Genomic DNA, 54,868 nt, shown 5'->3' with positions numbered 1-54,868 from the left:
CCTTGCCCTGCGAAACTTGAGTGCGGCACGGTGCCGTAACCTGCGACCGAACCCGATGAGGCGGATTCTTGACCCCATACCTGCACGCCACCGATCTTGCCTGCGACCGCGATGGGCGCCTGCTGTTCGAGCATCTGCAGTTCCAGGTGGCCGCGGGTGACATGCTCCAGGTGTGCGGACCCAACGGCTGTGGCAAGACCAGTCTGCTGCGCGTGCTGGCCGGGCTGATGCAGCCCGCCGATGGGCAGGTCGTCTTTGCCAGCCCGGCGCTGCACGCGCAGCGCAGCGAGCGTGGCGGTCAGCTGCTGTGGATCGGCCATGCGACGGGTATCAAGGATGCCCTTAGCCCAGAGGAAAACCTCGCCTGGCTTTGTGCGCTGCATACGCCCGCCCGTCGAGAGCAGATCTGGACGGCCTTGGCGGCGATCGGTCTGCGCGGCTTCGAAGACGTGCCGTGCCGTATCCTTTCGGCGGGTCAGCAGCGCCGCGTGGCGTTGGCCCGTCTGTATCTGCCCGGCCCGCCGTTATGGATTCTCGACGAACCCTTCACCGCGCTCGATGCGCAGGCGGTCGAGCAGCTGGAGCAGCACCTGGTCGATCACTGCGAGCGAGGCGGTATGGTGGTGCTGACCACACACCATGTACTGGGGCAGACGCCGAATCGCTACCGGCGACTGGAACTGGATGCGAACGCGGCATGAGTGTCTTCGTCCTGTTGCTCAAGCGCGAGGCGCGACTGCTGTGTCGGCGACCCGCAGAGCTGGCCAATCCTCTGGTGTTTTTCGCCATCGTGGTTGCGCTGTTCCCGCTGGCCGTCGGACCGCAGATGCAGCTGCTGCAAAGTCTGTCCCCAGGCCTGGTGTGGGTGGCCGCGTTGCTGGCGGTGCTGCTATCGCTCGACGGGTTGTTTCGCAGCGATCTGGAAGACGGCTCGCTCGAGCAATGGGTGCTGTCCGAACACCCATTGCCAGTGCTGGTGCTGGCCAAGGTGCTGGTGCACTGGGCGTTCTCCGGGCTGGCGCTGGTGCTGGTTTCACCGCTGCTGGCCCTGATGCTCGGCTTGCCTGAACGATGCCTGCCGGTGCTGCTGGCCTCGTTGCTGCTCGGCACGCCGGTGCTCAGCTTGCTGGGCGCGGTGGGGGCTGCGCTGACCGTCGGGCTCAAGCGCGGTGGTCTGTTGTTGGCCTTGCTGACGTTGCCGCTGTACATCCCGGTGCTGATTCTGGGCACTGGCGCGCTGCAGGCGTCGTTGCAGCAGCTGCCGACCGCTGGCTACCTGTTGTGGCTGGGCAGCCTGACGGCACTGGCCGTGACCCTGGCGCCCTTCGCGATCGCGGCCGGGCTCAAGATCAGTGTCGGCGAATGAACGGACGAGGCCGGGTGTGCGACCGGCACACGCTTTTGAATACGGGGTCATGAAGAACAAGGTGATGAACTGGACGTGGTTTCACAAGCTCGGCTCGCCCAAGGCGTTCCATGCCCTGAGCGGGCGCTTGCTGCCCTGGCTGGGCCTGGCGGCGGCGTTGCTCATCAGTGCAGGTGTGGTGTGGGGCCTGGCCTTCGCTCCGCCGGATTACCAGCAGGGCAACAGCTTTCGCATCATCTACATCCACGTTCCTGCGGCCATGCTTGCCCAGTCCTGCTACGTGATGATGGCGCTGGCCGGTGTGGTCGGGTTGGTCTGGAAGATGAAGATCGCCGACGTCGCACTGCAATGCGCCGCCCCCGTGGGCGCCTGGATGACTGTGCTGGCGCTGGCCACCGGCGCCATCTGGGGCAAGCCGACCTGGGGCAGTTGGTGGGTGTGGGATGCGCGCCTGACGTCCATGCTGATCCTGCTGTTTCTGTACTTGGGGCTCATTGCCCTGGGCCAGGCCATCGGCAATCGCGAGAACGCGGCCAAGGCCTGCGCAGTGCTGGCCATCGTCGGCGTAATCAACATTCCGATCATCAAGTACTCGGTGCAGTGGTGGAACACCCTGCACCAGGGCGCCACCTTCAGCCTGACCGAAAAACCGGCGATGCCCGCGCAGATGTGGCTGCCGCTGTTGCTCACGGTCCTGGGTTTCTATTGTTTCTTCGGTGCGGTACTGCTGCTGCGCATGCGCCTGGAAGTGCTCCGGCGCGAGGCTCGCAGCCGCTGGGTTCAGGAATACCTGGCCGGTGAGCTGAAACCGAGGGTCGGCCCATGAGCTTCACTTCGTTCGCCGAGTTTCTGAGCATGGGCCGCCATGGCGTCTATGTCTGGTCGGCCTATGGCCTGTGCCTGCTGGTACTGATCGTCAACGTGGTCGGGCCGCTGCTGGCCCGGCGACGCTATCTGCAACAAGAGGCGCGACGCCTGCGCCGGGAGGGCCGACCGTGAAACCGCAACGGCGCAAACGCCTGACGCTGATCCTCGCCCTGGTGGCCGGCGTCGCCCTGGCCGTCGGACTGGCCCTTGGCGCATTGCAGCAGAACATCAACCTGTTCTACACGCCAACGCAGATCGCCAATGGCGAGGCGCCGACGGGCACGCGCATTCGCGCCGGTGGCATGGTCGAAAAGGGCTCGCTGCAACGCTCCGGCGACTCGCTGGATGTGCGCTTCGTGGTCACCGATTTTCAGCACAGCGTCACGATCACCTACCGTGGGATCCTTCCCGATCTGTTTCGCGAAGGGCAGGGCATCGTCGCTCTGGGCACCTTGAACGCCGACGGCGTCGTAGAGGCGGATGAGGTACTGGCCAAGCACGATGAAAAATACATGCCGCCGGAGGTCACCAAGGCCTTGAAGGATTCCGGCCGAATGGGAGCTTCACAATGATCGGTGCTCTGCTGGTGCCCGAGTTGGGCCACTTGGCGATGATCCTGGCGCTGTGTCTGGCCCTGGTTCAGGCCAGCGTGCCCTTGGTGGGCGCATGGCGCGGTGATCGACTGTGGATGAGCCTGGCACGGCCGGCTGCCTGGGGCCAGTTCACCTTCCTGGTATTGGCATTCGCCTGCCTGGCCGCGAGCTTTCTAAGCGACGATTTTTCCGTGCGCTACGTGGCCGAGAACTCCAACAGCGCATTGCCCTGGTATTACAAGTTCAGCGCCGTATGGGGTGCCCACGAAGGCTCCTTGCTGCTGTGGGCGCTGATCCTGGGCGGCTGGACCTTTGCCGTGTCGATCCGCTCGCGGCAGTTGCCCCAGGTCATGCTGGCGCGGGTGCTGGCAGTGATGGGCATGATCAGCGTTGGCTTCCTGTTGTTCCTGATCCTCACGTCCAACCCCTTCACCCGCGTGCTACCGCAGATTCCGGCCAACGGTCGCGACCTCAACCCGTTGCTGCAGGACATCGGTCTGATCGTCCATCCGCCGATGCTGTACATGGGCTACGTGGGTTTTTCGGTCGCCTTCGCCTTCGCCATCGCCGCGCTGCTGGGCGGCAAGCTGGACGCTGCCTGGGCCCGTTGGTCGCGCCCCTGGACCATGGTGGCCTGGAGCTTTCTGGGCATTGGCATCACCTTGGGTTCGTGGTGGGCGTACTACGAACTGGGCTGGGGCGGCTGGTGGTTCTGGGACCCGGTGGAAAATGCCTCGTTCATGCCTTGGCTGATCGGCACTGCGCTGATCCACTCCCTGGCGGTCACCGAGAAGCGCGGCGTGTTCAAGAGCTGGACGGTGCTGTTGGCCATTGCTGCGTTTTCCCTGAGCCTGCTGGGCACATTCCTGGTGCGCTCCGGCGTGCTGACCTCGGTGCACGCGTTCGCCTCGGATCCGACCCGTGGCGTGTTCATTCTGATCTTCCTGCTGTTCGTGGTGGGCGGTTCATTGACGCTGTTCGCGCTGCGCGCGCCGGTGGTCAAGAGCCACGTGGGCTTCGGCCTGTGGTCGCGGGAGACCCTGCTGCTGGGCAACAACCTGATCCTGGTGGTGGCCGCTTCGATGATTCTGCTGGGCACCCTGTACCCGCTGGCGCTGGATGCCCTGACCGGCGCCAAGCTGTCGGTCGGTCCACCCTATTTCAATGCGCTGTTCGTGCCCCTGATGGCGTTGCTGATGCTGGCCATGGCCGTTGGCGTGCTGGTGCGCTGGAAACACACGCCGACCGCCTGGCTGCGTGGCATGCTGGTGCCGGTGCTGCTCGGCAGCGCCGTGCTGGCGCCGCTGGCCGCCTGGTGCCTGGGGGATTTCGCCTGGCCGGTGCTGAGCACGTTCGCCCTGGCGGCCTGGGTGGTGCTGGCCGGGGTGCGCGACTTGCACGACAAGACCCGTCACAAGGGCCTGCCCCGCGGCATTGCCGGCTTGCCGCGCAGCTACTGGGGCATGCAGCTGGCTCACCTGGGCATTGCCGTTTGTGCCCTGGGCGTGGTGTTGTCGAGCCACAACAGTGCCCAACGCGATCTGCGCATGGCGCCGGGCGATGCGGTCGATCTGGGTGGCTATCAGTTCATCTTCCAGGGCGCCGAGCCTCACCGGGGGCCGAACTTCAGCGCCCAGCGGGGCAGTGTTCAAGTCCTGCGCAATGGCGTGCAAGTGAGCCTGCTGCATCCGGAAAAACGCTTGTACAGCGTGCAGCAATCGGTGATGACCGAGGCTGGCATCGATGCCGGCTTCACCCGCGATCTCTATGTCGCGCTGGGTGAACCCCTGGAAAACGGCGCGTGGGCGGTGCGGATCCGCGTCAAGCCGTTCGTGCGCTGGATCTGGCTGGGTGGGCTGATGACCGGTCTGGGTGGCTTCCTTGCTGCACTGGACCGGCGCTATCGCATCAAGGTCAAGGCGCGTGTGCGTGACGTATTGGGCAAAGGGGCCGTGGCATGAAACGTTGGCTGTTGGCGGTGCCGCTGGGCGCATTCCTGGTGCTGGCCGTGCTGCTTTACCGCGGGCTCTATCTTGACCCCGCGCAGTTGCCGTCGGCCCTGATCGGCAAGCCGTTTCCCGAGTTCAGCCTGCCTGACACCCAGGGTCAACGAACGCTGACTCGAGTCGATCTGCTGGGCAAGCCGGCCCTGGTCAATGTCTGGGGAACCTGGTGCGTGGCCTGCCGCGTCGAACACCCCGTGCTGAACACGCTGGCCGAGCAGGGCGTGCTGATCTACGGCATCAACTACAAGGATGACAACGTGGCAGCACGGCGCTGGCTGGCCGATTATCACAACCCCTACACGCTGGACATCAACGACAAGGACGGCAGTCTGGGCTTGAACCTGGGCGTGTACGGCGCACCGGAGACGTTCCTTATCGACGCCAGGGGCGTGATTCGCCACAAGTGGGTCGGGGTCATCGACCAGACCGTTTGGCGCGAGCAACTGGCGCCGTTGTACCAGGCGCTGCTCGACGAGGCCCGGCCATGAAGCGCTGGCTGCTGCTGTCGATACTGCTGTTGAGCCTGTCCGGCGTGGCACGGGCTGCCATCGATACCTATCAGTTCGCCAATGACCAGATGCGCGAGCGCTTTCACCAATTGACCCAGCAACTGCGTTGCCCCAAGTGCCAGAACCAGGACATCGCCGATTCCAATGCACCTATCGCCGGTGACCTGCGCCGTGAGATCCATCGGCTGTTGACCGAGGGCAAGGATGACGGGCAAATCATCGAGTTCATGGTTGATCGCTACGGTGAGTTCGTCCGTTACAAGCCAGCGCTGACCGCGCGTACCGGGCTGCTCTGGTTCGGCCCGGCGGTTTTGCTGGTGGTCGGCGTGGGCGTGATCGCGGTGACCTTGCGAAGTCGGCGCAGGCAACCCGCTACCAGCCCGCGTGATCTCGACCCCGCTGAACGCGCCCGTTTGGCCGCGTTGCTCGCCCAAAAACCGTTGGATGATGACCGCCCATGATCGATTTCTGGCTCGCTGCCGGCCTGTTGCTGCTGCTCGCCCTGGGTTTTTTGCTGGTGCCGTTGCTGCGTGCCCGTCGCACCCAGCCCGAGCAGGACCGCACCGCCCTCAACGTGGCGCTGTATCAAGAGCGCCTGGCCGAACTGAATACGCAACAGGCTGCAGGCGTCTTGACGGCCGCGCAATTGGAAAGCGGCCAGGCCGAGGCCGCCCGCGAGTTGCTGGCCGATACCGAGGGCGGGGAGGTGCTCGCTGACACCCGTCTGGGCCGCTCGATACCGCTGGCGGCTGCGGTTCTGGTGCCGGTGCTGGGGCTCGTGTTGTACCTGCACTATGGCGCCAGCGACCAGGTCGAGTTGAGCCGCGAGTTCGCCGTACCGCCCACGTCCATGGCGCAGATGACGGCGCGCCTGGAACAGGCGGTGCAGATGCAGCCGGAGGCTGTGGAGGGGGTGTACATCCTGGGTCGGACCTACATGGCGCAGAACCGGCCGGCGCAGGCGGCGGAATTGTTCGAGCGCGCAGCAAAACTCAGCGGTCGTCAGCCAGAGGTGCTGGGGCAGTGGGCGCAGGCGCTGTATTTCGCTGCAGGCAAGAAATGGTCCGAGCAGATCCAGGCACTCACTGACGAAGCCCTGCTGGGTGATCCGAAGGAAGCCACCAGTTTGGGCTTGCTCGGCATCGTCGCGTTCGAAGGGCGCGATTTCGACAAGGCCATCGCTTACTGGGAGCGCCTGCAGGCCACCCTCCCGGACAAAGACCCCGCGCGCACGGCATTGCAGGGCGGAATCGAACGTGCCCGTGGCCAACTGGCCGCCGCTGGCAAGTTGCCTGTCGCCGAGCCTGCTCCGGCACGCGCCGTATTGAAAGTGCAGGTAGCCTTGGCACCCGGTGTGGCGGCCAAGGTGCAGCCCGGCGACAGCGTGTTCGTGTTTGCCCGTGCGGTGTCCGGGCCGCCCATGCCACTGGCGGTCAAGCGCCTGACGGTCGCCGACCTGCCGGCCCAGGTCGAACTGGCGGACAGCGATGCGATGATGCCGCAGCTGAAACTGTCGAACTTTCCCGAAGTCCAACTCATCGCCCGGATATCCAGGGCCGGCCAGCCCACGCAGGGCGAATGGCTGGCGCGAGGTGCGCCGATCGCCAGCGACAGCGCCGCCGTGCAGCAATTGATGATCGACAGCCCTGACCTGTAGAGAGATGCCATGAACCGTTTAGCTCGAATGGCCGTGATCGGCCTGGCCCTGGGCATGAGCGCCTGCGCCGTGCAGCGCCCGTCCGAACCTGCGCCGCAGCCACCGGTGCAGACCCTGCCACCGACAGGACCGAGCACCGCGCCCACTCCAGCCCCACCTGCGACGCCCACGCCACCCGCGCCCAAGCCGATGCCGCGGACCTCGGCCAGCTTCGCCCCGCCTCCGGGCGGTGCCAGCCACTGGGACCCGAGTCTGGGCGTGTATGTGCTTGAAGATCAGCCCGACACCTACTATCGCCAGCGCACCTACTACCGCTGGAACGACGGCTGGAGCTGGGCCACCAGTCCCAAAGGCCCATGGGAAGCCACTGACACCACCGGCGTGCCGGCTGGCTTGGGACGCAAACATCCCTGAAGCACGGCAGGCGCGAGTCAGTTCTGCATGATCTGACCCACCAGGCTCGCCACCCGCTCGACCCCGCGGGCACTCAAGTGGTCGTGGTCCTTGTACCACGACCCACTGTCACCGATCAGGCACGTTTGTGGGCTGCACAGCGCTTCATCGAGGTTGACCAGGCGAATGCGTTCGCGCGCGCTGTCGGCGGCGAACAATGCGCGTGTGTAGTGCTGGAAATGCAGGTGTTTCGCGTAGGGCACGGACAGCCGGTCGAGCAGCCGTTGCGTGTGTTCGGCATCGTCCCCCTTGTCGCGCGCCAGACGATAGTAGAGCTGCTTCGGACTGGTCTGCTGTTGCGGCGCCTGAGTCACCACGTAGACCTGTGCGCCCAACGCTCGGTAGGCATCGATGGTCCGTTCCAGGGCTTTTTCGAATACCGCGCGCGAGGCCTCGCGGGTGCGCGCCTGGCTGGCTTGATCCACCAGGAAATAGCCGCTCATGCGGTTCTGGTCGTAATCGCCATCGGTGTACAGCGTCCAGCGTGAAACCAGCACCACCGTCTTGATGCCATGGGCCTTCACATAGTCGTACTCGCGCTGGGCCAATGCCGGGCACGCCCCTGGCGCATAGTTGCCCACCGCCACGTCGACGCCCAGCAACGGCGGGCAGCCACCCATGCCAATGTGAGCGATGCGCCGGTCGTACCGCTTGCCTGCGGCATCGAACGCCGGCAACAGGGCTTCGGCATGGCTGTCGCCGAACACCGCCACATCCGCAGCCTGCCGCTGGCGATCGGCACCGAACAGGCAGAAGTCCATGCCCCAGCCCTTGCCGTCATAGTTCGTGTCGCAGGCATCGCGGATATGTGGGTCTTCGAAGGCGGTCATGATGCCGGGATCGACGTCGAAACGCTGGCTGAAGCCATTGTTCACGAAGCCGGTGATGCCTAACGCCACGAACAGTAACGAAGCGCTGGCACTGTAACGCCACAGGCGCGCAGCAGGCACGTGGCGTCGGTCGCGAAAGGCGCGTTCGACGAAGCGCCAGCTCAGCCATGCCAGTACCAGCGACAGCCCGCTCAAGCCCAACATGGTCGTTGGAGTGGGCGCCACCAGGCTGTTGTTGCGGGCAAAAGCGAACAGCGGTTGATGCCATAGATAGGCGCTGTAGCTGATCAGTCCGATGCCTACCAACGGGCGGCTCGCCAATACCCTTCCGACAGGGTTACCCGGATGGGCGAAGAGGATCACCAATCCTGCCCCAACGGTGGGCAGTAAAGCATTGAAACCGGGAAACGCCGTGGCGTGATCAAAGGCAAGCACGCCATAACCGATCATGGCCACGCCTAGCAGACTGCCAGCCTGCGCGTGCCAGGACGAAGCGGTCGAGCGTGGTCGCCTGGCGAGGTAGAAGGCGATGAAAGAGCCCACCAGCAGCTCCCACGCGCGTGCGTGCAGCAGGTAGAACGCGGCCACGGATTCCTGGCGGGCGCCATGCTCGGCCAAAGCCAGACTGGCCAAGGCGAGCACGGCCAGTATCGCCACCACGGTGCGCCGACCCAGGCGCCACCCAGCCATCAGCAGCAATGGGAAGAGTAGGTAGTACTGCTCCTCAACCGCCAATGTCCAGGTATGCAGCAGAGGTTTCATCTCGGCGGCAGCGTCGAAATAGCCGCTTTCGCGCCAGAACAGCAGGTTCGACGAGAACAGCGGCACCGCCGCCAGGCTCTTGCTGAACGCCTTGAGGTCCGGCGGGTCCAGCCACATCCACGCCATGGGCAGACAGACAAGCAACATCACGAACAGCGCCGGCAGAATCCGTCGGGCCCGACGCTCGTAGAAGCGCAGCAGGGAGAAGTCGCCTTTGGTCATTTCCGCCAGGATGATCGAGGTGATCAGATATCCGGAGATCACGAAGAACACGTCGACCCCCACGAATCCGCCGGAAAACAGGCTGAAGCCGGCATGGAACAGGATCACCGGCAGCACGGCTAGCGAGCGCAGGCCGTCGATTTCCGGGCGGTATTTCAGTGCGGCATCCGATGATGTGGTCATGATGATCGAACTCGCGCCAACGCTGGAGCGCGCGCGATGAAAAACCATCGGGCAGGCTACCGCCGAACGTTGGACGTAGGAAAGAGAAGGGGGGAGAAGCGAAAGGCAGGGCGTTACAGGCGAGGTTTTACCCCAAGCCTGCAACGCTGTCCAGCGGTTGAGCGATCGTTTACTGGCCGGTGTAGATCTGGTCGAACACGCCACCGTCATTGAAGTGGGTCTTCTGCACGCTGCGCCAGTCGCCGAAGGTTTTCTCCACCGAGAGGAATTCGACTTTCGGGAAGCGATCAGTGTACTTGGCCAGCACTGCAGGATCACGTGGGCGCAGGTAGTTGTTGGCCGCGATTTCCTGGCCTTCCGGCGACCACAGGTACTTCAGGTATTCGTCGGCCGCGGCACGCGTGCCCTTTTTGTCGACGACCCTGTCGACCACACTGACGGGGGGCTCGGCCTCGGCTGAAACGCTGGGGTAGACGACCTCGAACTGATCGCGGCCGAACTCGCGGGCGATCATTTCGGCTTCGTTTTCGAAGGTGATCAGCACATCGCCGATCTGGTTGGTCATGAACGTGGTGGTCGCGCCGCGTCCACCGGTGTCCAGGACCGGTGCCTGCTTGAACAGCTTGCCGACGAAGTCGCGGGCCTTGTTTTCATCGCCACCATTCTTGAGCACATAGCCCCAGGCCGACAGGTAGGTGTAGCGGCCGTTGCCGGAGGTCTTGGGGTTGGGGACAATAACCTGCACGCCATCCTTGAGCAGGTCAGGCCAGTCCTTCAGCGCTTTTGGGTTGCCCTTGCGCACGATGAACACGGTCGCCGAGGTGAACGGTGCGCTGTTGTTCGGCAGGCGCGTGACCCAGTCGTCGGGCACCAGCTTGCCATTGTCAGCCAGGGCATTGATGTCGGTGGCCATGTTCATGGTGATGACGTCTGCCGGCAGGCCGTCGATCACCGAACGCGCCTGCTTGCTCGAACCACCGAAGGACATCTGCACGGTGATGGCTTCGTTGTGTTCGGCTTGCCAGTGCTTCTGGAACGCACTGTTGTAGTCCTTGTAGAAGTCGCGCATCACGTCATACGAGACGTTGAGCAGGCTGGGCGCGGCCTGGGCCAGGCCGGTCAGGCTCAAACCTGCCGCCAACAGCGAGGCACCGATCAATTTTTTCACTGCAGTTCCCTCTTCGAGCGTTCTTGGAAATAGGCGGCATTATGCCTGCGCCCCGTGGCCAGGCGTTATGGGGGCGATTAGATCAAAAAGGGCGGTGCTTATACCGCTTTCTTGAACAGCGCATTGCCACACTGGGAGCAGAACGAGGCTGTCTGTTCGTGGCTGCTTTTGTGGCACACCCCGCACTCGTGCTGCAGGCCTTCGCTGCGCATGGCGTTGGCCAGTTCGGCGGTGAAGATGCCGGTGGGCACGGCGATGATCGAATAACCGGTGATCATGACCATCGCCGAGAGCACTTGACCGATCGGCGTGGTCGGCACGATATCGCCGTAACCTACCGTGGTCAGCGTGACGATGGCCCAGTAGATGCCCGTGGGGATGTTGGCGAAACCGTTCTGCGGGCCCTCGACCACGTACATCAAGGTGCCGAACACCGTGACCAGAGTGGTGACGCTCACCAGAAACACGATGATCTTCTGCTTGCTGCCACGCAGAGCCGCCAGCAGGTAGTTGGCCTGCTTCAGGTAAGGGCTGAGCTTGAGCACGCGGAAGATCCGCAGCATGCGCACCACGCGCACGATCATCAGGTACTGGGCGTCGCTGTAGTAGATGGCCAGGATGCCGGGAACGATCGCCAGCAGGTCGATCAGGCCGTAGAAGCTGAACGCATAGCGCAGGGGCTTGGGCGAGCAGTACAGGCGCAGCAGGTACTCCACGGCGAAGATGAACGTGAAGCCCCATTCGATCCAGGCAAACAGGTCGGCGTATTGGCTGTGCACCGTCTCGACGCTGTCGATGATCACTACCAGCAGGCTGGCGAGGATGATCAGCAACAAGGTCTTGTCGAAGCGGCGTCCGGCAGGGGTGTCGCTCTGGAAGACGACGACGTACAGGCGATCACGCAGAGTGGTCATGGCAAAGGGGTTCCCAAGAAGGCGCACAGCGTAGGAGCTTTGCCGCGTCGGTGCAAGGCTGTGCGCCGACCTCGTCAGCGGGTCTGGCGAGGTGGCGCTATTCCGGGGCGCAGCCCTTGAGCACCAGCCGCGTGATGGTGTCGATGGCTGCTTCGTAATCGCTGTCGTCCAGCTTGGCCTTGCCGGTGATCGAGGCGATCTGCCAGTCGAAGTCGGCGTAGGTCTGCGTCGCGGCCCAGATGCTGAACATCAGATGATGAGGGTCCACCGGAGCAATCTGCCCACGATCGATCCAGGTCTGCAGACACTGGATGTTGTGCAATGCCTGGGCGTTGAGCTGTTCGACCTGATCGGCGCTCAGGTGCGGCGCGCCGTGCATGATTTCGCTGGCGAATACTTTCGAGGCGAAGGGCAGGGCGCGGGAGATGTGGATCTTGGAGCGGATATAGGCGCGCAGCACCGCTTGCGGCTCGCCGGCCGTGTCGAACGGCGTGGAGGCCTGCAGGATTGGCGTGATGATGCTTTCCAGCACCTCGCGGTAGAGGTTTTCCTTGGACTTGAAGTAGTAGTAGACGTTGGGCTTGGGCACGCCGGCCTTGCTGGCGATGTCTTGGGTCTTGGCGGCGGCGAAACCCTTGTCGGCGAATTCTTCGCTCGCCGCACGCAGGATGAGGGCCTTGTTGCGCTCGCGAATACTGCTCATGGTGGGCAAAGATCCTTGTTTCTGCGCAGTGGCATCCGGCCGCGCCGGAGGGTCTGCGATGGTAGCACCGGCCTTGCCGAGCGCTCAACAACGGCCCGCCGGGGAACTAAGCCGGTGTCCCATGCGTCAGCCACCTAACTCACCCATAAGGATGCTCCCCGTGGCCGCAGGCAATTTGCTGACGCTTCTCGACGATATCGCGACCCTGCTCGACGACGTTTCCCTGGCCGCGAAGAAAACCGCTGGGGTGCTTGGCGACGACTTGGCGCTCAACGCCCAACAGGTCACCGGGGTCAAGGCGGATCGCGAACTGCCGGTGGTCTGGGCAGTGGCGAAGGGTTCCTTGCTGAACAAGGCGATCCTGGTGCCGGCGGCGCTGTTGATCAGCGCGTTCGCGCCGTGGCTGATCACGCCGCTGTTGATGATAGGCGGTGCCTATCTGTGTTTCGAAGGTTTCGAAAAGGTGGTGCACAAGTTCCTGCACAAGGACTCGGCTGCTGACCTTGAGCAGCGCAAAGCTGCCATGGCCGATGCCAAGGTCGATATGGTCGCGTTCGAGAAGGACAAGATCAAAGGCGCGGTGCGTACCGATTTCATCCTCTCGGCGGAAATCATCGTGCTGGCCTTGGGGGTGGTGTCAACGCGACCCTTTCTGGACCAGGTCGGCGTGCTGGTGATCACGGCGGTGCTGATTACCGTCGGTGTCTATGGGCTGGTGGCCGGCATCGTCAAGCTGGACGATGTGGGGCTGTACCTCAAGCAGAAAACCGGATCGGCCAGCCAGGCGTTGGGCAATGGTCTGCTGTGGCTGGCGCCGGTGTTGATGAAGGTGTTATCGATTCTGGGCACCATCGCCATGTTTCTGGTGGGTGGCGGCATCATTGCCCACGGCCTGCCGTTCGTGCATCACATCAGCGAGGCAGCGGTGGCGTTGGCCGGTGGCGGCGTGATGGGTACGGTGGCCAGCACCTTGGTGGACGCGTTGACCGGTATCCTTACCGGCGCCGTGGTCCTGGCTGTTGTCACCCTTGGCAAAAAGCTCTTCGGCAAATCCTAGCCCTGTAGCAGCGGCGCAAGCCGCGTCCGGCCACGACGCGGTCCGACAGTCACACCGCATATACCGCCGACGCGGCTCGCGCCGCTGCTACAGGCACTGCAGGCCGCGTCCGGCCACGACGGGGTCCTACAGTCAGACCGTATCCACCGCCGACGCGGCTCGCGCCGCTGCTACAGGCAGCGCGGCCGGGTTTGCCTGGTGTTGTGCCGGGTTCAGGGCTTCATGCCCAGCCCTGAGGACAGGTCCGTACCCTCGCTCGCCATGGCGGGCGTGACCGGGGACGGTGCGGCGGACGGTTCGGGTGCCTTGTCGGTCGCCTGCTTCACCGTGTCCTTGGCCACCGCATAGGCTTCCTGGCCCTTGGACTTGAGCGTATCGGCCAAATCATCTCGCGTCTGTCCCATCAACTCATCTTCCTTGCGCGTCGATGGCAATGCCGCGCCCAACGCCGCTCCCAGAGCAATCCCGATGGCCGCAAGCACCAACGGTTGCTCTTTGAGCAGTTGCTCGAACTGACCTTTCACCTCGCTGGCCTGCTCCTGCACGCGTTGACCGACGTCATGAGCCTTGTCGGTGAGTTGGCTTGCCGTAGCGTCCAGAGAATCAGTGGCCCGGTCGGACAGATCACCCGCCTTGGAGCGCAGGCTCTGTCCGTGGTCACGCGCCGTATCGGCCGCGCCATGCTGGCGATCACCAGCACCCGAGAACGCCTGACTGACCTGATCCGCCACCTGACTGACCATGCCGCCCAACCCCGATCCACTCGACGCCGAACCGGGCTGGAACGGCTTGTTCTGGTTCATCGCCAGCCAAGCCAGACCGACCCCGGTGAGCACCGTAGGCACCGGATTGTTCTTCAAGGTCGTGCCCAGGTTCTGGAAGAACTCACCGCCGTTGCCCTTGGTGTACGACAGGGCCTGGTCGAACAACTGGCCCGGCGTGAACCGGCTTTCCAGGGAATCGACCAGATTGCTGATGCTGGCACGCTTGGCGTCGATCTCGCGTTCCAGATCTTCCGGGCTTTTGTCCAGATCGCTATTCAATGAGCTGCTCATGAGACTTTCCTCTTCAATGCTTCCTTGTCCTGTTGCATGGCGTGCAGGGTCCGGTCCGGCGTGAAGTGCGACGGTTCGAATTGCTTCTTGCCCGACTGCAACATGATGAAACCGGCGATCACGGTGATACCGCCTACGATCAGCGCGGCGAGCCACAGCTGCATCACGGTACCCAGGCCATACACGGCCGCCATCAGCAGGATGATGAAACCGGCCAATAGCACGATCGCACCGCCTGCCACGGCGGCAATGCCCGCCTTGAGCGTGGTCAGGCTCTGCTGCATTTCGGCCTTGGCCAGTGCCAGCTCCTTGGTGAACAGCTCCGGCACCTCGCGCGTCAACTGGCGCAGCAGGCCGCCGATGGAGGCATCGTCCTGACGGACCGAGTCCATACGTTCCTGGGGTGTATCGAACGGATCGTTGTTCATCACAGAGCCTCCCGTGGCGGCGTAGGCGTCGAGTACAGGGTGGTCCCGCCCAGCGGCGGACTGACGGCGGCCTGGGTGGCCGGTTCCGGGACGCTGGCCGCGGCAGGATCGGCCGACAATGGCGACACGGAGGTCTGGTATTGCGGTAGGTCGGAAGGCGCAGGCGAGCTCGAACCTGGCGTGGACGGCGCGCTGGCGCTGGCGCGCAGGAACCGCGACAGCGCGAAGCCTATCGCCACGCTGCCGGCCAGGAACACGGCCGGATTGTCCCGTGCCAACTGCGCGCCCTTGTGCAGAAGTTCTTCGGCGCTCTTGTCGCGAACCTGGTCGGCGAAGGTGCCAAGCCCTGATGCCAGTTGACCTAGGTATTGCGACAAACCCAGGGTGTCCTTGCCCTCCAGCGCAGAAGCAGCCGATTGCGCGCTGTCCACCAAGGAATCGATTTGATCGGTGGCCAGGTCGCGCAGGTGTTCGTACTGTTCGGCGCCCTGCTGCTTGGCGTCGCTCAATGCAGCGCCAGCTTCGTCGGCCAGAACCTGCAGGTGCTCTCTGCCTGGGGACGTGTTGGCGTCAGCCTCGTCGCTGGCAGGTCGTTGCGTCGTATCCATTGCTTTTCTCCCATCATTGGAATGAGCACAGGGCACAAAGCACAGCTTGCCGAGCACAGGTTTACCGCGACACTCAAGCGGATGACGTTTGATACTTCTCGATAGTTCACGCCGGTGGATGAATGCCTGATTTAAAGAGTTCGTTAAATACGTTTGTGCCTGGCTGAATAACTATCATTGCGCAATTATTGAAACGATAAACCCATGCTAATGTGCCAGCAGTCATTCTTTTATAAATAACCTTTCGTCCGGCTGCCTAATATAAATGGCATTAACTCGACGAACTATCTTCCTACTTAGGACGGCGTTGTTTCAGTGGCTCTCGTTTGTCGAGAGTTTCCGTGTGCCGCTCCATGACTTGCTCGCATAATTAGATAGCCTGAGGATTTGACAATGTTCTTGCACAACAAGCGTTTGCAATACACCGTGCGCGTTGCCGCACCCAATCCCGGACTGGCTAACCTGTTGCTGGAACAATTCGGTGGCGCACAGGGCGAACTGGCTGCCGCGGCACGCTATTTCACCCAGGCCCTGGCCGAGGATGATCCGGGCCGCAAGGATCTGCTGATGTCCATCGCCACCGAAGAGTTGAGCCACCTGGAAATCGTCGGTTCGATCATCGTCATGCTCAACAAGGGCGCCAAAGGTCAATTGGCCGAAGGCGTGCAGGAAGAGGGCGAGTTGTACCGTGCCATCAATGGTGCCGGCAACGACTCCCATATCACCAGTCTGCTTTATGGTGCCGGTGCGCCCTTGGTCAACTCGGCCGGTGTGCCGTGGACGGCAGCGTATATCGATACCATTGGTGAACCCACTGCCGATATGCGCTCCAATATCGCCGCCGAGTCGCGGGCGAAGATTGTCTACGAGCGGTTGATGAATGTGACCGATGATCCAGGCGTGAAAGAAGCGCTGGGCTTTTTGATGACGCGTGAAATAGCGCATCAATTGTCGTTCGAGAAAGCCTTGCACTCCATTCAGCCCAACTTCCCCCAGGGCAAGTTGCCGGGCATGCCGGAATTCACCAACAAGTATTTCAATATGTCGGGTGAGCCGAATGTACGGGGGCCGTGGAATCAGGGTGAAGAGTGGGAGTTCGTCGAATCACCCGAGCCTGCGGTCGACGGCGGTGATGGCAGCGCGTCGGTAACCTTGTCTGCAGACGATGCGGATGTACTGGAAGCCATGAAACTGCGCACCGAGTCGGATCCGGATGCGGACCCAGTCACCGGGGCCGATCTGGGCTCGGGCAAGGCGTAAGGCACCGCGCTCTGATCGCTGTATGGATCAGAGGCAAAAAAAGCCCCCCGCAGCCAGGCTGCGGGGGGCTTTTTCATGCTGCACTATCTGCGCATGCCCTGCTGTCGCCGACGCGGCTCGCGCCGCTGCTACACGACGCGGCTCGCGCCGATGCTACAGGGTTCAAGGAATCAGGCGTTCGCTGCGCAGCTTCTCGAACACGTCGAAGAATGCCTGATCGCTGGCCTGAAACTCCGTGAAGCCCAGTCGACGGCTCTTGGACACATCAGTGACCACCTCGATCGGACGGCCCAGATCGGCATCGGTGTGCCAAGGTGAAACCAGCCGATCGATATCCGCTTCGCGCAGGCCATGTTTCTGGGCCAACTGTTGCCATACGTCGGCGTCGTCGGTCATTTGCTCTGCCAGAGGCGTGACCTGCTGCGGATAGGGCGCTGCCTCGACACCGAACCAGTCGGCGATCTGCTGCCACATCCAACTCCAGCGGAACACGTCACCGTTGGTCACGTTGAAAGCCTGATTGGCCGCCGCGGGAGTCGTACTGGCCCAGAGCAACTGCTTGGCCAGCAGACGGGCGTCGGTCATGTCGGTCAGGCTATCCCACTGCACGCGCGAGCCGGGGAACACGAACGGGCGGCCGGTGGCTTTGCAGATGGAGGCATACACCGCCAAGGTGGTTGCCATGTTCATGGCGTTGCCAACAGCCACACCGGTAATGGTGTGGGGGCGATGCACACTCCAGGTGAAACCATCGCGCTCGGCGGCGGCGAACACTTCATCTTCTTGGGCGTAATAGAAGTTCTCGACGTCCAGGCGACCCTGCTCCTCACGAAACGGGGTCTGCGGCAGGCTGCCCTTGCCGTAGTTTTCGAACGGGCCCAGGTAGTGCTTGAGACCGGTAACCAGGGCCACGTGCTTGACGCTTCCAGCCGCGCGTAAGGCGTCGAGCACATTGCGCACCATGGCGGCGTTGACGCGGATGTTCTCCGCTTCGGTGTCCTGGCGGGCCCAGGTGGTCAAAAAGACGTGGGTGGGCTTGAGCTCGGCCAGCGCCGTGGCCAGCGACGCCGGGTCCATAAGGTCAGCCTGGACCGGGGTGACACCCTCGGCCACGGCTGGCTTGCGCGCCAAGCCGGCGACCTGCCAACCCTGATCGAGCAGCAGCCGCGAAGTCGCGCTGCCAACGATGCCGCTGGTGCCTACCACCAATGCAGAATGAGTCATGTTGTCTCCCGTTTTGAGTGGATGCAGTGGCGTTGGACCGCAACATCCCGCAGGGGACTGCATCGAATTACGTGTGGTGGGACGTCGCAGCGTGGCTGCGCAGAGCGCCTAGCGCTCGTCGAGGGCGAAGCGGGTCAGGCAGAAGGTGCCGACCCCAGCATCCTGAAGACGCTGCGAGCCTTGCAGTTCGGGCAGGTCGATGATGGCCGCTGCCTCGAACACCTCCGCGCCCATCCGCCGAACCAGATTGGCCGCCGCGATCAGTGTGCCGCCGGTGGCGATCAGGTCATCGAACAGCACCAGCGAGTCTCCTTCGCACAGGCTGTCGGCGTGCACTTCCAGAAACGCTTCGCCGTATTCGGTCTGATAACCCTCGCACAGCACGTCCGCCGGCAGCTTGCCTTGCTTGCGGAACAGGATCAGCGGCTTGTTCAGCTCATGGGCGACGATGGAGCCGATCAGAAAACCGCGCGCATCCATCGCGCCGATGTGGCTGAACTGAGCGTCGATGTAGCGGTGCACGAAACTGTCGATCACCAGGCGCAGGGCCTTGGGTGATTGAAACAACGGGGTGATGTCGCGAAACACCACGCCGGGCTTGGGGAAATCCGGTACGGGGCGGATCAGGGACTTGAAGCTGTGTTCGTCGAAAACCATCGGTCTTAGCTCTGGAAGGGCAGGGATGGCGCAGTATAACCTTCACCGCTGGCCAGTACTGCCCCGCCGGCTGCGGTCATTTGACTAGGCTCTGTGTGAAAAGCCTTGATACTCGGTGATGCTGCGTTGAAAACAGCCTCGGAATGCTCATTTACAACCCGTAAACGCCGCTTCCTCGGCTGTTTTCGCCTTGCCTGACTTTCATCTCAAGACTTTTCACACAGACCCTAGGGTGCCACCGGCCACCGCGCACAGCTGCTGCGCATCGAGGATACGCACTTCCTTGCCTTGCGCTTCGAGCAGGCCGTTCTGCTGGAAACGGGTGAACACCCGCGACACGGTTTCCACCGCCAGGCCAAGAAAGTTGCCGATCTCGTTGCGCGACATGCTCAGGCGAAACTGCACGGACGAGTAGCCGCGGGCGGTATGCCGAGCCGACAGGTTGACCAGAAAGGTGGCGATGCGCTCGTCGGCGGTCTTCTTCGACAGCAGCAGCATCATCTGTTGGTCGTCGCGGATCTCGCGGCTCATCACCCGCATCAGTTGGCGACGCAACTGCGGCAGCTGCACCGATAGCTCGTCCAGACGCTCGAAGGGAATCTCGCACACCGAAGTGGTTTCCTGAGCCTGCGCGGTGACCGGGTACGTCTGGCTGTCCACCCCGGACAGTCCCAGCAGTTCGCTGGGCAAGTGAAAACCGGTGATCTGCTCTTCACCGTTGTCACTCAGGCTGAACGTCTTCAACGCACCTGAACGCACCGCGTACACGGCACCGAAGGCTTCGCCCTGGCGAAACAGGAACTCGCCTTTCTTCAGCGGGCGGCCGCGCTTGACGATATCGTCCAGCGCATCCATGTCGGCCAGTTCCAGCGACAGGGGCAGGCACAGGGGCGCCAGGCTGCAGTCCTTGCAATGGGTCTGATGAGTGGCGCGGTTTTTCGCCGGCTCGGACATTGGTCGATCCTTCTTGAAACATCTTGATAAGCACTCGTGACCGGACAAGGGTAACCCAGTCAACCGCCTCCAGGCCAACAACCGCCATCAGGCGCGGGGAACTACGCGCCAACCACAGGCTCAGCTACATCAGGAAAGCCACCGCGTCACAGCCAAAGGTAGATACCCATGAACACGCTTTTTCGTGCACTGAGATACAGCGGGGTGATCGGCATGCTTTTATCGGCCTCATGCGGCGTCGGTGCCGCGACCGGGCTCAGCGCCTCGAGTCCTGCTGTGGGCGGCGGGGGCGGGTCGACCGTGAATACGGCCCCGGCAGCCAGCACTGCGCAGCCCCAGGCCAATACCACACGCAACCCGTCCAGCAGCATGAATCGCGCCCCGGCCACCCGAAGTTCGAGTACGATCCAAGAGCCCGCGTCCTCCTCACCGTCGGACACGACCGACACCTTGCAACAGCAACGCCAGCAGAGCGGTGCGCAGATGATCGAAGAACGCAAGGGGCGAGCGGCGGACAGTAACTGACCCGAAACCAGAGGAACAAGCATGTCGAAGAGAATAGCGTTGGTGACAGGCGCCGGCAGCGGCATTGGCCGGGCGACCGCCCTGGGGCTGGCGGCCGATGGTTTCTGTGTGGTGCTGGCGGGCAGACGCCTGGACGCCGTGCAGGCGGTGGCGCAGCAGATAGCGGAGCAGGGTGGTGAAGCCCTGGCAGTGGCGGCCGATGTCCGCGACAGCGTCAGCGTCGACGCCTTGTTCGCACAGGTTGAGCAGATCTACGGACGTCTCGATGTGATTTTCAACAATGCGGGCATTGGCGCCCCTGCGGTGCCGATCGACGAGCTGGACGTGACCAAATGGACCGACGTTCTGCAGACCAACGTCACCGGCGTATTTCTGTGCTGCCGCGCTGCGTTCGGATTGATGCGTCGCCAACAACCGCAAGGCGGACGGATCATCAACAACGGTTCGATTTCGGCGCACACGCCGCGCAGTTTCAGCATGCCCTATACGGCCAGCAAGCACGCCGTGCTCGGCATCACCAAAAGCCTGGCGCTCGATGGCCGCGAGTTCAACATCGCCTGCAGCCAGATCGATATCGGCAATGCCCTGACCGAACTGTCGGCACGTATGACCAAGGGTGTACGCCAGGCCAATGGCGACATCGCCGTCGAACCTATGGTGGACATGGAGCATGTGGTTGATGCAGTTCGTTACATCGCCAAGCTGCCGTTGTCGGCGAACGTGTTGAACATGACCGTGATGGCCACCAATATGCCGTTCGTTGGACGAGGCTGAAACGCCTCCCTGCGACTTGCGCGGTCTCGCTACGCTGTCGATCGGCGTGGATCAGGGTTTATCATGGCGCTCTTTCCCTTGCGAGCACCCTGCCGGAGCCCTGCCACCGATGTCACTGATTCACCATTCCAGTTCCGCGCCGTCCGAGGACATCAAGAGTCAGCTGCTGCAGATGGTCGTCGACTATCTCACCGACATCAGCAGTCTGGGCATCACCCCGAGCAATCCGCTCTATCAGCTCTACCAGTATGGTGTCGGCTACGAAGTGCATCGGTATCTGGAAGCGATGTCGGGCGGTCGTGAGGTGCGACCGGAACTGGTCCTGGCATTCGACGAGGCGCAGCCGGAAACGCTGGACGGGTTCGCCTTGTTCCTGCGCGCCGAGCACGACCGTTCGGTGTGCACTGTGGCCTATATGGCAGTACGCGCATCGAAACGTCGCAGGGGCGTGGCGCGGGCTTTGCTCGATGTGATCAAGCAGCGTCATGCCCATGTGGAACTGGCCTGCGTGGTGAACAAGGTGTCATGGTTCGAAAACATGGGGTTTCAGGTGATCGGCGCGCAAGGCCCGCAGGTCAAACTCAGCTGTGACGGTGAAGCGACCGATCAGCCCATTGCGGTACTGGATGTGGCGCCCATCTATGCATCATTGGAAGTACGGCAGATTCACGCTTATCTGCTCAATCAGCACGGCCGCAAGGCCATGCTCGACGCCGAAAAAAAGCGTGACCGGCAACTCGACCACATGACCCGCCAAGCCGCCACATTCGCCCGGGACTCAAAAACCTGAAAGGTTGCGCCATCCCCCTGTAGCAGCGGCGCAAGCCGCGTCATCAACCCCCGCGGTGCCACTGATCGGTCACCGTTTCGAATCCAAGACGCTCGCGCACCGCTCACATCAATGAATATGCAGCGACTTGTTGACCTTGTTCAGCAACCGCTCGCTCGTCCAGGGCTTGGGCAAGAACTCGACGTTCGGCCCCAACACCAGGTCGCGACCGGAGAAACCGGAAGTGAGCAGGATCGGCAGGGCAGGCCAGCGCTCGGCGGCCAACATGCTCAGATCGTAGCCGTCCATTTTTCCGGGCATGCGAATGTCGCTGACCACCATGTTGACCTCGCCTGGATGGGTTTCCAGAAAGTCGCAACCTTGGTCAGCCGTCTGAAATGCCGTGACCTTGAAGCCTGCATCTTCAAGTACCGTCGTCAGCAGATCACGGATAAGATCTTCGTCTTCGAGGACCAGAATGGAGGCGGTGGGCATGGGGCGTACCTTCAAAGATGCATAAGCGGCTACACAGTCGACTGATACAACTTGAAAGGGTTCTGTGCCAAGAAAAAAAGACTGACGAAAGGGCATAAACTGTTGCGTACAAGTAACGGATATGCAAAGAGATTCTGCCCAGATTGCCACTGTCGAATAAAATCCCCAGCGGTATCCTTTTACTTGGCAGCGCTCACGTCTCTGGCTGGCTGATCACCAAGCGCAGGTGCTAACCTCATGCCGAGCGCGCCACCGTCTTGCGCCAGGGCCCCGTTGGCCCGGCATCCTTTCGAACGAGTCCGATCATGAACAAAGCAACAGGCATCCTCGCTGGCATCGTCGTCGTGGCCGCAGCCGCCACCGTGGGTGGGGCCTGGTACACAGGCACTCAGCTGGAGCCGGTCCTGAGCACTGCCATCAGGCAAGCCAACCGGGAAATGGCGGCGTCCTTCAACGTCGACGGCCAACCCGGCATGCAGATCGAACTGCTGTCGCTGGACCGACGTTTCTTCACCAGCACGGCGCACTACCGCATCACGCTCAACAACCTGCAGGGTGACAGCGGACCTGAACGCCGCGAGCTGTTGCTGGTCGATCACATCGAGCACGGGCCACTGCCATGGTCGCACCTCAAGGCCTTCAGGCTCATGCCGGTGATGGCGGCGAGCAACTTCGAGCTCGAGCGTAACGCCGATACCCAGGCCTGGTTCGCCATGAGCCAGAACCAGCCGCCGTTGCGCGGTCAGGTCAGCCTTGGCTACGACGGCGCCAGCGATACCCGCCTGCAACTGTTGCCGCTCGACGCCCGTGAAGGCAATGACACCGTCCGGTTTTCCGGCTTGAATGCACGCCTGACGCTGAACGCCGACGCCAGCCGCTACAGCCTGACCGGTCAGAGCGATGAACTGCTCGCCGATATCGAAGGCCAGGCCGGACGCCTCCAGGCGCAGTTCAAAGGCCTGAGTTTCGACACCGGTGGCACCCTGGGCGCCTCCGGCCTGTACCTGGGGCACTCCGATCTCAAGCTGGCCCAGGCCAGCCTGCAAGGCGCCGATGTTGCGCCCGTAAGGGTGGAAAATCTTTCTGCTTCCGGCCTTATGCAGGAAGTCGAAGGCAACCTGGATGTCCAGGCCAGCTACAGCGTCGGCGCCTTGAACTATGCCAGCCGCCCGGTCGGCGCGCTGCAGATGAGCGTCAAGCTGGCCAACCTCGACATCGCCGCCAGCCGCGAATTCGGCAATTTGTATCAAACCATCATCGCACCACAATGGCAGACACCGTTGCCTGATGGCTCGCTACCGCCGCTGCGCCTGACTCCGGCGGAGCAACGTCAGCTGGAGGCTGTCGTTGGCACGTTGCTGAACGCCAAACCCCAGCTGCAACTGGAACGATTGAGCCTGGCCACTGAACACGGTGAAAGTCATTTGAGCATGACCGCACAGCTGGCCAACCCAGGGTCGGCCCAACCGGGCTTGGCCGCCTATTGGCCTGCGCTGATCAGCAGCCTGCAAGCTGATCTGCAGCTGTCCAAGCCGATGCTCGCAGACGTGGGCAGTCTGCAGGCAAGCCTGCAAGGGCAGACCGACCCGGCGCGTGTGGCCCAGGCCGGACGTGATCTGACTGCAACCATTGCTGGCTTGGGGCAGATGCTGGGCTTGGTCAAGGATGAAGGCGAACACCTGCGCGCTACCCTGCGCTACAGCGATGCCGTGGTGGATTTCAACGGTCAGAAGATGCCGCTGCAGCAATTCGCCCAGATGCTCGGCCAGGTCGGCGTCGTGGGGCAACGCTGAGGGCAGAGGTGTCGCAAGCGTCAGTCGCGCTGCGGCGGCAGCATGCGTTCGAGCATGCCGTCGCGCCGCACCGCCACGTGCCATACCGTGGCGGCCACGTGCATGACGATCAGGCCGTACACCGCAAACTGGCCCCACACATGGACGGTGTTGGCCAGTTTGCCCAGGTCCTCGTTCTTGGCGAATCCAGGCAGCGATACCAGGCCGAAGAACGGCACGTCCTGGCCATTACCCGCCATCAGGTAGCCAGTCACCGGCATGGCCAGCAGTACGGCGTACAACAGGCCATGGTTCAAGTGGGCGAGCATCCGGGTGCACGCGCCAATGTCCGAACGATAGGCCGGAGTTGGGTGCCGCCAGCGCCAGGTCAGCCGGATCAGCACCAGCAGGCCGACGCTGATGCCCATGGATTCATGGGCCAGGTACCAAAGCACTCGCACCGGGCCGGGTGGGAAGTTCTCCGCGACCCAGACACAGGGCAGTACCAGGCACAGCGCGGCGACCGTCAGCCAGTGCAATGCCTGGGCGAAGCCGTTGTAGCGTTCGATCACCATCCTCTCACTTCCTCAAGCGCCGCACCTGGCGGACGTATCTCGATGTCGGCGTGCCGGCCGGCTGCACCCACTGGGTCATAGTATGTCCGTTACTGCCGTGGCGCGAACGGCGTACCGGTCAGGCGGGTATTGTCCGATGACCCTATAACCGCCAGTCGGAAAAGATGAATCGATTCACGTTTCTGTTTCATTTCATTCAATAGCGGCAAGTCGGTGCCGATAGCCCCTGCAACTACATAGCGGACCTATCGGCCATGCAAAAAACTCTGAAATTCAGCCACAAGATTCTCCTGGCCGCCTCGCTCATCGTGACTGCAGCCTTCGCGCTGTTCACCTTGTACAACGATTACCTGCAGCGCAACGCTATTCGCGACGACCTGGAAAGTTACCTGCATGAAATGGGCAGCGCTACGTCCACCAACATTCAGCACTGGCTCTCGGGTCGTATTCTGCTGGCCGAAACCCTGGCCGAGAGCGTTGCCCTGAACCCTAGTGCCGAGGCCGTGGGCGCTTTGCTCAAGCAGAAAACCCTGCTGGCCAACTTTGACTTCGCCTACCTGGGCGATGTCTCCGGCAACTATTTCCTCGAACCACCGGACACCATGCCTGAAGGCTACGATGCACGCACGCGGCCCTGGTACACCGATGCCATGAGTGCGCGTCGGACCGTTCTCACCGAGCCCTACATCGATGCCGCCAACGGCAAGACCATCCTCACCATCGCCACCCCCGCCATGAGCAGCAATGGCCAGCCGGTAGGCGTGGTGGGTGGCGACCTGAGCCTGGACACGTTGGTCAAGACCATCAACTCACTGGATTTCGACGGCGGTGGCTACGCCTTTCTGGTCAGCGGTGATGGCAAGATCCTGGTTCATCCCGACAGCCAGTTGGTCATGAAATCACTCAAGGACGTATACCCGCAGCACACCCCGCGCATCGGCGATGACGTGACCGAGGTCGAACGCGATGGCCGCGTCTCCATCGTCACCTTCGCCAAGGTCGAGGGCCTGCCTTCGGTGGACTGGTACATCGGTCTGAGCATGGACAAGGCCAAGGCCTACGCCATGCTCAGCCAATTCCGCAGCTCGGCGGTGATCGCCACGATCGTCGCCGTGGTCCTGATCATCGCCTTGCTGGGCATGCTGATTCGCCTGCTGATGCAGCCGCTTCATACCATGGGTCGGGCCATGCACGACATCGCCGAGGGCGAGGGTGATCTGACCCGTCGCCTGAGCATCCACAGCGCCGATGAATTCGGCACCCTGGCCCTGTCCTTCAACCGTTTCGTGGAGCGTATCCACGACTCGATCCGCGAAGTGTCCTCGGCCACCGGCCAGGTCAACGAAGTGGCCCAGCGGGTGGTCAGCGCCTCGAACTCTTCGATGCTCAACTCCGATCAGCAGGCCAATCGCACCAGCAGCGTGGCGGCGGCCATCAACGAACTGGGCGCCGCCGCGCAGGAAATCGCCCAGAACGCCGCCCTGGCTTCGCAGCACTCCAGTGCCGCGCGCAATCTGGCCGCCGATGGCCAGGCCGTGGTCGGCCAGACCATCAGCGCCATGAACCTGCTGTCGCAGAAAATCAGCGGCTCGTGCGGCAACATCGAAAGCCTCAATGCCAGCACGGTGAACATTGGTCAGATCCTGGAAGTGATCACCAGCATTTCCCAGCAGACCAACCTGCTCGCGCTCAATGCCGCCATCGAAGCGGCGCGAGCTGGCGAAGCAGGGCGCGGCTTCGCCGTGGTCGCCGACGAAGTGCGCAATCTGGCGCACCGTACCCAGGAATCGGCCCAGCAGGTGCAGGGCATGATCGAGCAGTTGCAGGTGGGTGCGCGCCAGGCCGTCATCCTGATGAACGAAAGCCAGGGCCAGAGCGAATCCAGTGTCACCATCGCCAACCAGGCCGGCGAACGTCTGGTCAGCGTGACCCAGCGCATCGGCGAGATCGACGGCATGAACCAGTCGGTGGCCGCGGCCACCGAAGAGCAGACCTCGGTGGTGGAATCGATCAACGTCGATATCACCGAGATCAACACCCTCAATCAGGAGGGTGTCGAGAACCTGCAATCCACTCTGCGCGCGTGCGCCGACCTCGAGCAGCAGGCGTTGCGCCTCAAGCAGCTGGTCGGCAGTTTCCGCATCTGACCACCCGGCCAGCGCCGGCACGACGGCTTCCAGGGAAGGAGCCGCGTCAGGCTACAGATCCATCGCCACGCTGAAGGTCAGATTGCGCGGTTCGCCCGGCATCGCCCAGTAGTTGCTGTAGGAACGCTCGAAGTACTTCTCGTCGAACAGGTTGTTCAGGTTGACGCCCAGGGTGACCTTGTCGCTGGCCTTGTAGTGCGCCAGCAGATCGACCGTGTGGTAGGCGGGCAGCTCGAAATTGCCCCCCGACTCCCCGGACCGGTCGCCCACGTAGGTGAACGCTGCACCGATATCGGAACCGCGCAGCCGGCCATCCTGAAACTCATAGACGCCCAGCAGGCTGGCGCTGTTGCGTGCCACACCGAGCAGGCGGCTGCCCTTGGGCACGCTGGCGTCGCCCTCGGTCACCTCGGCATCGATCCAGGCGTAGGCGCCGATCACACGCAGCGCGTCGCTCAGCTGGCCGCTGAACTGCAGGTCGACGCCCTGGCTGCGGGCTTTGCCGATGGCCCGGTTGAGGTTGCTCGTCGGGTCCAGCGCCAGCACGTTTTCCTTGTCGATGTGAAAGGCTGCCAAGGTGGCGCTCAGGCGTTCGTCGAACAGTTCGGCCTTGAAACCGGCTTCGTAGCCGATGCCTTCTTCCGGGTCGAATGACTTGCCACTGGCATCCAGGCCGTTGTTGGGCTTGAACGAGGTGGACGCGTTGGCGAACACACCCCATTGCGGCGTGAGCTGGTAGAGCAGGCCGGCGCGCTGGGTGACGGCATCCTGGCGCTGAGTACTGCGGTTGCCAGTGGTGTAGTCGGCGATGCGCTGGTCGAAATGCTCGTAGCGAGCCCCCAGCATGCCGCGCAGCCTTTCGCTGAAGACCAGTTGATCCTGCAGGTTCAGCGCGTGGCTGCGCACATGCTCGCGGAAGTCGGTGCCCGAACGCGCGCCGGTGGGTTTGGCCTGGCCATACACCGGATTGAAGATGTCGATGGGATAGGCACCGGCTGTGTTGGTCACCCGTTCGTTCTTGCGGTAATCCTCGTACTCGGTGCCGATCAACAGTTCATGCTGCACGCTGGCGGTGTCGAGAAAGCCGCGCAGCTCTACCTGGCTGATGCTGTCGTGCCAATCCATGTCGCGCTCGCGATAGCGGCGGTTGACGGTGCGTCCGTCGGCGTTGAGCGCGCGGGCCTCGCTGGCATCGCCGCTCAGCTCGCCCTGTTTGTAGTGGCTGGCCACGCGCAGTTGCCAGTCGTCGCTGAGGCGGTGTTCCAGCGCGGCCTGGATACGGTTGTTGTCGTTGTCGATGAAACCGTCGTTGGGCTCGCCGAGAAAGGTCCGCCGCGAGCCGCCCCCCCAGCCATTGCCCGGGGCCACCACGCCGCGGTCGAACACCGACTGGTGCCGCACCAGCTCGGTCTCCACCAGCAATGAAGTGTCCGGATCCAGTTGCCAGCTCAGCGACGGCGCCACGTACAACCGCTTGCTCTGCACATGGTCACGAAAGCTGTGGTTGTCTTCCACCGCCAGGTTGACGCGGCTGAGCACCTGACCTTCGTCATCGAGCGGGGTGTTCAGGTCCAGGCTGGTGCGGTAGCGATCCCAGGACCCGGCACTGCCGTACAGGCGGGCGAAGGATTCGGCCTGCGGTTTCTTGCTGACGATGTTGACCGTCCCACCGGGGTCGCCCCGCCCGTACAAGCTGGCGGCCGGCCCCTTGAGCACCTCGATGCGCTCGATGCTGGACACGTCCGGTGTAGCGGGGTAGCCACGGTTGGCGCTGAAACCGTCGCGGTAGAACTCCGAGGTGGTGAAGCCGCGCACGCTGTATTCGTAGAGGGTCAGCCCGCCGAAGTTGTTCTGCTGGGACACCCCACCTGCGTATTGCAGGGCCCGCTCCACGTTAGTGCTGCCCAGGTCCTCCAGGACCTGTACCGGAACCACGCTCACGGCCTGGGGGATGTCCTTGATCGCAGCGTCGGTCTTGGTCGCGCTGCCCGAACGCGTGGCGCGGTAGCCTGTGACCGGGCCATTGGCCGTCTCCATTTCGCCGCCAGCGGTGACGCTGATGGCTTCCAGTTCAAGGGTCTCGGGCGAGGTTTCGGCATAGGCGGGCAACCCCAGCACGCTGAAGGCGAAGCTGGCCAGGGGGGCGAAGCGAGGTGAGCGCATGTGCAGCAGTCCATTGATGATTATAGTTATATTATAACGTCATGAATTGCGCCGCTGCCTAGCTCTTTTCCACATCCTCTGGAAGCGGTGTTGCTCCTTGAGCCAACCGATGTGGCGCTTGGTCGCAGGTTGGCGCTCGAGAATCATTGATCTGGATCAATGGCCGTCTGGCGGTGCGGGCAGAAAATCCGCCCACCTACCGACCCGCCCGACACCGAGTGCCACCCATGTCCGGACACTTCGACTTCCTCAAGAAACCGCTCGCCCGGGAAATCGCCGTGATTGTGCTGATCAAGCTGGTCCTGCTGCTGGGCATTCGCAGCCTGTGGTTCGACGCGGGCGTAGACGTCAAGGATGACGGCACCACCGTCGGCCAGCATGTGCTCGGCTCCGCTTCCCCACCTCTCGAGAAGAACTTGAAATGATCTCCGAATCAGTCGTCGACCTCTCTCGGCTGCAGTTCGCCATGACCGCGCTCTATCACTTTCTGTTCGTGCCCCTGACCATCGGCATGGCGTTCCTGCTCGCCATCATGGAATCGGTCTACGTCATGACCGGCAAGCCGGTGTACAAGGACATGACCCAGTTCTGGGGCAAGCTGTTCGGCATCAACTTCGCCCTGGGCGTGACCACCGGGCTGACCATGGAATTCCAGTTCGGCACCAACTGGGCCTATTACAGCCACTACGTGGGCGATATCTTCGGTGCGCCGCTGGCCATCGAAGGGCTGATGGCGTTCTTCCTCGAGTCGACCTTCATCGGCTTGTTCTTCTTCGGCTGGGACCGCCTCTCACGCAAGCAGCACTTGGCGGTGACCTGGCTGGTGGCGCTGGGCTCGAACCTTTCCGCGTTGTGGATCCTGATCGCCAACGGCTGGATGCAGAACCCGGTGGGCGCCGAGTTCAACTTCGTCACCATGCGCATGGAGCTCACCAGCTTCACCGACCTGCTGTTCAACCCGGTGGCCCAGGTCAAGTTCGTCCACACCGTGGCCGCCGGCTACGTCACCGGCGCGGTTTTCATCCTGGCGATCTCCAGCTGGTACCTGCTCAAGGGCCGCGACATCGCTTTCGCCCGGCGCTCGTTCGCCATCGCCGCCGCGTTCGGCATGGCGTCGATCCTCTCGGTGATCGTGCTGGGCGATGAGTCCGGCTACGAGATCGGCGACGTGCAGAAAACCAAATTGGCCGCCATCGAAGCCGAATGGGAAACCGAACCGGCACCGGCCGCCTTCACCTTGTTCGGCCTGCCCAACCAGGCTGAACAACGCACCGACTACGCGGTGAAGATCCCCTACGTCATGGGCATCATCGCCACCCGCTCGGTGGACAAGCAGGTCACCGGCATCAAGGACCTGGTGATCGAGCACCAGGCACGCATCCGCAATGGCATGCAGGCCTACGCACTGCTGGGACAACTGCGTGGCGGCGACCTCAGCGAACAGACCCTGAGCGCCTTCAATCAGGTCAAGAAAGACCTGGGTTATGGCCTGCTGCTGAAGAAGTACACCGACACCGTGATCGACGCCAGCGACGCGCAGATCGAGGCCGCCGCGCTGGACTCGATTCCCGGTGTCGCGTCGATCTTCTGGACCTTCCGCCTCATGGTGCTCAGCGGCGTGCTGATGCTGGGGTTGTTCATCTGCGCCTTCTGGGCCTCGATCCGCCGTAACGAAACACGCAAACCCTGGCTGCTCAAGTGGGCGCTGTTCAGTCTGCCGTTGCCGTGGGTCGCGACCCAGACCGGCTGGTACGTCGCCGAACACGGCCGCCAGCCTTGGTCGATCGGTGAAGTGCTGCCCACCCACCTGTCGGCGTCGAGTCTTTCCACGGGTGACGTCTGGGGATCGCTGCTGGCCCTGGCCGCGTTCTACACCGTGCTGCTGGTGATCGAGATGTACCTGATGATCAAGTTCACCCGGCAGGGCCCGAGCAGCCTGCATACCGGTCGCTATCACTTCGAGCGCGAGGCGGCGCTGCCTCACGGTCCGCTACAGGGAGCCATCTGATGTTCGATTACGAGAATCTCAAGTTGATCTGGTGGGTGTTGGTCGGCGTGCTGCTGATCGGCTTTGCCCTGACCGACGGGTTCGACCTGGGTGCCGCTGTGCTGATGCCCTTCGTCGGCCGCAATGACAACGAGCGCCGTGTGGTGATCAACACCATCGCACCGCACTGGGATGGCAATCAGGTCTGGCTGATCACGGCCGGTGGCGCTTTGTTCGCAGCCTGGCCACTGGTCTACGCCGCAGCCTTTTCCGGCCTTTACTGGGCCTTGCTGCTGGTGCTGTTCGCCCTGTTCGTGCGTCCGGTGGGCTTCGATTACCGCAGCAAGCTGGCCAACACGCGCTGGCGGCAGAGCTGGGATTGGGGCTTGTTCGTGGGCGGCGTGGTACCGGCGCTGGTGTTCGGCGTCGCCTTCGGCAACCTTCTGCTGGGCCTGCCGTTCCGCTTCGACGACACCTTGCGTTCCAGCTACCACGGCTCGTTCTGGCAACTGCTCAGCCCCTTCGGCGTGCTCGCCGGCGTGGTCAGCCTGAGCCTGCTGAGCCTGCACGGCGGGACCTGGCTGATGATGCGCACCGAAGGCGCGATCGCCGGACGCGCCCGGCAGGCTGCCGTGGCCATGGCGGTACTGTTCGTGCTGGCCTTCGGCGGCGCCGGTGCCTGGTTGGCGAGCGGTCATGTGCAAGGCCTGGTGATCAGTTCGAATCTGGACCCGCAGCTGGCGCTTAACCCCTTGGCCAAGACGGTCGTCAGCGGCAACCCAGGCTGGATGGGCAATTACGTGCGCCATCCGCTGACGGCCATCGCGCCGGTGCTGGGCATGCTTGGTGGTGTGCTGGCGCTGTTGGCCGCCGCAGGCCGGCGCGCCTCGCTGGCCTTCGCCGGCAGCAGCCTGGCGATCGTCGGCACGCTGTGCACCGCAGGCTTTGCGCTGTTCCCGTTCGTCATGCCCTCCAGCCTGGATCCGGCGTCGAGCCTGACCGTGTGGGACGCGGTGTCCAGCCACAAGACCCTGCTGATCATGCTGGTCGCCGCCGGCATCTTCGTGCCCTTGATCCTTTGCTACACCCTGTGGTGCTACCGCCGCATGTGGGGCCGGGTCACCACCGCTCAGATCGAGCAGAACGCGCACAGCCTTTACTGAAGGAGCCTGACTATGTGGTATTTCGCCTGGATTCTGGGAGTGCTGCTGGCGTGCAGCCTGGGCATCATCAACGCACTGTGGCTGGAAGCCTCCAACGCCCTGGACGAGGACCCTGCGGATGAACGCTGAAGCGGCGCCCGCGCTGCGCACGCCCGGCTGGCGCTGGCTGTCATTGCTGCTCGCCGGACCGATCAGCCTGGTGTTGCTGTTGCACCCGTTGGCCTTGCTCGATGCCCAGGGACATTACAGCCATGGCCTGCTAAGCCTGATGATGTGGGGCATTACCGCCGGCTATGTGCACGGGGTCGGCTTCGACCCGCGTGCTTGGGCCTGGCGCCTGATCTTTCACCCCTCGCTCGGGTGGGCCTTGATGGCCCTGGGTTACTGGGTACTGTCGCGTAACCTCTGAACCCACTCACAACGGGCGTTCAGGCCGCGCGACGCAGCGAGATGAACATGGCGTCGTCGGCCAGGATGGCGGCGATCATCGCACCGGTTTCGGCCAGGCGCCGGGCCAGGTCCTCGTCCGGAATGTGCAGGTCCCAGCGCGTCGAGTTGTCTTCCAGCATCGGCATATCGTCGACTTCGCGCAGCGCGGCAAGGAACGCGGCGGGCTGGGGCAGGTAAGTGGTGAAGCCGTCGCCCTTGAGCGCCGCCGTATGAATGCCCAACTGCGCGCAGACCTGTGCCTTGGCAGCGATGTCGTCACGGTCGGCCTGGCGCGATTGTTCAATCAGCGCCGCCAGCGGTGCGTCCACCAACTGCCCGCCGGCGATCAGCGCAGGGCCCGTGGCCCAGGCTTCGCTGGGGCAGTCCTTCATGTCCGGACGCAGCGGGATGTGCGGATTGATCTCCATCGGATAGATGCGACACACCAGCGGTCGCTCGGCATAGATACCGCAGCGGTTGTCGGCGTTCAGATTCCGGCAGGGGCCCAGGTTGTAGGCTGCGAAGGTGATCGAGACGTAGGCGGGCGCGCTGCCGCACAGCACCGGCAGCGAGCGACGGCGGGCATGTTCCTGCTGGGCGTGGCTGAGGTTGAGGCTGTGCAGGCCGGGGCCGTTTTCCAGGAAGGCTTCGAGCAACACGATCAGTTGACCGCCATCCTCCGCCCAGCGCCGCGCCTCGGCCAGGGTCAGCGGTACGTGGTGGTCGCTGCAGCATTTGCCGCACCCGGTGCAAGAAAAACGTGTGTCCATGCAAACCCCGTCTGAACTGGATGAATGACGAAAACGTGGCGCTTCGTCATCAGTGAGAGGGGAGAGAGCAGATTCCGTGCCAGCCTGACTTCAGCCACCGAGCAGGTCATGGGCGTCCAGCAGCCTGTAAGCCACTTGAGGGTTCTTTTCCAGGCCGCGACGGATGGCCGCCGGAATCGACTGCCGCGTCTTGCGACACAGTCCCGGCAACGCCTCGATGTGAATGGCGATGCCGCGCATGCTGCGCACGGTGCTCGCGCCCGGCGTGACTTCCACGCGCAGCCCGAGCTGCTCGAAGATGCGTTGTTGCAGGCGCCGCAGCTCGTCCAGGCTTTCCACGTTCTCCAGGCGTTCGAGCAGGCGTTTCTCTTCCTCGCGAGTCAGGCGCAGGATGCGCAAGTCGGCGTCGGGTAGCGCGTGCAGCCGTTCGCGCTCGCAGATGCAAGCGCCGGGCGGGCAGGGTTGGCGTGCGACAGAGGCCATGTTCATGACCCGCAGCATAGCCATGGTGCAGGTGATTTGCACAGGGGCTGTCGACAGGCCGGGTGCTCGTCCATACTGGCGCGAATTCATCCGTTCCCAAGGCTTTACATGTCCAGAAGTCGGCTCGCCGTGCGCCATGGCGCACTGAGCATCCTCCTTGTGCTGCTCGCGGCCTGTTCCACCCAGCGCGCCGGCCAACCCCCGGCACCTTCGTCCGAGCAGGTGCGCGCCAAGCTCGTGCAGCTGTTGCCCGGCAAGGTCGCCGACCGTGAGGGCTGGGCCGCCGATATCGAAACCGCCCTGAAGGTGCAGGACATCGCCGGCACCGACGACAACCTCTGCGCAATACTGGCGGTAGCCGAGCAGGAGTCCACCTTTCAGGTCGACCCCAGCGTACCGGGCCTGGGCAAGATCGCCCGCCAGGAAATCGACCGCCGCGCAGGGCGCGTGCATGTGCCCGGTTTTCTCGTCGACACTGCCCTGGGCATCCGCTCGGGCGACGGTAAAACCTATGCGCAGCGGCTGGAAGCCGCGCGCTCGGAGAAACAGCTCAGCGAAATCTTCGATGACTTCACCGGCATGGTGCCCCTGGGCCGACAGCTGTTCGGCACCTTCAACCCGGTGCGTACCGGCGGGCCGATGCAGGTCAGCATCGACTTCGCCGAGAAACACCGGGCGGGCTACCCCTACACGGTGGACGGCTCGATACGCCGCGAAGTGTTCACCCGACGCGGCGGCATGTACTTCGGCATTGCCCATCTGCTCGGCTACCCGGCCAGCTATGAACGACCGCTGTATCGCTTCGCCGACTTCAACGCCGGCTGGTACGCCAGCCGCAACGCCGCGTTCCAGAACGCCGTGAACCAGCTGTCCGCCAGCCGCCTGGCGCTCGACGGTGACCTGATCCGCTACGACTCCAGCGCCGCGAGCAATACCGAGCTGGCCGTGCGGGGGCTGGGCAACCGCTTGAACATGAGCGACCGCGACATTCGCCGTGCTCTGGAAGAGGGGGAGACCTTGGATTTCGAGAAGACCACGCTTTACCAGCGTACCTTTGCCTTGGCCGACAAGGCCGCTGGCAAACCGATACCACGCGCGATCCTGCCCGGCATCAAGCTGCAGAGTCCGAAGATCACCCGCAACCTGACCACCGCCTGGTTCGCCCAACGCGTCGACGAACGCTACACCCGCTGCATGGCCCGCGCACGCTGAGCCTGATCGGCATGCTCAATCCGCGCGCAGTACCAGGGGTTCGGCCAGGCTGTAGCCGAAACCGCGCAGGGTCTGCAACGCCTGCGGGCAGTCCAGCTGTGCCAGCTTGCGGCGCAGGTTGCACACGTGGCGCTCGATCAGTGCGGTCTTGGGCTCGAGGCCCGTGCCCCATAGCTGCTGCTCGATGGACTCCCGGCTGACCGCGCCGGGGGTGCTCGCCAGCATGGCCAGCAAGCGATGCTCGCTCACCGTCAGGCTCTGTTGACGTTTACCCCGCCCAACCATCAGCCGCGAAGGCGACAGCCACAGACGCGATGGCGGTAGCGCCGTCGCCCGGGGGCGCGGCCGAGCCAAGGCCTGCAGGCGCGCCAGCACCTCGGCAGGGGCCACCGGCTGCGCCAGGCACGCATCGGCACCGGCGCGCAGCGCAGCGATGCGCGCCAGCCGGTCGTCGTCGGCCAGCAGTACCATCACCGCAGCATCGCCCCGGTTCGCCAGGCAATGCTGCAGCAGGCCATCGCCGGGTCGTTCAAGCGCCAGGACGATGAAGCCGTACCGTTCCTGCGCCAGTGCCTGCGCTGCGGCGGACGTGCCGACCGTGCTGAGGGCCGTAGGGTGTTCCGCCAACGCCTGTTGCAGGGTCTGATCGGGCGTATCGCTGATATAGAGCAGGTTCATGGTCACACCAATGCCTTGCTTTGTCGGCACCACAGAGTCATCCGCGTGCCACCTTGTTCGCTGCTGCCCACTTCGAGGGTGAATCCGTGCAGTTTGACCACCGCCGCAACGATCGACAGCCCCAGACCGAAACCGCTGTGCTGACCATCGCCCTCGCAGCGATAGAAACGTTGAAAGATCGCCTCACGTTCCTCGGGCGCGATGCCCGGCCCGCTGTCGCTGATCTCCAGCCGCGTGGCGCCGTTCTCTGCCGTGGCGCGCAGCACCACCAGGCCGTCGGCCGGGGTGAACTTGATGGCGTTGCTGAGCAGGTTGCCCACGGCCTCGAACAGCAGCGCGCGGTCACCATGCAGCATTGGCAGCGTGTCCGGCACGTCCAGACCCAGATTGATGCCCTCGTCTTCGGCCAGGGGCAGATAGAAGTCGTGCAGCTCGTGCAGCAGGGGTTGCGGGTCGAAGGAAATGAAGCCCGAACGTCGACGGTGATCCTCGATTTCGGAGATACGCAACAAGCCACGGAATCGCGCCATCAGCGTGTCGGTTTCGGCGATCACCTCGTCCAGTTGCAACGCCTGGCGCGAATCCGCCGGCGCCTCCTGCTGGATACGGTAGAGCTGCGCGCGCAGGCGGGTCAGGGGCGTGCGCAAGTCATGGGCAATGTTGTCGCAGACACCCTTGACCTCGATCATCAGCTGCTCGATACGTTCGAGCATCGCGTTGACGATGGCCGCCAGCATGTCCAGTTCGTCGCGCCGGTCCGACAGCGGCAGGCGGGTAGTCAGATCACCGGCCACGATTGCATCGGCGCTCGCTTCGATGGCGCGGATGCGCCGCAACGGCCTGCGCCGTAACAGGTGCCAGCCGGCAATGCCGGGAATGATCGTCAGGGAAATACCCCACAGCAGCGCCCGCAGAATGATGTGAGTGACCGCGAACAACGAGCCGTTGTCGCGCACCAGCACCAGCCAGCGGCCATCCAGGGTGCGCATCGCCACCGCGTCGCAGCTGTTCTGCGGCATTTGCGGATTGTCGCTGTCCACGCAACTGTTCAGGTCATGGATGCGCCCATCCAGTGGCAGACCTCGCGGCACCTGCAACAACTGGCCGGACAACGGCCGCAGTTGCAGATCGAACAGACCATAGGCGTCGAAGGTACGGTCGTCGAACGCTTCGCTGGCGGCCAGCGCCTCGTTCAATGCTTCGCCGTGAAAGCGCGAGAACAGGTGTTGACGCTGCATCAGCGAGTGCCGCGCCAGGTCGGCCAGATAGGCCGAGACTTCGAAGTACAGTACGCCCATGAGCAAGCTGCTCCAGGCCACGAACAGAAAGCTGTAGAGCGCCAGCAGCCGACTGCTGGACGAGCGCCAGCCTTTAGACAGGTTCGGCAATGACATAGCCGGAGCCTCGCACGGTCTTGATCAACGGTGCGGTGCCCGGTGGGTCGATCTTCTTGCGCAAGCGGCCGATGTGCACGTCGATCAGGTTGGTGCCCGGGTCGAAGTGATAGCCCCAGACTTCCTCGAAAATCATCATGCGCGTGAGGATCTGGCCGGCATTGCGCATGAGGAATTCCAGCAGCTTGTATTCGGTGGGCAGCAGGTTCAACGCCTGTTCGCCACGGCACGCCTCGCGGGTCATCAGATCCAGCGTCAGGTCGGCCACGCGCAGCGTGTTGTCGGCGGCGGCCACGGCGTTGTTGCGACGCAGCAGCACCTCGACTCGGGCGGCCATCTCGTCCGAGGCGAACGGTTTGGTCAGGTAATCGTCGCCACCGGCACGCAGACCGCGCACCCGCTCGTCGACATCCGACAGCGCGCTGATCATCAGGATCGGCGTGCTCACACCGATGGTGCGCAGGGTGGTCACGATGGCCAGTCCATCCAACTCCGGCAGCATTCGGTCCAGGGTGATCACGTCATAGTTGCCGCTCACCGCCTTGACCAGCCCCTCGCGGCCGTTGTCCACCCAGTCGACCTGCAGGCCGTGGCTGCTCAGTTCCGCCACGATTTCCCTGGCGGTCACGGCATCGTCTTCGATGGTCAGTACGCGAGTCATGTTGGTCTCTACCCGATGATTTCTGCTGAGGATGGCGGCATTGTGACAACAATCGGCCCAGGGCTCGTTGAAGTTTTTTTCATCTTGCGCCACCTGACCCCATCGGCGTGAGCCCAGTCGTCCTGCCCGTAAGATTGGCCGACGAATCACAGGCGCATCCTAAAGCCTGGCCGATCGGCGCCGATGTAACGGTCACAGCCTATCGGGACACGATCGCCATGAGCACCTTGAGTACCATTGCCAGCAACTTGAGCATTCGCACCCCAGCGGTTACCCCAACGGCCGCCGCCCCAGTCGCCACTGCTGAAAGTGAAGCAACACAGACCGCTGCCGCGCCTTCTGCAACGCCAACGAACGCGCCGGTCGGTGGCGCAGGCGGGGCGGGTGCCAGTCAGAGCAGCAGTAGCAGTAGCAGTAGTAATTCGGACACGATCGAGCAACTGCAGAAGCAGATTGCCGAGCTGCAGAAGCAGTTGAAGGAGCAACAACAGGAGATGGCCCGAATCCAGGCCAGCCAGCAAAGCGAAGAAAGCAAGGCCGCCGCAGTGGCCGCCATCCAGGCACAGGTCGTCGCCACGTCCGCAGGGCTGCAAACCGCAACCGCCGCATTGCTTCAGGTCATGCAGGAATCAGGCAGCAGTACCGCCGGCTCCATGGTCAGTACCACCGCCTGAGGCGCTGTCAGCTCCCGGCCCACCACGACACCGTCAAGCGTCTGCTTGCCGATGCCGATGGTGCCATGTACGCCCGCAAGCGGGCCGCCCGCCGTGCCTGAAGGACGCGGTCAGTCGGCAGCCTGGCGCATCTGCTTTTTCTGCGCCTTGTAGTCCATCGCCACGGCCGGCGGCGCGCTGCTCTTGCCGGTTTCCACCCATTTGCGCAGACGGCTGGCATCGGCAAAGTGGGTGTACTTGCCGAACGCATCGAGGATCACCATCGCCACAGGTCGGCCACCCATGCGCGTCACCAGCACCAGGCAGTGCCCGGCCATATTGGTGAAACCGGTCTTGGTGATCTTGATGTCCCAGTCATCCTTGTTGATCAGGTGATCGGTATTGTGGAACCCCAGGGTGTAGCTGGGCTTCTTGAACGCCACGGTCTTTTCCCGCGTGGTGCTCAGCTCGCTGAGCAACGGGTACTGCTGCGCCGCGATCAGCAACTTGGCCAGATCACGGGCGGTAGACACGTTGCTGGTCGACAAGCCGGTCGGCTCCACATAGCGGGTATGGGTCATGCCCAGTGCGCGAGCCTTGGCGTTCATCGCCGCAATGAAAGCGCCGTAGCCGCCGGGGTAATGATGGGCGAGGCTCGACGCTGCACGGTTCTCCGAAGACATCAGGGTGATGAGCAGCATGTCCCGGCGGTTCAGCTCGCTACCGAGCTTGACCCGGGAAAACACACCCTTCATTTCCTTGTTGTGGGTGATGTCGACCGAGATCACTTCGCTCATGGACTGCTTGGCGTCCAGCACGACCATGCCGGTCATCAACTTGGTCACCGATGCGATAGGCACCACATGGTCGGCGTTGTTCTCGTAGACCACTTTATTGGTCTGCAGATCGATCAGCAGAGCGCTGCCCGAAGCCAGGTGCAACTGCGAGGGATCCCGTGGCACGGCGGCTTTTTCCGCCGCTTCGAGGTTTGGGGTGGCGACGAAAGTGGTCAAAGCCAGCAACAGGCTGAAAAGAGATAGCGGGGTCTTCACGCGGAGCGCTCACTGAAATAGAGGTAGATCGGGCCTGGGGTGGAGCGGATTCGAAGTGACGATTGTCACGTGGCGCGAGTATGGCAAAGCGCCTGTCGATTGTCGCGCCCGGCAAGGCCTGGTGCGTGAAGAAAAGCTCATCCAGCGCGAACACCATGAAAAAGCCCCGCACAGCGGGGCTTGATCCATTCCATGCAGTGCGCTGGCTAGTGGGGCTGCGCTGCATTGAGCGTGGCAAAGGCTTGTTTGGCGTGGGGCAGGGAGGGCAGGGGCCCACTGACAGGCTCGCCGTCGCGCACCACGTACCAGCACGCTAAAAGGCCCAGATCACGCAACTTTTCCGGGACCGCGCTGCCGACTACCGACATGATTCTTAATACAGGCATGAGACACCTCCGGTGGTTCCTGTCAGCCACCTTACGAGTTCGCCGCGGCCCATAGAAATCACCTTGCTCGATAGTCACCATCGACGATTCCTATCACGCCCTGCCGCGGCGACTCACCAGCGTGGGGGGCCGTAGTACACCGGTGGCGGCCCATAGTAGCCACGCGGTGGAGGCGGGGCTGCGTACACCGGATAAGGCTGCACATACACCGGCGGCGACTGCACATACACCGGTTGCTGCACATAGGCAGGTTGTTGCACGTACACCGGCGGCGGGCTCTGCACATACACCGGCTGCTGCTCCACATAGACCCGCTGCGGCGCATTGGAAGTGACCACTGCGCCTACCACGGCCGCGCCCAGTACCGCGCCCAATATACCCGGCCCGGCACCGTGCCAGCCGCCGCCGTGCGCCGAGGCCTGACCGGCCATCGCCAGCGCCCCTACCAGCAGAGCCATCTTGGGAAGTTGACGCATCATGATAGATTCCTCGTGTTTCGCGCCCTGGCGTTCGAACCTGCGATAGGGTCAAATCATTTCGCCGGGGACATGACTATGACAAAAAAACCGTCAAAAGCGTCCCCGTCGATGGGTAAATTTTGTGTAAGGGCAGCGCGTCGTCTGCCTGCTTTCTTTCATGCCCCACGCCGCCGGAGGCCAAGAATGTCCATTGCTCCCAACCGCGACACCATCCTGTGCATGTCGCTCGCCGCGCGTCCCGGAACGTTCGGGGTGCGCTTTCACAACCATCTGTACGACCAGTTGGGCCTCGACTACTACTACAAAGCCATGACCACGAGCGATCTGCCGGCGGCCATCGCTGGCATTCGCGCCTTGGGCATCCGTGGCTGCGGCGTGTCGATGCCGTTCAAGGAAGCCTGCATACCCTTGGTGGACGAACTCGATGCATCGGCTTCGGCCATCGAATCGATCAATACCATCGTCAACGACAACGGTCATCTGAAGGCCTACAACACCGACTATCTGGCCATCCGCCAATTGCTGGACACGCACGCCGTCGACCCCGACACCACCTTCGCCCTGCGCGGCAGCGGCGGCATGGCCAAAGCCGTGGCGTCGGCGTTTCGCGACGCCGGTCTGCGCAATGGCCTGATCATTGCGCGCAACTACGAAACCGGACGCGCGCTGGCCGATACCTGCGGTTATCCCTGGCAGGCCGAGTTGGGCGACTCGCGCCCACAGCTGCTGGTCAATGTCACGCCAGTCGGCATGACCGGCAGTGACCAGGCCGAGGAATTGTCGTTCGATAGGGCCGCCATCGAGGCGGCGCAGCAGGTGTTCGACGTCGTCGCCCTGCCATGGCAGACGCCACTGATCAAAGCCGCTCTTGAGCTAGGCAAACCCGTGATTACCGGCCTCGAGGTCATCGCCATCCAGGCCCTTGAGCAGTTCGTGCTCTACACCGGCGTACGCCCTACCGCCGAGCAGTTACGCCTGGCCACCGAGTACGCCCGCGGCTGACACGTCTGTCATTCCAGCCGCGACAGGCGCTCTTCAAGCGCAGCGATGCGTGCTTCCAGCTCGTCCAGGCGGGTATCGTCGTGTTTTGAACCGTTGCGCTCGGGCGGCACGCCCCGGGCGCTCAAGATGGCGTCGATAGCCGCAGGATCGCCCAAGGCATGGCTGTAGCGATCCTCGCGCTGCCCCGCCTGGCGTGGCACATGTACCGCGAAGCCGCGGCTTGCAAGGCGCTCCAGCTGATGCAGGATCTGCTCGGCGTCCTCGAAATCGTGGAGGCGGGCACTGCGCGTCAGCAGCTCGCCAACGGTCTGCGGTCCGCGCAGGAACATCAGCCCCATCAGAATGACCTGGGCAGGCACCAGTTCGAGCGCCTTGTCCAGCCGGTGCTCCCAGCGATCGGCGCGGCTGCCCATCACCAGACGGGTCATCTGCCGACCTTCGAGCGCGCGCAGGCTCTGCCCGATCTGCCCCTGGGTGTACTGGGTCACAGGTTCGCGACTGGTTTTCTGATTGCACGCCAGCACCAGCGCATTGAGCGTCAATGGGTAGGTTTCAGGATTGCTGGCCTGTTTCTCGATCAGTGCGCCCAGTACGCGAATCTCCACGGCATCGAGTCGTACGGGTTCGGAAGCGGTTGTTTCAACATCGGTCATGGCATAAACCCCAGGCAATCGGTAACGGCCAGTATGCTATAAAAACCGCCCAGACGGCTGCCTGCCGCCGCCTGTGGCGCGGTCGCGCCTGCGCCAGCGAGCAGGCCCTCGGCCCCCTGCCAAATTTAGGGTTGCTGCGCATGTAAACCGGCCTTAGACTGCCGCCCCTCTTGACCATATGCCGTGTGGTGCTTGAAGAATTCTGCCTGCGTCGCCGACAGCGTCGCGGGCTTCCTGTTTTGCCCTAGCGCATTATTCGTTTGCAGAGAAATCAATGACAAAGGAAAAGTTGCTGGCCATGCCGGCTGATGACTACATGAACGCTGAGCAACTGGCCTACTTCACCGAGCTGTTGCAGGCCATGAAGATCGAGACCCAGCAGCGCATCGAGCAAAGCCGTGTAGCCATTGAAAGCCTGGACACGCCCGCCGATCCTGCCGACGCTGCCTCTGTGGAAGAGGAGCGTCACTGGCTGGTCAATGTCATCGAGCGCGACCAGCGCCTGCTGCCGCAATTGGAAATGGCCCTGGGCCGCATCAATGACGACAGCTTCGGCTGGTGTGACGACAGTGGCGAGCCGATCGGCCTGAAGCGCCTGTTGATCAGCCCTACCACCAAGTACTGCATCGAGGCGCAAGAGCGCCACGAGCAGATCGACAAGCATCAACGTCAAGCGTAATCAACACACCGCAGGCGTTTCTCACGCCTGCGGATGCAAGGCCACATTGAGTTCATCGACGATGGGTGCCCACTCCGCATCGCTGTGCAGCTCCTCTTTCAGAAAGCTGCGCTGCTGATCAGTCCAGAAGGGCGCATCGATCAGCTTGGTGTCTTGGTCGAGCTGATGCTCGGCAATGAATTTCTGAATATCAGCCTCTTCGCTGGCCAGGCCCAGTTGATCGAAAAGGCCAGTAAGGCTTGGGTTCGGCAGATCCATGTTGACTCCTCAGCGGCCGTTTCCAGCCATGATTGAAAGGTTACCCTGTATCTGAGGCGACGGCCTCGCCAGAGTTCGCTCGCAGTACCGTGTTTGTTTGCAATGGACGGCACAGGGCATCGAGCTTTGCCCCGATCCTGTTTTGAACGTGTCCATCCAACAAACTTCTTGACCGCGCCGGGGTTCGATTCGGTACTATTCGCGCCAGATCACCGTCATGCGCTTCGCTGCCCCGCACGTGTTGGTCGCCAGCTTCCCCATGAGGCCGTGGCGCCGCTCTGCCATACACGTCCAGGCTTGCCTTTTTCCTTCGCGGTCTTCGGCAATTTTCCCTGCAGCAGGTCGACGCTGCGCATCCCGGATCAAGGTTCGATCCTTTAGTCTTTCGTTAGCAGGTCGGTGGCAATCATTGCACGTGCTGCCGACCGTTCGGCGCTCCCCGCGTCTTCAGGTTATTACCACGCGAACAGCGTCCGGTAGTCTGTGTTTCGATTTGAGGATTCTTCATTGGCAGTAACTAATCTGGATATGCACGCACTGTTCGTGCTCGGCGATTTGCGTGCGAAGTTGGTCAAACTCTTTCAGTCGCGTTTCGTCTATGTCACCGAGCAAAGCGCGGAAGGCATCTACATGGCCGAACTCGATACCGAGTCCGCGCTGGTGGTCGACGACAAACCTCGACTGGAACTCAAAGTAGGCGATCACTTCCGCGCTGCGGTTTTGCCTAGCCGCGAAGGTGGCAAGTTCGAACTCAAGTTTCGCGATATCAAACTCACTGTCTACGGACTGGGCGAGTATGCGTTCGTCAGCATGGCGCAGGGCGAAGGCATCGTGTTCAAGGAAGGTCAGACCGTGATGCTGGTCTTCGCTGCCCACGAGCGCATCGAGGAAAACCTGGGCAAGACCTTGAAAGCGGCTACCGCCAAGGCAGCCAAATGGCGCAAGGGCGAATTGACCTTCAAACCCAGCGAATAATGCTTCGGGGAACCTGCGCTACAGTAAGGTGACTTACCCAAGTCATCGACTGTTTACCGAGGAACCCCGCATGAAAGGATTACGTGCCTGGCTGGTCGCCTGTGGCGCCGGCCTCTGGCTATCGACCGCAACACTTCCGGCCCACGCGCAAACCACGCCCATCCAGTTCGCCGACCTGAACTGGGAGAGTGGCAGCCTCATTACCGAACTGTTGCGCTATATCGTCGAGAAGGGCTACGGCCTGCCCACCGATACCCAGCCTGGCACGACCATCACCCTGGAAACGGCGTTGGCCAAGAACGACATCCAGGTCATTGCCGAAGAGTGGGCCGGCCGCAGTCCGGTCTGGGTCAAGGCCGAAGCCGAGGGCAAGGTGATCGGCTTGGGTGATACTGTCAAAGGCGCCACCGAAGGCTGGTTCGTCCCTGAATACGTGATCAAGGGTGACGCCGCCAAAGGTATCAAGCCGCTGGCGACGGATCTGCGCAGCGTCGCCGATCTGCCGCGCTACAAGGACGTCTTCAAGGATCCGGAAAGCCCAGACAAAGGCCGCTTCCTCAACAGCCCGATCGGCTGGACATCCGAAGTCGTCAACGCTCAGAAACTCAAGGCCTACAAGCTGACCGACGACTACGTCAATTTCCGTTCGGGCTCTGGCGCCGCACTGGACGCCGAGATCGCCTCGTCCATCCGGCGCGGCAAGCCCGTGCTCTTCTACTACTGGTCACCGACCCCGCTGTTGGGCCGCTACAAGCTGATCCAGCTTGAAGAGCCACCGTTCGACGCCAAGGCCTGGGCCACCCTGACCGATGCTGACAATCCCGCGCCGCTGCCTACCCGTTCGCTGCCATCGAAGCTGTCGATCGGGGTGTCCAAGGCATTCCAGCAGGAGTATCCGCAACTGGTCGAGTTCTTCGCCAAGGTCGATCTTCCTATCGATCCCCTGAACAAGGCTCTGGCCAACATGAGCGAAGCCCGCACTTCGCCTCGCCAGGCTGGCGAGGCGTTTCTGAAGGATCATCCCGAAGTTTGGAAGACCTGGCTGCCTGAAGACGTAGCCAGCAAAGTGAGCGCCAGTCTGAAATGAGTCAGTGACCGCTGTCGCTGCGGTGGCTGCTGACCTCGGCAGGCACCGCTTCTCCAGCCGTGCGTTTGCGAAACAGCGCTGCACGGGCCAACAGCAGCGTGGTCACCGGCACGGTGATCGACAGCAGGATGGGGATGAGCCAGGCATGCACCACCGGCCCATGCTTGAGCCAAGAAAAGTACAGGATGGACGCCAGCGCCACACACCAGGCGCCCAGCGTGGACGCCAGCGCCGGCGGATGCATGCGCTGGAAGTAATCCTTGAAGCGCAGCAACCCCAAGGCGCCCGTGAATGCGAACAGACTGCTGGCGAGCAGCAGTATGGCCGTGGCCACCTCTACCCAGAAGGGTAAAACCTGGAGTGAATTCATTCGATCACTTCTCCACGCAGCAGGAACTTGGCCAGCGCGAACGACCCTACGAAGCCGAACAGGGCAATCAGCAGGGCCGCTTCGAAATAGGTGTCACTGGCGTAACGTATGCCCAGCACCAGCATGACCAGCATCGCCAGAATGTACAGGTAGTCCAGAGCCAGTACCCGGTCCTGGGCCGACGGTCCTCTGAACAGTCTGATCAGCGTCAGCAACATCGCCAGGGCAAATATGAACAAGCTCGCGACAATGGCATTGGACAGCAATGCGCTCATTGAAAGATCTCCATCAGCGGGCGTTCGTAGGTGTCTTTGAATTCCTCGATGAATTGCGCCTCGTCATCCAGATCCAGAACATGCATCAGCAAAACGCTGCGATCCAGCGCCAGCTCGGACCATACGGTGCCTGGAATGACGGTGGCGACTGCCGCCAAGGCAGCCAGCCCGTTGGCATTGTGCAACTGCAACGGAATCTCCACGAACGCCGAGCGTGGCGGACGGGCGTCCATGCTCCAGACCTGCCAGAACACCTGCAGGTTCGACACCAGTACACCGCCGCCTACGCGCAGCAGCAGCCGCAGTATCACCATGGGCCGACGGATACGCACGGCCTGGGGCCGCAGCGGCGACATCAACAGCGGCGCCAGCCATCCCAGCAGCACGGCGAGCAAAAGGTTGCCAGCACTCATGGAGACGTTGAGCAGCAACCACAGGACGGCGAGGGCGATCGACAGCAACGGAGCAGGGAACAGGCGACTCATGGTTCACCCTCAAGGCTTGTTGTAGTCGGACCAGGTACCGGCTGGGCGCCCAGCACGGTCATCACGTATTGCTTGGGATCATCGAGCATGGCCGCCGTATCGGCCGTGTACCGCAGTAGAGGTTCTGCGCGCATCGCCAACAACACACACAATCCCAGCAGGACCATGATCGGTACACACTCGTTGAGCCGCAGCAACGGTGAAGGCCGCTCGTGCGGCGTCCAGAAGCGCTGCATGCCCACACGCGCCAGAGCGATCAGCGACGCCAGTCCGGAAAGGATCAGCAACGCTAGATAGACCCAGGCGCTCGCACTCGGGGTTTGCTCAGTGGCTACCCCGAGTCCCTGTGGATTGAACAACGCGGCGATCAGATTGAGTTTGCCGATGAACCCGGACAACGGCGGCATGCCGATGATCAGCAGTGCGCAGGCAATGAAGCTCAAGCCCAGGAAGGCCATGGTCCATGGAATCACCTGGCCTACCACGGCCTTCTGCTCGTCATCCAGGTTGATACCCTTGGGCGGATGCAATGCCTCGACTGCAGCTGGCAGCGGGTCGGCATCGTACTCCAGCGGAATCTCGTTGGCGGACCGCGAACGTTCGATCAGTTCGGCAAGAAGGAACAGCGCACTGAGCGCCAAGGTCGAGCTGACCAGATAAAACAGCGCGGCAGCGATCAACCCGCTCTGCCCGAAACCGATCGCTGCCAGCAGGATGCCGGCTGAAATCAGGATGCTCAGGCTCGCCATGCGCTCCAGTCGCTGCGCCGCAAGAATACAGATGGCAGCCACGGCGATGGTCGCCAGGCCCCCGTAGATCAGCCACTGACCGCCGAAATGCGCCGAGGCACCGGCCTGTCCGGAAAACATCAGGGTCCACAGCCGCAGCAGGGTATAGAAGCCCACCTTGGTCATGATCGCGAACAGAGCCGCAACCGGGGCGCTGGCGGACGAGTACGCCGGCACCAGCCAGAAATTCAACGGCCACATGCCCGCCTTGGCCAGGAAGGCTGTCGCGAGAATGGCAGCACCGGCGTGCAGCAGGCCGCGATCTGCCTCGGGCACCAACGGAATCTTCAGGGCCAGGTCAGCCATGTTCAGGGTTCCCGTGACCCCGTAGATCATGGCCGCACCGATCAGGAACAACGACGAGGCCAGCAGGTTGATCGCGATGTAATGCAGCCCGGCCGATACCCGGGCCTTGCCCGAACCATGCAGCATCAGGCCATAGGAAGCGGCCAGGAGCACCTCGAAGAACACGAACAGGTTGAACAGATCGGCGGTCAGGAAGGCACCGTAAAGACCCATCAACTGGATCTGGAACAAGGCGTGGAAGCTCGCACCGGCCCGATCCCAGCGGGCCATGGCGAACAGCAGAGCGCAGACGCCGACGATGCCCGTCAGCACCAGCATCAAGGCTGACAGCCTGTCCACCACCAGCACGATACCGAATGGCACCTGCCAGTTGCCGGGCAGGTACACGCCAATCGAACCGGCCTGGCCTTGATCCTGGACCCACCACATCAGGTAACAGGCAATCGCCAGTCCCAGCAGGCTGGAGATGATGTTGATCTGCGCTTTCAGCGAGCGGTGTTTCTCTCCGAGCAGCATCATCAACGCCGCCGTGAACAGCGGCAGTATGATGGGCGCAGCGATCAGATGGGGCATCCAGCTCATTCCTTGGGCTCCCGGCCGTCTACGTGGTCAGTGCCGGTCAGGCCCCGCGAAGCCAACAGAACCACCAGAAACAGCGCAGTCATCGCAAAGCTGATCACGATGGCAGTCAGTACCAGTGCCTGGGGCAGGGGGTCTGTGTAATTGAGCAGGTCCTGTGGCACACCTTCCTTGATGATCGGCTCCTTGCCGATGAACAGGCTGCCCATGCTGAAGATGAACAGGTTGACCCCGTAAGACAGCAGGCAGAGGCCCATGACCACCTGGAACGTTCGTGGACGCAAGATCAGCCAAACGCCCGATGCAGCCAGTACGCCGATGGCAATCGCTATCACTTCTTCCATCAGACGGCTCCTTTTGGGGCAATGCCTTTGGGCAGGCTCGAGGGACGGTGAGCACGCACCGACTGGTGACCCAGCGCGGTGAGCATCAGCAGAGTGGATCCCACCACCACGGTGAACACACCGATGTCGAAGAACAGGGCACTGGCGACATGAAAGTCACCCAGGACCGGCAAATGAACATGCGCAGTGTGTGTGGTGAGGAATGGATAACCCAAGGCAATGGCGCCGATCCCGGTGACAGTGGCACAAAGCAGTCCGGTACCCATCCAGCGCAGCGGTCTCAGGCGCATCTGCGCCTCCACCCACTGGGTACCCGCCACCATGTATTGCAGGATGAACGCTACCGACAGCACCAGGCCGGCAACGAATCCACCGCCAGGCTGATTGTGCCCGCGCATGAACAGATACATCGAGACCACCACCGCCACTGGCAGCAACAGACGAACCAGAACGGCCGGAACCATCATGAAACCCAGCGCAGTGTCGTCCGCACCGCGCGGGTTGATGAGATCGGTGACCACGTCGGGTGCCAGCGATCGTTGCTGCGCCGGCAGCTGCATGCTTTCCTTGGGTGGGCGGAAGCGCCGCAGCAGGGCAAACACGGTCAGGGCCACGGCGGCAAGCACGGTAATCTCACCCAGGGTATCGAAGCCGCGGAAGTCCACCAGCATGACGTTGACCACGTTGGTCCCGCCGCCTTGGGGCAGGGCACGGCTCAGGTAGAACTCGGAAATGAAGTTGGGCGTGGCGCGGGTGAGCATCGAATAGGACAACAGCGCCATGCCGCCGCCGACCACCACCGCCAGCACCAGATCGCGCAGACGGCGCAATTTGGCACGGTCCAGCGTCGCCCTGGAGGGTGCGACATCCTCGATCCGCCGAGGCAACCAACGCAGCCCGAGCAATATCAACACCGTGGTCACCACCTCGACCACCAGCTGAGTCAGCGCCAGATCCGGTGCGGAGAACCAGACGAACGTGACGCAGGTCATCAATCCGCACACGCTGACCATGGTCAGGGCTGCCAGCCGGTGGTACTTCGCCTGCCAGGCAGCGCCCAATGCGCAGGCAATGGCGATCAACCAGAGAATCACGAAGACGCCCGATCCCGGGATCTTCGGTCGATCCCCCCAGCTCAGTCCGCTATAAAGCATCGGCGCCAGGCCCGCGAGCACTGCTACCAACACCAGCATGAACAGTTGGGCCTGCAGGCGTCTGGTGGTAAGCAGTCGCTCCACCCTGCGCGCCAGCCGCATCATGACCACCTGCGAGCGCTCGAACAGCCGCTTGCCGTTGAAGCGCTCGATCACCGGTGGATAGCGCAGCCGACCGTGACGGAACTGATTGCGCAGCAATACATATAGAAGCACCCCGGCGCCCATCGCAATCAGGCTCATGACCATGGGGGCATTCCAGCCATGCCATATGGCCAGGCTGTACTCCGGAAGATCGCCCCCTACAACGGGTATCGCCGCGGCCGCCAGGAAGGGCGCCACCGACTGTGCCGGGAAGATGCCGACCACTAGGCAGGTCAGCACCAGCAGCTCCACGGGCGCACGCATCCAGCGCGGCGGCTCGTGGGGGATGTGGGGCAGGTCGGTGGCTTTGGGGCCCAGGAACACGTCAACCGTAAAGCGCAGTGAATAGGCGACGCTGAAGATACCGGCCAGCGTCGCGACCACTGGCAGGGCGATCTCGACCCAGGCGGTGGAGCTGATGAAAACCGTTTCGGCGAAGAACATCTCCTTGGACAGAAAGCCGTTCATCAGTGGCACCCCTGCCATGGCCGCGCTGGCAACCATGGCCAGCGTCGCTGTGTAGGGAATGAGTCGGAACAGCCCGCTCAGGCGGCGTATGTCGCGTGTTCCACTTTCGTGGTCGATAATGCCGGCGGCCATGAACAGCGACGCCTTGAACGTCGCGTGATTGAGAATGTGGAACACCGCAGCCACCGCTGCCAGCGGGCTGTTGAGCCCCAACAGCAGCGTGATCAGGCCCAGGTGGCTGATCGTCGAGTAGGCCAGCAGGCCTTTGAGATCGTTCTGGAACATCGCCGCGTAAGCGCCAAGCATGAGCGTGCAGGCCCCTGCGCCGCTGACGATCCAAAACCATTGTTCGCTGCCCGACAGGGAAGGCCATAGCCGGGCCAGCAGGAATACCCCGGCCTTGACCATCGTTGCCGAGTGCAGATACGCCGAAACCGGCGTCGGTGCCGCCATGGCGTGCGGCAACCAGAAATGAAACGGAAACTGGGCGCTCTTGGTCAGTGCGCCGAGCAGGACCAGGGTCAGCATGACGGGATACAGGCCATGCGCACGGATAGCGTCACCGGCAACGAGCACCTTGTCCAGGTCGTAGCTGCCGACGATATGCCCCAGCAGCAACACGCCAGCGAGCAGGCACAGACCACCGGCGCCGGTCACCATGAGCGCCATGTAGGCACCACGGCGCGCATCGGCGCGATGGTGCCAGTAGCCAATCAGGAGAAAGGAGAACAGGCTGGTCAATTCCCAAAAAAACACCATCTGGATGAGGTTGCCGGAAATTACCAGACCCAGCATGGCGCCCATGAACGCCAGGAAAAATGCGAAGAAGCGAGGGACTGGGTCCTGCGGCGACATGTAATAGCGCGCATAGAGCGCCACCAGCGTACCGATGCCCAGCACCAGCAATGAAAACAGCCAAGCGAAGCCGTCCAGGCGCAGCACCAGGTTGAGTCCGAGGCTGGGCAGCCAGAGGAATTCCTCGCGGATCACACCACCGTTGGCAATTTGCGGGTACAGCATGGCTACCTGTACCGTGCCGACCAAGGCAACCAGTCCGGCCAGAAGCGATTCTGCGTTGCGTGCGTTGTGCGGCAGGATGGCCGCCACGCAGCTGCCTACGAAGGGCAGAAGCAATAGTACTATCAAGGACATAGGCTTCTAATCTGCAGGAATATTGAAAAGGATCATACGGGGTCACTGGGTGATCACCAACCCGCAAGCTGTGCCAGAATCGTACAGGCATGCCATAACGACTTGTTTTTTTATGACAATTTTTTACCATCGATAGCTCCGCCTTGATCGCGTCGATCAGCGGGACTACCCCCAGCGAGCGCAGATTCCCTTGGTCAAAGACCCCAGTTCCAGAGCCTCGGTACTCCAGCACGTCAGTCATAACGTACGTCGCCTGCGCCAGGCCGCCGGGCTTTCGCAGAGTGCCCTGGCAGAGTGCTCCGGGGTCAGCCGCCGCATGCTGGTGGCTATCGAAGCCGGTGACAACAACGTCAGTCTCACGACCCTGGACCGTATTGCCGAAGCCCTTGATGTCGCTTTCAGCGATCTCATCCAGCCTGGCGAGAATCGCGACCCTGGCCGGATCAATGAACTGGCCTGGGTCGGCACATTCCCTGGCAGCAAGGCCGTCCTCCTGGCCAGTACAGTAGCCAGCAAGGAGGTCGAACTGTGGGAGTGGCTGTTGCAGCCTGGCGAAACCTATGCATCGGAGCCCGATGCCGAAGGCTGGAGCGAGCAGATCTACGTTTGTGAAGGGCGACTGACCGTCGTATTGGACGGCCGCTCCCATGCGTTGGCAGCTGGCGAGTTTTTTGTCTATCCCAGCAATCAGCCCTATGCCTATCGCAATGACAGTGAAACGTTGGTGCGCTTCGTACGCAACGTCGTCATCTAAGTTCGTTTCCGCCAACAAAGACCCGCAGCCGTCTGGCTTCCGAACTCACCTCCTTTTCAAGGTTGCCCGGCGCTGCGGCATTCGCCATGATCGTTGCACAAGAGCAGCCCACACGATCCAGCATCCGAACCGGAGCCCGAATGAGCCTGACACCTTCTGCCACTTTCCCCGTTCCCGAGCGCCTGCGCGCCACGCGCGCGCTCATGCAACGCGAGGGCATCGACGCCCTGCTGGTGCCTTCGGCGGACCCGCATCTATCCGAATACCTGCCTGAACACTGGCAGGCACGCCAATGGCTTTCCGGTTTCCAGGGTTCTGTCGGCACCTTGATCGTGACCGCTGATTTCGCAGGGCTTTGGGCCGACAGCCGCTACTGGGAGCAAGCCCAGGTCGAACTCGACGGAAGCGGCATCCAACTGGTCAAGCTGATGGCTGGGCAGCCGGGTCCATTGGACTGGCTGGGCTCGCAGATGCATGCTGGGACCACGGTCGCGGTCGATGGCGCCGTCATGGCCGTTGCTGCCGCCCGTCAGTTGCGAGAAAAGCTGCAACACACAGGTGCGTCGTTGCGTACCGATATCGACCTCTTCGCAGAGATCTGGCCAGATCGCCCCCCATTGCCTGCGCAAGCTGTCTACGCCCACCTACCGCCGTACGCCGCTCGCGAGCGCGCCGAAAAACTCAGAGCGCTGCGCGAGCAGACTCGATCCCAGGGCGCTCAGTGGCACCTGCTGGCAACTCTGGACGATATTGCCTGGCTGTTCGACCTGCGCGGTTCGGACGTTTCCTATAATCCGGTCTTCGTTGCCTTCGCGTTGATCGGCGAGCACTCGGCAACCCTGTTCACCACACTGTCCAGGATAGATTCCACGCTTATCCAAAGCTTGGCGCAGGAAGGCATTGACGTTCGCGAGTACACCGAGATCGGCGCCGCCCTGGCTGTGGTGCCAACCGGCGAGAAGCTTCTGATCGATCCTGCTCGCGTTACCGTCGGCATCATCGAAAACCTCGCTACCGGCGTTACCTTGATAGAAGCGCTGAACCCAACGACCTTGAGCAAGTCACGCAAGACCGCAGAAGAAGCAGAGCATATTCGCCACGCCATGGAGCAGGACGGTGCGGCACTGTGCGAGTTCTTCGCGTGGCTGGAGGCTGCCTGGGCAGGCGAGCGCATAACCGAATTGACCATCGACGAGCAGCTCACGGCCGCACGCGCGCGTCGGCCCAATTTCGTCTCCCTGAGCTTTTCGACCATTGCCGCGTTCAACGCCAACGGTGCCATGCCTCATTACCGCGCCACTGAGAAAGCCCACGCCGTCATCGAGGGCAACGGTCTGTTGTTGATCGACTCGGGCGGCCAATACCTGGGCGGCACTACCGACATAACCCGCATGGTCCCGGTCGGTACGCCCACGGCGGATCAGAAAGCGGATTGCACTCGAGTGCTGAAAGGCATGATCGCCCTGTCACGGGCTACGTTTCCAAAAGGGATTCTTTCGCCCTTGCTCGATGCCATTGCGCGTGCACCCATCTGGGCCGACCAGGTCGACTATGGGCACGGCACAGGCCACGGTGTGGGTTACTTCATGAACGTTCACGAGGGGCCGCAGGTCATTGCCTACCAGGCCCCCACCACGCCCCAGACAGCTATGCTGCCGGGGATGATCACCTCCATCGAGCCAGGGACCTATCGGCCCGGACGCTGGGGAGTGCGTATCGAAAATCTTGTCCTCACACGCGAAGCCGGGCAGGGCGACTTCGGTCAGTTCCTGAACTTCGAAACGCTGACGCTATGTCCGATCGATACCCGCTGCATCGACATTCCCCAGTTGTCGACCGTCGAGCGCCAGTGGCTCAACGACTACCATGCCGAAGTCGCCAGACGGGTGGCGCCGCTGCTTGCCAACGCGCCATTGGAATGGCTGCGCGAACGCACCCAGCCGATCTGACCTGTGCAATCAGTCGGCGGCGACGGCAGGAGCATGCTCGGCGCGGATCGTCAACGTGGCCCCCACAGAGGCCATGATGATCGCGCCGATCGCCAGCCACTGAGTGGCGCTTAACACTTCATGCAGGAACAGCAACCCGGAAAGTGCGCCGATGGCTGGCTCCATGCTCATCAGCGTGCCAAAGGTGCGTGCCGGCAAGCGTGTCAGCGCAACCATCTCGAGGCTGTAGGGCAAAGCCGTGGACAAGATCGCCACAGCAATGGCCGTCGGGATCAGCGCCATATCGAGCAAGGCGGTACCTGCATGCGCGATGCCGACAGGAGCAATGAACACTGCAGCGATCATCACGCCCAGCGCTGCGGTCTGCACACCGTTGTCGGCGCCCGCCTTTTGGCCATAAAGGATGTAGAGGGCCCAGCACACACCTGCGCCCAGCGCATAGCAGACGCCTACTGGATCGAGACCTGCCTGGGCATCGCCGAGCGGTATCAGCAGCAGTAACCCTACGAGCGCAAGTGCCACCCAAACGAAATCCATCGCCCTGCGCGAAGCCAGAATCGCAACTGCCAGCGGGCCAGTGAACTCCAGGGCCACGGCGATCCCTAGAGGAACCGTGCGTAGAGACATATAGAAAAGCAGATTCATGCAGCCCAAGGCGATGCCGTAGATCATCACGGTCTGCAATGCCTTCCAGGTCAATCGGGCTCGCCACGGGCGCAGCAGGATCAACATGAACACGCTGGCGAATATAAGGCGCAGGGCAGTCGTACCCTGCGCCCCTATCAGCGGAAACATGCCCTTGGCCAATGAGGCGCCTGTCTGGATGGACGCCATGGCTATTAGAAGAAGCGCGATAGGGTAGAGCTTGGTGGTGAGCGAAGGCGGAGTCATGAGGCGGCTACTTGGCAGAGGTTAGGTATGCGTTGGTCGTATGATGGCTAAGCTGCAAGAAATGAGCAATATATTGCCCATTTAAATTTATTGAACTTTCAACACCCTGGGCTATTGACGCGCTCTGTAATCTCTCTATAATTCGCCCCACTTCCGGCGCAGCCGAAACGATAAACGCCTTGTTAATCAATGAGTTAGTCGTTCAGGTGGTGAGGAAGTGCTTCGATCTTCAAGTTCGGAAGCGGCGAAAAAGGCAGTTGACAGCGGTTTGAAACGCTGTAGAATTCGCCTCCCGCTGACGAGTGATCGAAGCGAGTCAAGTGTTTGAAGTTGTTCAGGTTTCTGGAAAAATACTTCGAAATAAACGCTTGACAGAATATGAGGTCAGCGTAGAATGCGCGCCTCGGTTGAGACGAAAGAATCAACCCACCGCTCTTTAACAATTGAATCAAGCAATTCGTGTGGGTGCTTGTGAGTTAAGACTGTTAGTCAACAAGATTATCAGCATCACA

General features: G+C 62.4%; 60 protein-coding genes. 29 read left to right on the top strand and 31 right to left on the bottom strand.

Annotation, left to right across the window (positions count from 1 at the left end; all coding sequences use genetic code 11):
* Positions 1–68 precede the first annotated feature (68 nt).
* The 10 genes from ccmA (at position 69) to QMX89_RS12955 (ending at position 7,412) form a co-directional block, all read left to right on the top strand.
* Positions 69–701 (top strand): cytochrome c biogenesis heme-transporting ATPase CcmA, encoded by a 633-nt coding sequence (gene ccmA, locus QMX89_RS13000; protein WP_282348534.1) that lies wholly within the window; start codon positions 69–71, stop codon positions 699–701.
* Positions 698–1,366 (top strand): heme exporter protein CcmB, encoded by a 669-nt coding sequence (gene ccmB, locus QMX89_RS12995; protein WP_049858767.1) that lies wholly within the window; start codon positions 698–700, stop codon positions 1,364–1,366. The genes ccmA and ccmB overlap by 4 nt, the downstream gene beginning before the upstream one ends.
* Positions 1,367–1,427: 61 nt before the next feature.
* Entirely contained in the window at positions 1,428–2,192 is a 765-nt protein-coding gene (locus QMX89_RS12990) for a heme ABC transporter permease (RefSeq protein ID WP_282348546.1), read from the top strand.
* Positions 2,189–2,365 carry a heme exporter protein CcmD gene (gene ccmD / locus QMX89_RS12985; protein ID WP_056843526.1) on the top strand — a complete coding sequence of 59 codons (177 nt, stop codon included), beginning with the start codon at positions 2,189–2,191 and terminating at the stop codon, positions 2,363–2,365. Before QMX89_RS12990 ends, ccmD begins: the two co-directional genes overlap by 4 nt.
* A complete protein-coding gene (ccmE, locus tag QMX89_RS12980) occupies positions 2,362–2,805 on the top strand; it encodes a cytochrome c maturation protein CcmE (protein ID WP_282348532.1) in 444 nt (147 codons plus the stop codon). Before ccmD ends, ccmE begins: the two co-directional genes overlap by 4 nt.
* A gap of 11 nt (positions 2,806–2,816) precedes the next feature.
* Entirely contained in the window at positions 2,817–4,787 is a 1,971-nt protein-coding gene (locus QMX89_RS12975) for a heme lyase CcmF/NrfE family subunit (protein WP_282348545.1), read from the top strand.
* Positions 4,784–5,320, top strand: coding sequence for a DsbE family thiol:disulfide interchange protein (locus tag QMX89_RS12970; protein ID WP_049858763.1), 537 nt, complete (start codon positions 4,784–4,786; stop codon positions 5,318–5,320). The genes QMX89_RS12975 and QMX89_RS12970 overlap by 4 nt, the downstream gene beginning before the upstream one ends.
* Positions 5,317–5,802: a cytochrome c-type biogenesis protein gene (locus QMX89_RS12965; protein WP_282348531.1), complete on the top strand. Its 486-nt coding sequence runs from the start codon at positions 5,317–5,319 to the stop codon at positions 5,800–5,802. The genes QMX89_RS12970 and QMX89_RS12965 overlap by 4 nt, the downstream gene beginning before the upstream one ends.
* The gene (gene ccmI / locus QMX89_RS12960; RefSeq protein WP_282348530.1) at positions 5,799–6,998 is read left to right on the top strand and encodes a c-type cytochrome biogenesis protein CcmI; all 1,200 of its coding nucleotides are present in this window, start codon (positions 5,799–5,801) and stop codon (positions 6,996–6,998) included. Before QMX89_RS12965 ends, ccmI begins: the two co-directional genes overlap by 4 nt.
* 9 nt (positions 6,999–7,007) lie before the next feature.
* Entirely contained in the window at positions 7,008–7,412 is a 405-nt protein-coding gene (locus tag QMX89_RS12955) for a hypothetical protein (RefSeq protein WP_049858760.1), read from the top strand.
* 17 nt (positions 7,413–7,429) lie between these two features.
* Here QMX89_RS12955 and QMX89_RS12950 read toward each other — a convergent pair whose 3' ends face one another.
* The 4 genes from QMX89_RS12950 to QMX89_RS12935 all read right to left on the bottom strand — a co-directional run bounded on the left by QMX89_RS12950 (position 7,430) and on the right by QMX89_RS12935 (position 12,233).
* Positions 7,430–9,448 carry an acyltransferase family protein gene (locus QMX89_RS12950; RefSeq protein WP_282348528.1) on the bottom strand — a complete coding sequence of 673 codons (2,019 nt, stop codon included), beginning with the start codon at positions 9,446–9,448 and terminating at the stop codon, positions 7,430–7,432.
* A gap of 169 nt (positions 9,449–9,617) precedes the next feature.
* Positions 9,618–10,616 carry a sulfate ABC transporter substrate-binding protein gene (locus QMX89_RS12945; protein WP_282348526.1) on the bottom strand — a complete coding sequence of 333 codons (999 nt, stop codon included), beginning with the start codon at positions 10,614–10,616 and terminating at the stop codon, positions 9,618–9,620.
* A 98-nt stretch (positions 10,617–10,714) separates the two neighbouring features.
* The gene (locus QMX89_RS12940; protein WP_049858758.1) at positions 10,715–11,530 is read right to left on the bottom strand and encodes an ion transporter; all 816 of its coding nucleotides are present in this window, start codon (positions 11,528–11,530) and stop codon (positions 10,715–10,717) included.
* Between the two features lie 97 nt (positions 11,531–11,627).
* Positions 11,628–12,233: a TetR/AcrR family transcriptional regulator gene (locus tag QMX89_RS12935; protein WP_049858757.1), complete on the bottom strand. Its 606-nt coding sequence runs from the start codon at positions 12,231–12,233 to the stop codon at positions 11,628–11,630.
* A gap of 160 nt (positions 12,234–12,393) precedes the next feature.
* Between QMX89_RS12935 and QMX89_RS12930 the strand changes: the two genes are divergently transcribed.
* Positions 12,394–13,290, top strand: coding sequence for a DUF808 domain-containing protein (locus QMX89_RS12930; RefSeq protein ID WP_192068014.1), 897 nt, complete (start codon positions 12,394–12,396; stop codon positions 13,288–13,290).
* Positions 13,291–13,502: 212 nt separating this feature from the next.
* On the opposite strand, the gene QMX89_RS12925 is transcribed toward QMX89_RS12930, so the two are convergent.
* The 3 genes from QMX89_RS12925 to QMX89_RS12915 are packed head-to-tail and all read right to left on the bottom strand — an operon-like array spanning position 13,503 to position 15,381.
* Positions 13,503–14,345 carry a DUF3618 domain-containing protein gene (locus tag QMX89_RS12925; RefSeq protein ID WP_282348522.1) on the bottom strand — a complete coding sequence of 281 codons (843 nt, stop codon included), beginning with the start codon at positions 14,343–14,345 and terminating at the stop codon, positions 13,503–13,505.
* The gene (locus tag QMX89_RS12920; protein ID WP_282348544.1) at positions 14,342–14,737 is read right to left on the bottom strand and encodes a phage holin family protein; all 396 of its coding nucleotides are present in this window, start codon (positions 14,735–14,737) and stop codon (positions 14,342–14,344) included. The genes QMX89_RS12925 and QMX89_RS12920 overlap by 4 nt, the downstream gene beginning before the upstream one ends.
* Positions 14,738–14,772: 35 nt before the next feature.
* Positions 14,773–15,381 (bottom strand): hypothetical protein, encoded by a 609-nt coding sequence (locus tag QMX89_RS12915; RefSeq protein WP_282348521.1) that lies wholly within the window; start codon positions 15,379–15,381, stop codon positions 14,773–14,775.
* A 393-nt stretch (positions 15,382–15,774) separates the two neighbouring features.
* On the opposite strand from QMX89_RS12915, the gene QMX89_RS12910 reads away from it, so the two are divergent.
* A complete protein-coding gene (locus QMX89_RS12910; protein ID WP_049858752.1) occupies positions 15,775–16,641 on the top strand; it encodes a manganese catalase family protein in 867 nt (288 codons plus the stop codon).
* A gap of 162 nt (positions 16,642–16,803) precedes the next feature.
* Here the strand turns inward: QMX89_RS12910 and QMX89_RS12905 are convergent, their stop codons facing one another.
* The 4 genes from QMX89_RS12905 to QMX89_RS12890 form a co-directional block, all read right to left on the bottom strand.
* Entirely contained in the window at positions 16,804–17,865 is a 1,062-nt protein-coding gene (locus tag QMX89_RS12905; RefSeq protein WP_282348520.1) for an SDR family oxidoreductase, read from the bottom strand.
* 108 nt (positions 17,866–17,973) lie between these two features.
* Positions 17,974–18,522 carry an adenine phosphoribosyltransferase gene (locus QMX89_RS12900; protein WP_134723146.1) on the bottom strand — a complete coding sequence of 183 codons (549 nt, stop codon included), beginning with the start codon at positions 18,520–18,522 and terminating at the stop codon, positions 17,974–17,976.
* A gap of 216 nt (positions 18,523–18,738) precedes the next feature.
* Entirely contained in the window at positions 18,739–19,476 is a 738-nt protein-coding gene (gene fnr / locus QMX89_RS12895; protein WP_282348519.1) for a fumarate/nitrate reduction transcriptional regulator Fnr, read from the bottom strand.
* 146 nt (positions 19,477–19,622) lie between these two features.
* Positions 19,623–19,916 carry a hypothetical protein gene (locus tag QMX89_RS12890; RefSeq protein ID WP_282348518.1) on the bottom strand — a complete coding sequence of 98 codons (294 nt, stop codon included), beginning with the start codon at positions 19,914–19,916 and terminating at the stop codon, positions 19,623–19,625.
* Between the two features lie 106 nt (positions 19,917–20,022).
* On the opposite strand from QMX89_RS12890, the gene QMX89_RS12885 reads away from it, so the two are divergent.
* Together QMX89_RS12885 and QMX89_RS12880 are read left to right on the top strand one after the other, a co-directional pair.
* Entirely contained in the window at positions 20,023–20,775 is a 753-nt protein-coding gene (locus QMX89_RS12885; RefSeq protein ID WP_282348517.1) for an SDR family oxidoreductase, read from the top strand.
* A gap of 109 nt (positions 20,776–20,884) precedes the next feature.
* Complete coding sequence (locus tag QMX89_RS12880; protein WP_282348516.1) at positions 20,885–21,565, top strand: GNAT family N-acetyltransferase; 681 nt, start codon at positions 20,885–20,887, stop codon at positions 21,563–21,565.
* Between the two features lie 108 nt (positions 21,566–21,673).
* Here the strand turns inward: QMX89_RS12880 and QMX89_RS12875 are convergent, their stop codons facing one another.
* A complete protein-coding gene (locus QMX89_RS12875) occupies positions 21,674–22,039 on the bottom strand; it encodes a response regulator (protein WP_049858745.1) in 366 nt (121 codons plus the stop codon).
* A 305-nt stretch (positions 22,040–22,344) separates the two neighbouring features.
* Between QMX89_RS12875 and QMX89_RS12870 the strand changes: the two genes are divergently transcribed.
* Positions 22,345–23,832, top strand: a complete 1,488-nt coding sequence (locus QMX89_RS12870) for a YdgA family protein (RefSeq protein ID WP_282348515.1) — start codon at positions 22,345–22,347, stop codon at positions 23,830–23,832.
* 20 nt (positions 23,833–23,852) lie between these two features.
* Here the strand turns inward: QMX89_RS12870 and QMX89_RS12865 are convergent, their stop codons facing one another.
* On the bottom strand, positions 23,853–24,386 hold the full coding sequence (locus QMX89_RS12865; protein ID WP_282348514.1) for a cytochrome b: 534 nt from the start codon (positions 24,384–24,386) through the stop codon (positions 23,853–23,855).
* 254 nt (positions 24,387–24,640) lie between these two features.
* Between QMX89_RS12865 and QMX89_RS12860 the strand changes: the two genes are divergently transcribed.
* Positions 24,641–26,533, top strand: coding sequence for a methyl-accepting chemotaxis protein (locus QMX89_RS12860; RefSeq protein ID WP_049858742.1), 1,893 nt, complete (start codon positions 24,641–24,643; stop codon positions 26,531–26,533).
* A gap of 51 nt (positions 26,534–26,584) precedes the next feature.
* Here QMX89_RS12860 and QMX89_RS12855 read toward each other — a convergent pair whose 3' ends face one another.
* Positions 26,585–28,696, bottom strand: a complete 2,112-nt coding sequence (locus QMX89_RS12855; protein WP_282348513.1) for a TonB-dependent siderophore receptor — start codon at positions 28,694–28,696, stop codon at positions 26,585–26,587.
* Positions 28,697–28,923: 227 nt separating this feature from the next.
* Here QMX89_RS12855 and cydP point away from each other — a divergent pair, with 227 nt between their 5' ends.
* From cydP to QMX89_RS12830, 5 genes are read left to right on the top strand one after another with little or no spacing between them, the layout of a single operon-like run.
* Positions 28,924–29,121, top strand: coding sequence for a cytochrome oxidase putative small subunit CydP (cydP, locus tag QMX89_RS12850; RefSeq protein ID WP_134723132.1), 198 nt, complete (start codon positions 28,924–28,926; stop codon positions 29,119–29,121).
* The gene (locus QMX89_RS12845; protein WP_282348512.1) at positions 29,118–30,704 is read left to right on the top strand and encodes a cytochrome ubiquinol oxidase subunit I; all 1,587 of its coding nucleotides are present in this window, start codon (positions 29,118–29,120) and stop codon (positions 30,702–30,704) included. The genes cydP and QMX89_RS12845 overlap by 4 nt, the downstream gene beginning before the upstream one ends.
* Positions 30,704–31,846, top strand: coding sequence for a cytochrome d ubiquinol oxidase subunit II (cydB, locus tag QMX89_RS12840; protein ID WP_134723129.1), 1,143 nt, complete (start codon positions 30,704–30,706; stop codon positions 31,844–31,846). Before QMX89_RS12845 ends, cydB begins: the two co-directional genes overlap by 1 nt.
* A 12-nt stretch (positions 31,847–31,858) precedes the next feature.
* A complete protein-coding gene (gene cydX, locus QMX89_RS12835; protein WP_056843503.1) occupies positions 31,859–31,975 on the top strand; it encodes a cytochrome bd-I oxidase subunit CydX in 117 nt (38 codons plus the stop codon).
* The gene (locus tag QMX89_RS12830; RefSeq protein WP_282348511.1) at positions 31,965–32,255 is read left to right on the top strand and encodes a cyd operon YbgE family protein; all 291 of its coding nucleotides are present in this window, start codon (positions 31,965–31,967) and stop codon (positions 32,253–32,255) included. Before cydX ends, QMX89_RS12830 begins: the two co-directional genes overlap by 11 nt.
* Positions 32,256–32,274: 19 nt before the next feature.
* Here the strand turns inward: QMX89_RS12830 and QMX89_RS12825 are convergent, their stop codons facing one another.
* Positions 32,275–33,045, bottom strand: coding sequence for a YkgJ family cysteine cluster protein (locus QMX89_RS12825; RefSeq protein ID WP_049858736.1), 771 nt, complete (start codon positions 33,043–33,045; stop codon positions 32,275–32,277).
* A 90-nt stretch (positions 33,046–33,135) separates the two neighbouring features.
* Entirely contained in the window at positions 33,136–33,534 is a 399-nt protein-coding gene (locus QMX89_RS12820) for a hypothetical protein (protein ID WP_282348510.1), read from the bottom strand.
* Between the two features lie 102 nt (positions 33,535–33,636).
* On the opposite strand from QMX89_RS12820, the gene QMX89_RS12815 reads away from it, so the two are divergent.
* Positions 33,637–34,740 (top strand): DUF1615 domain-containing protein, encoded by a 1,104-nt coding sequence (locus QMX89_RS12815; RefSeq protein WP_282348509.1) that lies wholly within the window; start codon positions 33,637–33,639, stop codon positions 34,738–34,740.
* Positions 34,741–34,755: 15 nt separating this feature from the next.
* Here the strand turns inward: QMX89_RS12815 and QMX89_RS12810 are convergent, their stop codons facing one another.
* From QMX89_RS12810 to QMX89_RS12800, 3 genes are read right to left on the bottom strand one after another with little or no spacing between them, the layout of a single operon-like run.
* The gene (locus QMX89_RS12810) at positions 34,756–35,418 is read right to left on the bottom strand and encodes a response regulator transcription factor (protein WP_282348508.1); all 663 of its coding nucleotides are present in this window, start codon (positions 35,416–35,418) and stop codon (positions 34,756–34,758) included.
* A gap of 2 nt (positions 35,419–35,420) precedes the next feature.
* Entirely contained in the window at positions 35,421–36,812 is a 1,392-nt protein-coding gene (locus QMX89_RS12805) for a HAMP domain-containing sensor histidine kinase (protein ID WP_282348507.1), read from the bottom strand.
* Positions 36,790–37,473, bottom strand: a complete 684-nt coding sequence (locus QMX89_RS12800) for a response regulator transcription factor (protein ID WP_049858732.1) — start codon at positions 37,471–37,473, stop codon at positions 36,790–36,792. Before QMX89_RS12800 ends, QMX89_RS12805 begins: the two co-directional genes overlap by 23 nt.
* A 218-nt stretch (positions 37,474–37,691) precedes the next feature.
* Between QMX89_RS12800 and QMX89_RS12795 the strand changes: the two genes are divergently transcribed.
* On the top strand, positions 37,692–38,147 hold the full coding sequence (locus QMX89_RS12795; protein WP_282348506.1) for a hypothetical protein: 456 nt from the start codon (positions 37,692–37,694) through the stop codon (positions 38,145–38,147).
* A gap of 110 nt (positions 38,148–38,257) precedes the next feature.
* Here QMX89_RS12795 and pbpG read toward each other — a convergent pair whose 3' ends face one another.
* The 3 genes from pbpG to QMX89_RS12780 all read right to left on the bottom strand — a co-directional run bounded on the left by pbpG (position 38,258) and on the right by QMX89_RS12780 (position 40,043).
* Positions 38,258–39,178, bottom strand: a complete 921-nt coding sequence (gene pbpG, locus QMX89_RS12790) for a D-alanyl-D-alanine endopeptidase (protein ID WP_049858730.1) — start codon at positions 39,176–39,178, stop codon at positions 38,258–38,260.
* Positions 39,179–39,384: 206 nt separating this feature from the next.
* A complete protein-coding gene (locus tag QMX89_RS12785; RefSeq protein WP_049858967.1) occupies positions 39,385–39,564 on the bottom strand; it encodes a hypothetical protein in 180 nt (59 codons plus the stop codon).
* A 113-nt stretch (positions 39,565–39,677) separates the two neighbouring features.
* Positions 39,678–40,043, bottom strand: a complete 366-nt coding sequence (locus QMX89_RS12780) for a hypothetical protein (RefSeq protein ID WP_090359094.1) — start codon at positions 40,041–40,043, stop codon at positions 39,678–39,680.
* A gap of 183 nt (positions 40,044–40,226) precedes the next feature.
* On the opposite strand from QMX89_RS12780, the gene QMX89_RS12775 reads away from it, so the two are divergent.
* A complete protein-coding gene (locus QMX89_RS12775; protein WP_282348505.1) occupies positions 40,227–41,045 on the top strand; it encodes a shikimate 5-dehydrogenase in 819 nt (272 codons plus the stop codon).
* Between the two features lie 8 nt (positions 41,046–41,053).
* On the opposite strand, the gene QMX89_RS12770 is transcribed toward QMX89_RS12775, so the two are convergent.
* Entirely contained in the window at positions 41,054–41,698 is a 645-nt protein-coding gene (locus tag QMX89_RS12770) for a DUF480 domain-containing protein (RefSeq protein ID WP_090359088.1), read from the bottom strand.
* A gap of 274 nt (positions 41,699–41,972) precedes the next feature.
* On the opposite strand from QMX89_RS12770, the gene QMX89_RS12765 reads away from it, so the two are divergent.
* Positions 41,973–42,377, top strand: a complete 405-nt coding sequence (locus tag QMX89_RS12765) for a TraR/DksA C4-type zinc finger protein (RefSeq protein ID WP_049858726.1) — start codon at positions 41,973–41,975, stop codon at positions 42,375–42,377.
* 21 nt (positions 42,378–42,398) lie between these two features.
* On the opposite strand, the gene QMX89_RS12760 is transcribed toward QMX89_RS12765, so the two are convergent.
* Positions 42,399–42,635 carry a DUF2789 domain-containing protein gene (locus QMX89_RS12760; RefSeq protein ID WP_049858725.1) on the bottom strand — a complete coding sequence of 79 codons (237 nt, stop codon included), beginning with the start codon at positions 42,633–42,635 and terminating at the stop codon, positions 42,399–42,401.
* A gap of 507 nt (positions 42,636–43,142) precedes the next feature.
* On the opposite strand from QMX89_RS12760, the gene QMX89_RS12755 reads away from it, so the two are divergent.
* On the top strand, positions 43,143–43,610 hold the full coding sequence (locus QMX89_RS12755; protein WP_082223526.1) for a hypothetical protein: 468 nt from the start codon (positions 43,143–43,145) through the stop codon (positions 43,608–43,610).
* 70 nt (positions 43,611–43,680) lie between these two features.
* Complete coding sequence (locus tag QMX89_RS12750; RefSeq protein ID WP_282348498.1) at positions 43,681–44,697, top strand: ABC transporter substrate-binding protein; 1,017 nt, start codon at positions 43,681–43,683, stop codon at positions 44,695–44,697.
* A 1-nt stretch (position 44,698) separates the two neighbouring features.
* On the opposite strand, the gene QMX89_RS12745 is transcribed toward QMX89_RS12750, so the two are convergent.
* The 6 genes from QMX89_RS12745 to QMX89_RS12720 are packed head-to-tail and all read right to left on the bottom strand — an operon-like array spanning position 44,699 to position 50,762.
* Positions 44,699–45,067 (bottom strand): Na+/H+ antiporter subunit G, encoded by a 369-nt coding sequence (locus tag QMX89_RS12745; protein WP_049858722.1) that lies wholly within the window; start codon positions 45,065–45,067, stop codon positions 44,699–44,701.
* Positions 45,064–45,342: a K+/H+ antiporter subunit F gene (locus QMX89_RS12740; protein WP_049858721.1), complete on the bottom strand. Its 279-nt coding sequence runs from the start codon at positions 45,340–45,342 to the stop codon at positions 45,064–45,066. The genes QMX89_RS12745 and QMX89_RS12740 overlap by 4 nt, the downstream gene beginning before the upstream one ends.
* The gene (locus QMX89_RS12735) at positions 45,339–45,827 is read right to left on the bottom strand and encodes a Na+/H+ antiporter subunit E (RefSeq protein WP_049858720.1); all 489 of its coding nucleotides are present in this window, start codon (positions 45,825–45,827) and stop codon (positions 45,339–45,341) included. The genes QMX89_RS12740 and QMX89_RS12735 overlap by 4 nt, the downstream gene beginning before the upstream one ends.
* Positions 45,824–47,503 (bottom strand): monovalent cation/H+ antiporter subunit D, encoded by a 1,680-nt coding sequence (locus QMX89_RS12730; RefSeq protein ID WP_282348492.1) that lies wholly within the window; start codon positions 47,501–47,503, stop codon positions 45,824–45,826. The genes QMX89_RS12735 and QMX89_RS12730 overlap by 4 nt, the downstream gene beginning before the upstream one ends.
* Complete coding sequence (locus QMX89_RS12725) at positions 47,500–47,844, bottom strand: Na+/H+ antiporter subunit C (protein WP_043186251.1); 345 nt, start codon at positions 47,842–47,844, stop codon at positions 47,500–47,502. Before QMX89_RS12725 ends, QMX89_RS12730 begins: the two co-directional genes overlap by 4 nt.
* Positions 47,844–50,762 (bottom strand): monovalent cation/H+ antiporter subunit A, encoded by a 2,919-nt coding sequence (locus tag QMX89_RS12720; RefSeq protein ID WP_282348488.1) that lies wholly within the window; start codon positions 50,760–50,762, stop codon positions 47,844–47,846. Before QMX89_RS12720 ends, QMX89_RS12725 begins: the two co-directional genes overlap by 1 nt.
* Positions 50,763–50,952: 190 nt before the next feature.
* On the opposite strand from QMX89_RS12720, the gene QMX89_RS12715 reads away from it, so the two are divergent.
* Positions 50,953–51,516, top strand: a complete 564-nt coding sequence (locus tag QMX89_RS12715; RefSeq protein WP_049858717.1) for an XRE family transcriptional regulator — start codon at positions 50,953–50,955, stop codon at positions 51,514–51,516.
* 140 nt (positions 51,517–51,656) lie between these two features.
* Complete coding sequence (locus QMX89_RS12710; RefSeq protein WP_282348484.1) at positions 51,657–53,465, top strand: aminopeptidase P family protein; 1,809 nt, start codon at positions 51,657–51,659, stop codon at positions 53,463–53,465.
* 9 nt (positions 53,466–53,474) lie between these two features.
* Here the strand turns inward: QMX89_RS12710 and rhtA are convergent, their stop codons facing one another.
* Positions 53,475–54,356: a threonine/homoserine exporter RhtA gene (gene rhtA / locus QMX89_RS12705; RefSeq protein ID WP_282348483.1), complete on the bottom strand. Its 882-nt coding sequence runs from the start codon at positions 54,354–54,356 to the stop codon at positions 53,475–53,477.
* Between the last annotated feature and the right edge of the window lie 512 nt (positions 54,357–54,868).

Source organism: Pseudomonas sp. PS01301 (assembly GCF_029960215.1).
GTDB lineage: Bacteria > Pseudomonadota > Gammaproteobacteria > Pseudomonadales > Pseudomonadaceae > Aquipseudomonas > Aquipseudomonas coleopterorum.
Note: the sequence above shows the minus strand (reverse complement) of the source record. Positions and strands in the feature narration are given on the sequence as shown.

Excerpts from the sequence above, each read along its gene's own strand:
- QMX89_RS12710 (WP_282348484.1), top strand. The coding sequence starts at position 51,657 with ATGAGCCTGACACCTTCTGCCACTTTCCCCGTTCCCGAGCGCCTGCGC.
- QMX89_RS12785 (WP_049858967.1), bottom strand. The coding sequence starts at position 39,564 with ATGCCTGTATTAAGAATCATGTCGGTAGTCGGCAGCGCGGTCCCGGAA.
- QMX89_RS12830 (WP_282348511.1), top strand. The coding sequence starts at position 31,965 with ATGAACGCTGAAGCGGCGCCCGCGCTGCGCACGCCCGGCTGGCGCTGG.
- QMX89_RS12800 (WP_049858732.1), bottom strand. The coding sequence starts at position 37,473 with ATGACTCGCGTACTGACCATCGAAGACGATGCCGTGACCGCCAGGGAA.
- QMX89_RS12745 (WP_049858722.1), bottom strand. The coding sequence starts at position 45,067 with ATGAATTCACTCCAGGTTTTACCCTTCTGGGTAGAGGTGGCCACGGCC.
- QMX89_RS12905 (WP_282348520.1), bottom strand. The coding sequence starts at position 17,865 with ATGACTCATTCTGCATTGGTGGTAGGCACCAGCGGCATCGTTGGCAGC.
- QMX89_RS12965 (WP_282348531.1), top strand. The coding sequence starts at position 5,317 with ATGAAGCGCTGGCTGCTGCTGTCGATACTGCTGTTGAGCCTGTCCGGC.
- QMX89_RS12820 (WP_282348510.1), bottom strand. The coding sequence starts at position 33,534 with ATGAACATGGCCTCTGTCGCACGCCAACCCTGCCCGCCCGGCGCTTGC.
- QMX89_RS12825 (WP_049858736.1), bottom strand. The coding sequence starts at position 33,045 with ATGGACACACGTTTTTCTTGCACCGGGTGCGGCAAATGCTGCAGCGAC.
- QMX89_RS12815 (WP_282348509.1), top strand. The coding sequence starts at position 33,637 with ATGTCCAGAAGTCGGCTCGCCGTGCGCCATGGCGCACTGAGCATCCTC.
- QMX89_RS12910 (WP_049858752.1), top strand. The coding sequence starts at position 15,775 with ATGTTCTTGCACAACAAGCGTTTGCAATACACCGTGCGCGTTGCCGCA.
- ccmD (WP_056843526.1), top strand. The coding sequence starts at position 2,189 with ATGAGCTTCACTTCGTTCGCCGAGTTTCTGAGCATGGGCCGCCATGGC.
- QMX89_RS12805 (WP_282348507.1), bottom strand. The coding sequence starts at position 36,812 with ATGTCATTGCCGAACCTGTCTAAAGGCTGGCGCTCGTCCAGCAGTCGG.
- QMX89_RS12775 (WP_282348505.1), top strand. The coding sequence starts at position 40,227 with ATGTCCATTGCTCCCAACCGCGACACCATCCTGTGCATGTCGCTCGCC.
- fnr (WP_282348519.1), bottom strand. The coding sequence starts at position 19,476 with ATGTCCGAGCCGGCGAAAAACCGCGCCACTCATCAGACCCATTGCAAG.
- QMX89_RS12735 (WP_049858720.1), bottom strand. The coding sequence starts at position 45,827 with ATGAGTCGCCTGTTCCCTGCTCCGTTGCTGTCGATCGCCCTCGCCGTC.
- QMX89_RS12880 (WP_282348516.1), top strand. The coding sequence starts at position 20,885 with ATGTCACTGATTCACCATTCCAGTTCCGCGCCGTCCGAGGACATCAAG.
- QMX89_RS12865 (WP_282348514.1), bottom strand. The coding sequence starts at position 24,386 with ATGGTGATCGAACGCTACAACGGCTTCGCCCAGGCATTGCACTGGCTG.
- QMX89_RS12955 (WP_049858760.1), top strand. The coding sequence starts at position 7,008 with ATGAACCGTTTAGCTCGAATGGCCGTGATCGGCCTGGCCCTGGGCATG.
- cydP (WP_134723132.1), top strand. The coding sequence starts at position 28,924 with ATGTCCGGACACTTCGACTTCCTCAAGAAACCGCTCGCCCGGGAAATC.
- QMX89_RS12845 (WP_282348512.1), top strand. The coding sequence starts at position 29,118 with ATGATCTCCGAATCAGTCGTCGACCTCTCTCGGCTGCAGTTCGCCATG.
- cydX (WP_056843503.1), top strand. The coding sequence starts at position 31,859 with ATGTGGTATTTCGCCTGGATTCTGGGAGTGCTGCTGGCGTGCAGCCTG.
- QMX89_RS12875 (WP_049858745.1), bottom strand. The coding sequence starts at position 22,039 with ATGCCCACCGCCTCCATTCTGGTCCTCGAAGACGAAGATCTTATCCGT.
- ccmB (WP_049858767.1), top strand. The coding sequence starts at position 698 with ATGAGTGTCTTCGTCCTGTTGCTCAAGCGCGAGGCGCGACTGCTGTGT.
- QMX89_RS12725 (WP_043186251.1), bottom strand. The coding sequence starts at position 47,844 with ATGGAAGAAGTGATAGCGATTGCCATCGGCGTACTGGCTGCATCGGGC.
- QMX89_RS12855 (WP_282348513.1), bottom strand. The coding sequence starts at position 28,696 with ATGCGCTCACCTCGCTTCGCCCCCCTGGCCAGCTTCGCCTTCAGCGTG.
- QMX89_RS12780 (WP_090359094.1), bottom strand. The coding sequence starts at position 40,043 with ATGATGCGTCAACTTCCCAAGATGGCTCTGCTGGTAGGGGCGCTGGCG.
- QMX89_RS12900 (WP_134723146.1), bottom strand. The coding sequence starts at position 18,522 with ATGGTTTTCGACGAACACAGCTTCAAGTCCCTGATCCGCCCCGTACCG.
- QMX89_RS12950 (WP_282348528.1), bottom strand. The coding sequence starts at position 9,448 with ATGACCACATCATCGGATGCCGCACTGAAATACCGCCCGGAAATCGAC.
- QMX89_RS12795 (WP_282348506.1), top strand. The coding sequence starts at position 37,692 with ATGAGCACCTTGAGTACCATTGCCAGCAACTTGAGCATTCGCACCCCA.
- QMX89_RS12730 (WP_282348492.1), bottom strand. The coding sequence starts at position 47,503 with ATGAGCTGGATGCCCCATCTGATCGCTGCGCCCATCATACTGCCGCTG.
- cydB (WP_134723129.1), top strand. The coding sequence starts at position 30,704 with ATGTTCGATTACGAGAATCTCAAGTTGATCTGGTGGGTGTTGGTCGGC.
- QMX89_RS12760 (WP_049858725.1), bottom strand. The coding sequence starts at position 42,635 with ATGGATCTGCCGAACCCAAGCCTTACTGGCCTTTTCGATCAACTGGGC.
- QMX89_RS12925 (WP_282348522.1), bottom strand. The coding sequence starts at position 14,345 with ATGAGCAGCTCATTGAATAGCGATCTGGACAAAAGCCCGGAAGATCTG.
- QMX89_RS12860 (WP_049858742.1), top strand. The coding sequence starts at position 24,641 with ATGCAAAAAACTCTGAAATTCAGCCACAAGATTCTCCTGGCCGCCTCG.
- QMX89_RS12720 (WP_282348488.1), bottom strand. The coding sequence starts at position 50,762 with ATGTCCTTGATAGTACTATTGCTTCTGCCCTTCGTAGGCAGCTGCGTG.
- QMX89_RS12810 (WP_282348508.1), bottom strand. The coding sequence starts at position 35,418 with ATGAACCTGCTCTATATCAGCGATACGCCCGATCAGACCCTGCAACAG.
- QMX89_RS12870 (WP_282348515.1), top strand. The coding sequence starts at position 22,345 with ATGAACAAAGCAACAGGCATCCTCGCTGGCATCGTCGTCGTGGCCGCA.
- QMX89_RS12915 (WP_282348521.1), bottom strand. The coding sequence starts at position 15,381 with ATGGATACGACGCAACGACCTGCCAGCGACGAGGCTGACGCCAACACG.
- QMX89_RS12740 (WP_049858721.1), bottom strand. The coding sequence starts at position 45,342 with ATGAGCGCATTGCTGTCCAATGCCATTGTCGCGAGCTTGTTCATATTT.
- QMX89_RS12970 (WP_049858763.1), top strand. The coding sequence starts at position 4,784 with ATGAAACGTTGGCTGTTGGCGGTGCCGCTGGGCGCATTCCTGGTGCTG.
- QMX89_RS12770 (WP_090359088.1), bottom strand. The coding sequence starts at position 41,698 with ATGACCGATGTTGAAACAACCGCTTCCGAACCCGTACGACTCGATGCC.
- QMX89_RS12920 (WP_282348544.1), bottom strand. The coding sequence starts at position 14,737 with ATGGACTCGGTCCGTCAGGACGATGCCTCCATCGGCGGCCTGCTGCGC.
- QMX89_RS12940 (WP_049858758.1), bottom strand. The coding sequence starts at position 11,530 with ATGACCACTCTGCGTGATCGCCTGTACGTCGTCGTCTTCCAGAGCGAC.
- rhtA (WP_282348483.1), bottom strand. The coding sequence starts at position 54,356 with ATGACTCCGCCTTCGCTCACCACCAAGCTCTACCCTATCGCGCTTCTT.
- QMX89_RS12885 (WP_282348517.1), top strand. The coding sequence starts at position 20,023 with ATGTCGAAGAGAATAGCGTTGGTGACAGGCGCCGGCAGCGGCATTGGC.
- QMX89_RS12750 (WP_282348498.1), top strand. The coding sequence starts at position 43,681 with ATGAAAGGATTACGTGCCTGGCTGGTCGCCTGTGGCGCCGGCCTCTGG.
- QMX89_RS12765 (WP_049858726.1), top strand. The coding sequence starts at position 41,973 with ATGACAAAGGAAAAGTTGCTGGCCATGCCGGCTGATGACTACATGAAC.
- ccmI (WP_282348530.1), top strand. The coding sequence starts at position 5,799 with ATGATCGATTTCTGGCTCGCTGCCGGCCTGTTGCTGCTGCTCGCCCTG.
- QMX89_RS12935 (WP_049858757.1), bottom strand. The coding sequence starts at position 12,233 with ATGAGCAGTATTCGCGAGCGCAACAAGGCCCTCATCCTGCGTGCGGCG.